The sequence below is a fragment of the Bradyrhizobium tropiciagri genome (assembly GCF_001189845.1).
In the GTDB taxonomy this organism is placed as follows: Bacteria; Pseudomonadota; Alphaproteobacteria; order Rhizobiales; family Xanthobacteraceae; genus Bradyrhizobium; species Bradyrhizobium tropiciagri.
The window spans coordinates 57,672-113,943 of sequence record NZ_LFLZ01000019.1 but is presented as its reverse complement, the minus strand read 5'-3'; the positions used below and the strand labels follow the sequence as shown (position 1 = coordinate 113,943).

At 65.2% G+C, this 56,272-nt stretch carries 50 protein-coding genes and 7 pseudogenes (2 of these 57 only partly in view); 15 read left to right on the top strand and 42 right to left on the bottom strand.

Annotated features, from left to right (window positions below):
• The 16 genes and pseudogenes from AKN84_RS17475 to AKN84_RS17405 all read right to left on the bottom strand — a co-directional run.
• Positions 1 to 907, bottom strand: the 5' portion of a protein-coding gene (locus AKN84_RS17475) for an aliphatic amidase (protein ID WP_016845713.1). It extends 131 nt beyond the left edge of the window; the window shows 907 of its 1,038 coding nt (coding positions 1-907); it begins with the start codon at positions 905 to 907; the stop codon falls past the left edge of the window.
• A 33-nt stretch (positions 908 to 940) separates the two neighbouring features.
• Positions 941 to 1,633, bottom strand: a complete 693-nt coding sequence (gene urtE / locus AKN84_RS17470) for an urea ABC transporter ATP-binding subunit UrtE (protein WP_050421907.1) — start codon at positions 1,631 to 1,633, stop codon at positions 941 to 943.
• Positions 1,626 to 2,377: pseudogene (urtD, locus tag AKN84_RS17465) on the bottom strand (urea ABC transporter ATP-binding protein UrtD). The gene urtE (AKN84_RS17470) and the pseudogene urtD (AKN84_RS17465) overlap by 8 nt, the downstream one beginning before the upstream one ends.
• Entirely contained in the window at positions 2,374 to 3,513 is a 1,140-nt protein-coding gene (urtC, locus tag AKN84_RS17460) for an urea ABC transporter permease subunit UrtC (RefSeq protein WP_050421906.1), read from the bottom strand. Before urtC (AKN84_RS17460) ends, urtD (AKN84_RS17465) begins: the two are co-directional and overlap by 4 nt.
• Positions 3,514 to 3,529: 16 nt before the next feature.
• Positions 3,530 to 4,399, bottom strand: coding sequence for an urea ABC transporter permease subunit UrtB (gene urtB / locus AKN84_RS17455; RefSeq protein ID WP_050421905.1), 870 nt, complete (start codon positions 4,397 to 4,399; stop codon positions 3,530 to 3,532).
• A gap of 127 nt (positions 4,400 to 4,526) precedes the next feature.
• Complete coding sequence (locus AKN84_RS17450; RefSeq protein ID WP_050421904.1) at positions 4,527 to 5,777, bottom strand: transporter substrate-binding domain-containing protein; 1,251 nt, start codon at positions 5,775 to 5,777, stop codon at positions 4,527 to 4,529.
• Between the two features lie 128 nt (positions 5,778 to 5,905).
• Entirely contained in the window at positions 5,906 to 6,547 is a 642-nt protein-coding gene (locus AKN84_RS17445) for an ANTAR domain-containing response regulator (RefSeq protein ID WP_050421903.1), read from the bottom strand.
• Complete coding sequence (locus AKN84_RS17440; RefSeq protein WP_050421928.1) at positions 6,544 to 7,698, bottom strand: transporter substrate-binding domain-containing protein; 1,155 nt, start codon at positions 7,696 to 7,698, stop codon at positions 6,544 to 6,546. The genes AKN84_RS17445 and AKN84_RS17440 overlap by 4 nt, the downstream gene beginning before the upstream one ends.
• Positions 7,699 to 7,972: 274 nt before the next feature.
• Complete coding sequence (locus tag AKN84_RS17435) at positions 7,973 to 8,422, bottom strand: Zn-ribbon domain-containing OB-fold protein (RefSeq protein WP_050421902.1); 450 nt, start codon at positions 8,420 to 8,422, stop codon at positions 7,973 to 7,975.
• On the bottom strand, positions 8,419 to 9,615 hold the full coding sequence (locus AKN84_RS17430; protein ID WP_050421901.1) for a thiolase C-terminal domain-containing protein: 1,197 nt from the start codon (positions 9,613 to 9,615) through the stop codon (positions 8,419 to 8,421). Before AKN84_RS17430 ends, AKN84_RS17435 begins: the two co-directional genes overlap by 4 nt.
• A complete protein-coding gene (locus AKN84_RS17425; RefSeq protein WP_050421927.1) occupies positions 9,612 to 10,895 on the bottom strand; it encodes a CaiB/BaiF CoA transferase family protein in 1,284 nt (427 codons plus the stop codon). Before AKN84_RS17425 ends, AKN84_RS17430 begins: the two co-directional genes overlap by 4 nt.
• Before the next feature lie 53 nt (positions 10,896 to 10,948).
• A pseudogene (locus AKN84_RS17420) lies at positions 10,949 to 12,171 on the bottom strand (ABC transporter substrate-binding protein).
• 24 nt (positions 12,172 to 12,195) lie between these two features.
• The gene (locus tag AKN84_RS17415; RefSeq protein WP_050421900.1) at positions 12,196 to 13,143 is read right to left on the bottom strand and encodes a PDR/VanB family oxidoreductase; all 948 of its coding nucleotides are present in this window, start codon (positions 13,141 to 13,143) and stop codon (positions 12,196 to 12,198) included.
• On the bottom strand, positions 13,052 to 14,005 hold the full coding sequence (locus tag AKN84_RS49115) for a hypothetical protein (protein WP_244485227.1): 954 nt from the start codon (positions 14,003 to 14,005) through the stop codon (positions 13,052 to 13,054). The genes AKN84_RS17415 and AKN84_RS49115 overlap by 92 nt, the downstream gene beginning before the upstream one ends.
• A gap of 206 nt (positions 14,006 to 14,211) precedes the next feature.
• A pseudogene (locus tag AKN84_RS49110) lies at positions 14,212 to 14,475 on the bottom strand (Rieske 2Fe-2S domain-containing protein); the annotation flags it as partial.
• Between the two features lie 12 nt (positions 14,476 to 14,487).
• Positions 14,488 to 14,811, bottom strand: a complete 324-nt coding sequence (locus AKN84_RS17405; RefSeq protein WP_050421899.1) for a hypothetical protein — start codon at positions 14,809 to 14,811, stop codon at positions 14,488 to 14,490.
• A 198-nt stretch (positions 14,812 to 15,009) separates the two neighbouring features.
• On the opposite strand from AKN84_RS17405, the gene AKN84_RS17400 reads away from it, so the two are divergent.
• On the top strand, positions 15,010 to 15,504 hold the full coding sequence (locus tag AKN84_RS17400; protein ID WP_050421898.1) for a MarR family winged helix-turn-helix transcriptional regulator: 495 nt from the start codon (positions 15,010 to 15,012) through the stop codon (positions 15,502 to 15,504).
• Between the two features lie 16 nt (positions 15,505 to 15,520).
• Here the strand turns inward: AKN84_RS17400 and AKN84_RS17395 are convergent, their stop codons facing one another.
• From AKN84_RS17395 to AKN84_RS17380, 4 genes are read right to left on the bottom strand one after another with little or no spacing between them, the layout of a single operon-like run.
• Positions 15,521 to 16,714: a CaiB/BaiF CoA transferase family protein gene (locus AKN84_RS17395; protein WP_050421897.1), complete on the bottom strand. Its 1,194-nt coding sequence runs from the start codon at positions 16,712 to 16,714 to the stop codon at positions 15,521 to 15,523.
• 9 nt (positions 16,715 to 16,723) lie between these two features.
• On the bottom strand, positions 16,724 to 18,958 hold the full coding sequence (locus AKN84_RS17390) for an acyl-CoA dehydrogenase family protein (protein ID WP_050421896.1): 2,235 nt from the start codon (positions 18,956 to 18,958) through the stop codon (positions 16,724 to 16,726).
• 9 nt (positions 18,959 to 18,967) lie between these two features.
• Complete coding sequence (locus AKN84_RS17385; protein WP_050421895.1) at positions 18,968 to 19,777, bottom strand: enoyl-CoA hydratase/isomerase family protein; 810 nt, start codon at positions 19,775 to 19,777, stop codon at positions 18,968 to 18,970.
• 56 nt (positions 19,778 to 19,833) lie between these two features.
• Positions 19,834 to 20,700, bottom strand: a complete 867-nt coding sequence (locus tag AKN84_RS17380) for a FadR/GntR family transcriptional regulator (protein WP_050421894.1) — start codon at positions 20,698 to 20,700, stop codon at positions 19,834 to 19,836.
• 15 nt (positions 20,701 to 20,715) lie between these two features.
• On the opposite strand from AKN84_RS17380, the pseudogene AKN84_RS49105 reads away from it, so the two are divergent.
• The 3 genes and pseudogenes from AKN84_RS49105 to AKN84_RS17370 form a co-directional block, all read left to right on the top strand.
• Positions 20,716 to 21,234: pseudogene (locus AKN84_RS49105) on the top strand (acyl-CoA dehydrogenase family protein); the annotation flags it as partial.
• Positions 21,235 to 21,341: 107 nt separating this feature from the next.
• Complete coding sequence (locus tag AKN84_RS49100) at positions 21,342 to 21,920, top strand: acyl-CoA dehydrogenase family protein (protein ID WP_244485225.1); 579 nt, start codon at positions 21,342 to 21,344, stop codon at positions 21,918 to 21,920.
• 51 nt (positions 21,921 to 21,971) lie between these two features.
• Positions 21,972 to 23,173: pseudogene (locus AKN84_RS17370) on the top strand (ABC transporter substrate-binding protein).
• 44 nt (positions 23,174 to 23,217) lie between these two features.
• On the opposite strand, the gene hutU reads toward AKN84_RS17370, so the two are convergent.
• From hutU to hutI, 3 genes are read right to left on the bottom strand one after another with little or no spacing between them, the layout of a single operon-like run.
• On the bottom strand, positions 23,218 to 24,888 hold the full coding sequence (gene hutU / locus AKN84_RS17365) for a urocanate hydratase (protein ID WP_050421893.1): 1,671 nt from the start codon (positions 24,886 to 24,888) through the stop codon (positions 23,218 to 23,220).
• Positions 24,889 to 24,906: 18 nt separating this feature from the next.
• Positions 24,907 to 26,466 carry a histidine ammonia-lyase gene (hutH, locus tag AKN84_RS17360; RefSeq protein ID WP_050421892.1) on the bottom strand — a complete coding sequence of 520 codons (1,560 nt, stop codon included), beginning with the start codon at positions 26,464 to 26,466 and terminating at the stop codon, positions 24,907 to 24,909.
• Positions 26,463 to 27,677: an imidazolonepropionase gene (gene hutI / locus AKN84_RS17355; RefSeq protein WP_050421891.1), complete on the bottom strand. Its 1,215-nt coding sequence runs from the start codon at positions 27,675 to 27,677 to the stop codon at positions 26,463 to 26,465. Before hutI ends, hutH begins: the two co-directional genes overlap by 4 nt.
• 85 nt (positions 27,678 to 27,762) lie before the next feature.
• Here hutI and AKN84_RS17350 point away from each other — a divergent pair, with 85 nt between their 5' ends.
• The 5 genes and pseudogenes from AKN84_RS17350 to AKN84_RS17330 all read left to right on the top strand — a co-directional run bounded on the left by AKN84_RS17350 (position 27,763) and on the right by AKN84_RS17330 (position 32,573).
• Positions 27,763 to 29,121, top strand: a complete 1,359-nt coding sequence (locus AKN84_RS17350) for a formimidoylglutamate deiminase (protein ID WP_050421890.1) — start codon at positions 27,763 to 27,765, stop codon at positions 29,119 to 29,121.
• Positions 29,118 to 29,861, top strand: coding sequence for a histidine utilization transcriptional repressor HutC (gene hutC / locus AKN84_RS17345; protein ID WP_050421889.1), 744 nt, complete (start codon positions 29,118 to 29,120; stop codon positions 29,859 to 29,861). The genes AKN84_RS17350 and hutC overlap by 4 nt, the downstream gene beginning before the upstream one ends.
• Before the next feature lie 134 nt (positions 29,862 to 29,995).
• Positions 29,996 to 30,940, top strand: a complete 945-nt coding sequence (locus AKN84_RS17340; RefSeq protein ID WP_050421888.1) for an ABC transporter substrate-binding protein — start codon at positions 29,996 to 29,998, stop codon at positions 30,938 to 30,940.
• A 78-nt stretch (positions 30,941 to 31,018) separates the two neighbouring features.
• A pseudogene (locus AKN84_RS17335) lies at positions 31,019 to 31,791 on the top strand (ABC transporter permease).
• Positions 31,788 to 32,573: an ABC transporter ATP-binding protein gene (locus AKN84_RS17330; protein ID WP_050421887.1), complete on the top strand. Its 786-nt coding sequence runs from the start codon at positions 31,788 to 31,790 to the stop codon at positions 32,571 to 32,573. Before AKN84_RS17335 ends, AKN84_RS17330 begins: the two are co-directional and overlap by 4 nt.
• A 3-nt stretch (positions 32,574 to 32,576) precedes the next feature.
• Here the strand turns inward: AKN84_RS17330 and AKN84_RS17325 are convergent, their stop codons facing one another.
• The 7 genes and pseudogenes from AKN84_RS17325 to urtA all read right to left on the bottom strand — a co-directional run bounded on the left by AKN84_RS17325 (position 32,577) and on the right by urtA (position 39,405).
• On the bottom strand, positions 32,577 to 32,927 hold the full coding sequence (locus tag AKN84_RS17325) for an FmdB family zinc ribbon protein (RefSeq protein WP_050421886.1): 351 nt from the start codon (positions 32,925 to 32,927) through the stop codon (positions 32,577 to 32,579).
• A gap of 88 nt (positions 32,928 to 33,015) precedes the next feature.
• Positions 33,016 to 34,245: a formamidase gene (gene fmdA / locus AKN84_RS17320; protein ID WP_050421885.1), complete on the bottom strand. Its 1,230-nt coding sequence runs from the start codon at positions 34,243 to 34,245 to the stop codon at positions 33,016 to 33,018.
• Positions 34,246 to 34,279: 34 nt separating this feature from the next.
• A pseudogene (gene urtE / locus AKN84_RS17315) lies at positions 34,280 to 34,968 on the bottom strand (urea ABC transporter ATP-binding subunit UrtE).
• Positions 34,969 to 35,175: 207 nt separating this feature from the next.
• Entirely contained in the window at positions 35,176 to 35,931 is a 756-nt protein-coding gene (gene urtD / locus AKN84_RS17310) for an urea ABC transporter ATP-binding protein UrtD (RefSeq protein WP_024579726.1), read from the bottom strand.
• A gap of 13 nt (positions 35,932 to 35,944) precedes the next feature.
• Positions 35,945 to 37,078, bottom strand: a complete 1,134-nt coding sequence (gene urtC, locus AKN84_RS17305; protein WP_050421884.1) for an urea ABC transporter permease subunit UrtC — start codon at positions 37,076 to 37,078, stop codon at positions 35,945 to 35,947.
• A gap of 17 nt (positions 37,079 to 37,095) precedes the next feature.
• The gene (gene urtB / locus AKN84_RS17300) at positions 37,096 to 38,022 is read right to left on the bottom strand and encodes an urea ABC transporter permease subunit UrtB (protein ID WP_050421883.1); all 927 of its coding nucleotides are present in this window, start codon (positions 38,020 to 38,022) and stop codon (positions 37,096 to 37,098) included.
• A gap of 120 nt (positions 38,023 to 38,142) precedes the next feature.
• Positions 38,143 to 39,405: an urea ABC transporter substrate-binding protein gene (urtA, locus tag AKN84_RS17295; RefSeq protein ID WP_050421882.1), complete on the bottom strand. Its 1,263-nt coding sequence runs from the start codon at positions 39,403 to 39,405 to the stop codon at positions 38,143 to 38,145.
• A gap of 169 nt (positions 39,406 to 39,574) precedes the next feature.
• Here urtA and AKN84_RS17290 point away from each other — a divergent pair, with 169 nt between their 5' ends.
• Positions 39,575 to 42,943: a hybrid sensor histidine kinase/response regulator gene (locus AKN84_RS17290; RefSeq protein ID WP_050421881.1), complete on the top strand. Its 3,369-nt coding sequence runs from the start codon at positions 39,575 to 39,577 to the stop codon at positions 42,941 to 42,943.
• A complete protein-coding gene (locus AKN84_RS17285; RefSeq protein ID WP_050421880.1) occupies positions 42,933 to 43,859 on the top strand; it encodes a response regulator in 927 nt (308 codons plus the stop codon). The genes AKN84_RS17290 and AKN84_RS17285 overlap by 11 nt, the downstream gene beginning before the upstream one ends.
• A gap of 8 nt (positions 43,860 to 43,867) precedes the next feature.
• On the opposite strand, the gene AKN84_RS17280 is transcribed toward AKN84_RS17285, so the two are convergent.
• Positions 43,868 to 44,830: an AraC family transcriptional regulator gene (locus AKN84_RS17280; protein ID WP_050421926.1), complete on the bottom strand. Its 963-nt coding sequence runs from the start codon at positions 44,828 to 44,830 to the stop codon at positions 43,868 to 43,870.
• A gap of 132 nt (positions 44,831 to 44,962) precedes the next feature.
• Between AKN84_RS17280 and AKN84_RS17275 the strand changes: the two genes are divergently transcribed.
• From AKN84_RS17275 to AKN84_RS17265, 3 genes are all read left to right on the top strand, one after another.
• Positions 44,963 to 45,499 (top strand): carboxymuconolactone decarboxylase family protein, encoded by a 537-nt coding sequence (locus AKN84_RS17275; RefSeq protein WP_050421879.1) that lies wholly within the window; start codon positions 44,963 to 44,965, stop codon positions 45,497 to 45,499.
• 35 nt (positions 45,500 to 45,534) lie between these two features.
• Positions 45,535 to 46,041: a YkgB family protein gene (locus AKN84_RS17270; RefSeq protein WP_050421925.1), complete on the top strand. Its 507-nt coding sequence runs from the start codon at positions 45,535 to 45,537 to the stop codon at positions 46,039 to 46,041.
• Positions 46,042 to 46,405: 364 nt separating this feature from the next.
• The gene (locus AKN84_RS17265) at positions 46,406 to 46,597 is read left to right on the top strand and encodes a hypothetical protein (RefSeq protein WP_050421878.1); all 192 of its coding nucleotides are present in this window, start codon (positions 46,406 to 46,408) and stop codon (positions 46,595 to 46,597) included.
• Between the two features lie 128 nt (positions 46,598 to 46,725).
• Here the strand turns inward: AKN84_RS17265 and cobF are convergent, their stop codons facing one another.
• The 6 genes from cobF to AKN84_RS17235 are packed head-to-tail and all read right to left on the bottom strand — an operon-like array spanning position 46,726 to position 51,855.
• Positions 46,726 to 47,475, bottom strand: coding sequence for a precorrin-6A synthase (deacetylating) (gene cobF / locus AKN84_RS17260; RefSeq protein WP_050421877.1), 750 nt, complete (start codon positions 47,473 to 47,475; stop codon positions 46,726 to 46,728).
• Positions 47,476 to 47,482: 7 nt separating this feature from the next.
• Positions 47,483 to 48,211 carry a uroporphyrinogen-III C-methyltransferase gene (cobA, locus tag AKN84_RS17255; RefSeq protein WP_050421876.1) on the bottom strand — a complete coding sequence of 243 codons (729 nt, stop codon included), beginning with the start codon at positions 48,209 to 48,211 and terminating at the stop codon, positions 47,483 to 47,485.
• Positions 48,208 to 49,518 (bottom strand): cobyrinic acid a,c-diamide synthase CobB, encoded by a 1,311-nt coding sequence (locus AKN84_RS17250; RefSeq protein ID WP_050421875.1) that lies wholly within the window; start codon positions 49,516 to 49,518, stop codon positions 48,208 to 48,210. The genes cobA and AKN84_RS17250 overlap by 4 nt, the downstream gene beginning before the upstream one ends.
• Entirely contained in the window at positions 49,515 to 50,312 is a 798-nt protein-coding gene (cobM, locus tag AKN84_RS17245) for a precorrin-4 C(11)-methyltransferase (RefSeq protein WP_050421874.1), read from the bottom strand. The genes AKN84_RS17250 and cobM overlap by 4 nt, the downstream gene beginning before the upstream one ends.
• Positions 50,309 to 50,677, bottom strand: a complete 369-nt coding sequence (locus AKN84_RS17240; RefSeq protein ID WP_050421873.1) for a cobalamin biosynthesis protein — start codon at positions 50,675 to 50,677, stop codon at positions 50,309 to 50,311. Before AKN84_RS17240 ends, cobM begins: the two co-directional genes overlap by 4 nt.
• On the bottom strand, positions 50,674 to 51,855 hold the full coding sequence (locus AKN84_RS17235) for a bifunctional cobalt-precorrin-7 (C(5))-methyltransferase/cobalt-precorrin-6B (C(15))-methyltransferase (protein WP_050421872.1): 1,182 nt from the start codon (positions 51,853 to 51,855) through the stop codon (positions 50,674 to 50,676). Before AKN84_RS17235 ends, AKN84_RS17240 begins: the two co-directional genes overlap by 4 nt.
• On the opposite strand from AKN84_RS17235, the gene AKN84_RS17230 reads away from it, so the two are divergent.
• A complete protein-coding gene (locus AKN84_RS17230; RefSeq protein WP_050421871.1) occupies positions 51,854 to 52,603 on the top strand; it encodes a cobalt-precorrin-6A reductase in 750 nt (249 codons plus the stop codon). The two genes, AKN84_RS17235 and AKN84_RS17230, sit on opposite strands and share 2 nt — an antisense overlap.
• Here AKN84_RS17230 and cobJ read toward each other — a convergent pair.
• The 5 genes in view from cobJ to cobN are tightly spaced (at most 2 nt apart) and all read right to left on the bottom strand, a layout consistent with a single transcriptional unit that may run on beyond the window.
• Positions 52,579 to 53,313 carry a precorrin-3B C(17)-methyltransferase gene (gene cobJ, locus AKN84_RS17225; RefSeq protein WP_050421870.1) on the bottom strand — a complete coding sequence of 245 codons (735 nt, stop codon included), beginning with the start codon at positions 53,311 to 53,313 and terminating at the stop codon, positions 52,579 to 52,581. The two genes, AKN84_RS17230 and cobJ, sit on opposite strands and share 25 nt — an antisense overlap.
• The gene (locus AKN84_RS17220) at positions 53,310 to 54,041 is read right to left on the bottom strand and encodes a precorrin-2 C(20)-methyltransferase (RefSeq protein ID WP_050421869.1); all 732 of its coding nucleotides are present in this window, start codon (positions 54,039 to 54,041) and stop codon (positions 53,310 to 53,312) included. Before AKN84_RS17220 ends, cobJ begins: the two co-directional genes overlap by 4 nt.
• Before the next feature lie 2 nt (positions 54,042 to 54,043).
• Positions 54,044 to 54,673 (bottom strand): precorrin-8X methylmutase, encoded by a 630-nt coding sequence (locus AKN84_RS17215; RefSeq protein ID WP_050421868.1) that lies wholly within the window; start codon positions 54,671 to 54,673, stop codon positions 54,044 to 54,046.
• Positions 54,673 to 55,836 carry a precorrin-3B synthase gene (gene cobG, locus AKN84_RS17210; RefSeq protein WP_050421867.1) on the bottom strand — a complete coding sequence of 388 codons (1,164 nt, stop codon included), beginning with the start codon at positions 55,834 to 55,836 and terminating at the stop codon, positions 54,673 to 54,675. The genes AKN84_RS17215 and cobG overlap by 1 nt, the downstream gene beginning before the upstream one ends.
• Positions 55,833 to 56,272, bottom strand: partial view of a cobaltochelatase subunit CobN gene (cobN, locus tag AKN84_RS17205; RefSeq protein ID WP_050421866.1) — the end only. 2,809 nt of this gene lie beyond the right edge of the window; only the last 440 of its 3,249 coding nucleotides appear in the window; its start codon lies beyond the right edge, outside the window; it ends in the stop codon at positions 55,833 to 55,835. The genes cobG and cobN overlap by 4 nt, the downstream gene beginning before the upstream one ends.

Below are 56,272 nucleotides of genomic sequence, written 5' to 3'. Positions count from 1 at the left end.
TGTACGGGCAGACTGCGTGGCCGCGATCGCCGTCGCCGGAGTTGATCAGGCCGGTATAGCCGCGGTGCATCAGCTTGAAGAGATGGTTCTGCGACTGCATGTTGCGGCGGGCGTCGCGGATCAGCGACACCGAAAGCTGCGCGTACTGGATGCCGTTCTCCTCGGTGCCGCACTCGCCGAGCGTCCTTCCGTCGAAGCCGATCAGCGCCGAATGGCCGAAGTAGGAATAGACGCCGTCGAAGCCGGATGCGTTGGCGACCGCGACATAGCAGTTGTTGGCCCAGGCCATCGATTTCGAGATCTGGATCTGCTGCTCCTTGGCCGGATACATGTAGCCTTGGCAGCGGACGATCAGCTCGGCCCCGCGCATCGCGCAATCGCGCCAGATCTCCGGATAGTTGCCGTCGTCGCAGATGATCAGGCTGATCTTCAGGCCCTTCGGCCCCTCCGAGACGTAAGTGCAGTCGCCCGGATACCAGCCCTCGATCGGCACCCACGGCATGATCTTGCGATACTTCTGGACGATCTCACCCTTGTCGTTCATCAGGATCAGGGTGTTGTACGGCGCCTTGTTGGGATGCTCCTCGTGGCGCTCGCCAGTCAGCGAGAACACGCCCCAGACCTTCGCCTTGCGGCAGGCGTCCGCGAAGATGCGGGTCTCCTCGCCCGGCACCGACGACGCGGTCTCGTACATCTCCTTGGAGTCGTACATGATGCCGTGGGTCGAGTATTCCGGGAAGATCACGAGATCCATGCCCGGCAGGCCGAGCTTCATGCCCTCGACCATCTTGGCGATATTGCGCGCGTTATCCAGCACCTCGGCCTTGGTGTGCAGACGCGGCATCTTGTAATTGACCACGGCAACGCCGACCGTGTCCTTGCTGCTCGATATATCTCCATGCAACATGTCTCGACTCCCTTTCCTGAACGATAATTCCCGCTACACGGCCATGTGCAGCTGGATGAGATCATCGGTGAGTTCACCGATCGCGCCCTTGGCGACGACGCGTCCCTTTTCGAGCAACGCGAAGCGGTGGGACGCGCGCCGCGCGAACGCGACATTCTGTTCGACCAGCACGACCGTGATGCCGCGCTCGCGGTTGAGGCGCGTGATCACGTCCTCGATCTGCTCGACGATGTTCGGCTGGATGCCCTCGGTCGGCTCGTCCAGCAGGATGACCTTGGGCTGGGCCAGCAGCGCACGCGCGATCGCAAGCTGCTGCTGCTGGCCGCCGGAGAGATTGCCGCCGTAGCGGTTGAGGAAATCCTTGAGCACCGGAAACAGCTCGAGCACCCACTCCTCGATGCCGCCAGCCGATTTCGCGGCGAAGGTTCCGAGCGTCAGGTTCTCCCGCACGGTGAACTTCGGCAGGATGCCGCGGCCCTGCGGCACATAGGCGATGCCGGCCCTGGCGCGCTGATAGGTGCGCAGCGGCGAGATGTCGGCGCCGTCGAGCGACAGGCGTCCGGTGACCCGGTCCATCAGGCCGAGAATGCTGCGCATCAGCGTGGTCTTGCCGACCCCGTTGCGGCCGAGCACCGAGAGGAATTCGCCGTTGCCGACCATCAGGTTGACGCCCTGCAGCGCGCGGCTGTTGCCATAAAATGCGTCGACGTCGGTCAGCTCAAGCATGGCTGATGCCTCCCGATCCGAGATAAGCGCGGCGCACCTCGGGATGCGCCTCCACTTCCGCGGCGGTACCCTCGGCCAACATCTGGCCCATATGCATCACCGAGATGATGTCGCCGATCGCTTTCACAAAACCCATGTCGTGCTCGACCACGATCAGCGTGTGCTTGCCCTTCAGCCGTGCAAACAGCTCGGCGGTCTTGCGGGTCTCCTGTGCCGTCATGCCCGCGGTGGGCTCGTCCATCAGGATCAATTCGGCGTCCTGGGCGACCAGCATGCCGATCTCCAGCCACTGGGTCTGGCCGTGCGACAGATAGGCGGCAGGCCGATCGAGCTGCTCGGTGAGCCCGACCAGCTCGGCGAGACGCTCGATATCCTCGCGCCCGGAATTGCCGATGTTCCAGCGCAGATTGCCGAGCACCGAGGTTCGCGAGCCCGCGCCACGTCGAGATTCTCAGAGACCGAGAGCTCGCGAAATACGCTCGGCACCTGGAACTTGCGGCCGACGCCGGCGCGGGCGATCTCGTATTCCTCGAGATCCTGCAGCGCGGTGCCGTCAAAGCTGACGGTGCCGGCACTCGGCTTGACCTTGCCGCAGATGATGTCGAGCGCCGTGGTCTTGCCGGCACCATTCGGCCCGATCAGGCAGCGCAGCTCGCCCTTGCGCACGCTCATGTTGAGCGCGTTGAGCGCCTTGAACCCATTGAAGCTGACCGAGACCTCACGGAGGTCGAGATGCGAGCTCATGCGCTGCCCTCCGTCTGGCCGACGCCTTCCGCAACGCGGCCACTGGCGGCCTGGCGGCGCTGCACGATCCAGCGCCACACGACCTGTGCGAGGCCGGCGAGCCCCTTTGGCAGGAACAGCACCACGAGCACGAACAGCGCGCCCATCACCAGCGTCCAGGTTTCCAGGAACGCCGCGGACTCCGACAGCGCGCCCTGCATGCCCGCGACCAGCACCGCGCCGAGGAACGCGCCGACCAGGCTCTGCCGGCCGCCGACGGCGCACCACACCACGACCGAGAGCGAAAGCTGCACGCCGAGGAAGGTCGGCGAGGCAAACTCCATCACCACCGTGTAGAGCATGCCGGCGAGGCCTGCGATCGCAGCCGACAGCGCAAACACGAAGATCTGGTAGAGCGCGACGTCGTAGCCGAAGTAGCGCACCCGGCTCTCATGGTCGCGGATCGCCTGCACGATCAGGCCGGCCTTGGTCCTCGTGAAGGCAAAGGCCACCAGCAGGCTGAGCAGCACGCAGCTCGCCACAAGATAGTAGGTCGCGCGGCCATAGGCATCGAACGCGACGCCGAAGATCTCGAGCTGAGCGAGATCGGTAATGCCGTTGAAGCCGCCGGTGTAGCTCTGCTGGTCGATGATCACGAGATTGATCACCACCATGGTGGCGAGCGTGATGATCGAGACGTAGACGCCGGTGACGCGTCCGCGGAACATGAACCAGCCGAGCGCCGCGGCAACGAGTGCCGGCACGATCAGGCCCGCGGCGATCGCGAAGGACAGCGAGCGGAACGGCTCCCAGAACCACGGCAGATGCTGGACGTTGTTCCAGACCATGAAGTCCGGCAGGCCACTTGCTCCGGTGTGCACAGGAACGGTCTTGAGCTTCAGCGCCATCGCCATGGCGTAGGAGCCGAGCCCGAAGCTCATCGCCTGGCCGAGATTGAGGATCCCGCCGAAGCCCCAGGACAGCCCCAGCGATATCGTGAGGATGCCGAGCACCAGATAGCGCGCGACCTTGTTGAGCAGGAAGTCGTTGTTGAGCAGCACCGGCAACGCGAACACGATCGCGCAGACGATCAGCAGAGGTGCGAGCTGCGCGATCAGGCGCTGCAATCCGCTGGAGTTAGGAACATGCGACGGCATAGATGAGCGATCTGTCTCAGGCCCGCACGCGTGCGGTGAAAAGCCCTTCGGGGCGGAAACGGATGAGGACGACGATGGCGAGCAGCACGATCGCCTTGGCGACCGTGTCGTTCTGCAGGAACGCGATGCCGCCGGAGAGCTCGCCGAGGATGAAGGCGCTCGCCACGGTGCCGGCGAGGCTCTGCACGCCGCCCAGCACGACCACCATGAAGGCATCGACGACATAACCGGTGCCCATATCGGGCGACACGCTCTTGAGCGGCGACACCAGCGCGCCGGCAAGACCCGCGAGGCCCGCACCGTAAGCAAATGTCAACGCGTAGACCCGTTTGGCGTTGATGCCGAACGAGGCGGCGACCGAGCGGTCCTGGATGATGGCACGCAGCTTCATCCCCACTGGCGTCCGGTTCATCAGCAACCAGGTTGCTCCGAACAGCGCGATCGACACCACGAACAGGAACACCCGATACGACGATATCGGGATGCCGAACACGTCCATGCTGTCTGACAGCGCCGGCGGCAGCTGCACGTAGCGCAGCTCGCTACCGACCGATAGCCGCACCGCCTGCTGCAGCATGATGCCGACGCCCCAGGTGGCGAGGATCGTATCGAGCGGCCGGTTGTTGAGCAGGCTCAGGACATAGCGTTCGATGACCCAGCCGAACGCGGCGACCACCAGGAAGATCGGAACCAGGCTCGCCAGCAGGCCGAGCCCGAGATAGGTGTGGAACACCCAGGCGGCATAGGCGCCGAGCATCACGAACTCGCCATGGGCGAGATTGATGATGCCCATCGAGCCGTAGATGATCGACAGGCCCAGCGCCACCAGCAGCAGGATCGACCCGATGCTGAGGCCGGTGACGATTTGTTCGATGAATTGGTCCACGTCGGGATCCGCTCTTCAATGTTCGTTTGCCGTGCCCTGCCCTCGCACGATGTGTGCGAGAAGCAGCATTCGTTACTGGAAGTTGGCCGCCGGCGCCGCACGCCGACGGCCTTCGTCAGCCCCGCCGTCAGCTCTTCTCGACCAGGCCCTTTTCGGTGCAGGACTGTCCGGGATAGGCCGCGTAAGGCACCGGCTTCAGCCACTCCTTGGCCTCGACGAGAATCTCGAACTGGCCGTTCGATTTGGCCTGCGCGATCTTCGGCCACAGCCAGGTGTGCAGGTTCTCCGGCTCGATCTCGACCTTGCCCTGCGGCGCAATCATGCTCTGGCCCTTGACCGCGTCGCGGATGTTCGGCGGCGTCAGATCGCTGGTGGCGAGCTTCTCGACCGCCTGCTTGAACAGATAGGTCTGGAAGTAGCAGGCCTCCGACACGAAGTGCGTCACCTTGTCGGCGCCCCAGCGCTTCTTGTAGGCCTCGACGAACTTCTCGTTCTCAGGCGACTTGTGCACCATGAAGTACGGCGCCGAGGTGAAGTGACCGGCGGCGGCCTCACCGCCCATCGCCGCGACCTCGTTCTCGGAGGTCGTCAGACTCGCCATCGGCATCTTCTCGGGATCGAGGCCGGCGGCCTTGTACTGACGATGCAGCGCGACCACGGAATCGCCGACCACGGTGGAGAAGATCACATTCGGCTGGGTCGAGCGGATCTTGTTGATCACCGAAGAGAATTCGGAATGGCCGAGCGGCACATATTCTTCCGCCACGACCTCGCCGCCGAGCTTCTCGAGCAGCTTCTTGCAGTAGTTGTTCTCTTCCTTCGGATAGATGTAATTGGAGCCGATCAGATAGAACTTCTTGCCGAACTTCTTGACCAGCCACGGCACGAACTCGTCCTGCTGCTGGTTCGGCACCGCGCCGGTGTAGATCACGTTCTTCGAGCACTCGCGGCCTTCATAGAGCGTCGGGTACCAATAGAGATTGTTCTGGCGCTCGAAGACCGGAAGCACCGCCTTGCGGCTCGCTGAGGTGTAGGAGCCGAACACGCTGACGCATTTGTCGCCGACGACGAGCTTGCGCGCCTTCTCCGAGAAGGTCGCCGGATCGGAGGCAGGATCCTCGACGATCGGCACGATCTTGCTGCCTTTGATGCCGCCGGCTGCGTTGATCTCCTCGATCGCGAGCAGCGTCGCCTTGTTGAGCGATTCCTCGATGATCGCGGTCGTTCCGGTCAGCGAGAACAGCACGCCGACCTTGATCTCGCCGCCGGCGGCGTAAGCGAGGTCGGCGTTCTTGATCCAGATGTGCGGCAGTCCGGCGCCGGCAAATGCACCGAGCGCCGCGGTATTCCTCAGCAAAGTCCGCCGTGAAATGCTCATCCCTTAGCTCCCTTCAGGACTGAAAAAACAAAAAGCCCTCCCGATGCGCGCTTACGCGAGCATTGGGAGGGCTTTGTTGCCGGTTGTGTCGAAGGCGGCGCTGTCGCCGCCGGCCCCGCTATTGGGGCTTACTGTTGATGATCGTAGCCAAGCAGTTCGAACGAGTCAACAATCGCCGCGGCGACTGCGCTTGCCGACACGCGACGATCCATCGCCTGCCGTCTGATGAAGCCATAGGCTTCGGTTTCCGGCATCTGCCGCGTCGCCATCAAGATCGCCTTGGCGCGCTCCACCGTGCGCATCGAGCGCAGATTGTCGTCAAGCTTCTCGATCTTGCTGCGCAGCCGCCGCTCGTAACCAAACTGGCTGCGCGCCAGCACGAGGCTCGACAGCACCGCATTCTGGGTGAACGGCCGCGGCAGCACGGCGTTCGGCGTCGCATGACACAGCGCGTCGGCGTGCACGGCTTCCGTTGCCGGCAGGATCACGACCAGCGCGGAGCGCGCATCGCCGGGAATCCACGGCAGGCGCCGCGCGAGGTCCGGCGAATATTCGCAATACACCACGTCGGCATCGGCCGGCACGCTTTCCGGCATCGGCCAGACCTGACGCACCCGCATCCGAAAGCGCTGCAATTCGCGCAGCAGCATGCCGACCTGATCGTCGACCGGTGCGACCACGACCGCCGAGAGATCGGCAAGTTCCTGAACCATGGTCTTGCGTCCGCCGACGTCTCGGCTCAGCGACGGCTTACGCGACTGCTCGTTCATTGGACGCTTCCTGTTTGCGTTGCACGACCATATCCGATCAGGAACGGATCCGCATGCACCGGCTCTTTTGATTGGCGGACGACATCGAACTGTCCCTGGCGGTTGGCGCGTCCGATCCGGGTCCACAGATCGGTATGGCCCGACATCGGGTTGACCGTGACCGCACCTTGCGGTGCATCAAAGCTGGTGCCGAACACCATGGAACGCAGCACTTCGGTGTCGAGCGAATTGACCTGCTCGAGCGCCTTCGCAAACAGATGCAGCTGGAAATAGGACGCCTCGGCGCACATGTTGGTCGAGATGTCGGCGCCGAACCGCTTCTTGAAGCGCTGCACGAACGCGTTGTTGGCGCTGCCCTCGACGCCCTGGAAATAGGATGCCGCGGTGACGTGCCCTTCGCCGACGTCGAAGCCCATGGCGGCGATTTCGGCTTCGGTCGTGGTCAGGCTGGCGATCGGGACCTGCTTCGGATCGAGCCCGACATTGGCATAGGCCTGATAGAGAAACACCGTGCCCTCGCCGACGACGGTCGAAAAGATCACGTCGGGCCTGACGCGCTTGATGTCCTGGATGATCGGCACGAAGTCCTGCCAGCGCGCGTAGACATTGACGTAGCGCTCGCCAACGACCGAGCCGCCGTTGCTCTTCAGCAGCTCCCGCATCACCCGGTTGGACTCGCGCGGATAGATGTAGTCCGAACCCACGAAATAGAATCGCGTTCCGAACGTATCCATCAGATAGCGGCACAGCGCGAGGCTGTTCTGATTCGGCGAGGCGCCGGTGTAGATGACGTTCGGCGACGCCTCGAACCCCTCATAGAGCGTCGGGTACCAAAGCAGGCCGTTCAGCCGTTCGACGACCGGCAGCACCGCCTTGCGGCTCGACGAGGTGTAGCAGCCGAATATAGTGCTGACCTGATCCTCGACCATCAACCGTTTGGCGTAGTGGCCATAAGCGGCCGAGTCCGAGCCGGGGTCGTAGGCGACGGGAACCAGTTCGCGGCCACAGACCCCGCCCGCTTCGTTCACCTCCTCGATCGCAAGCTGCGTGCCCTGATACTGGGTTTCCTCGATGACCGACATGAAGCCGGTTCGTGAAAACAGGACTCCTATCCGCCACGGAGCGGAGGTCGCTTGGGTAGGATTCGACATGATCAGGCCCTCGACAGAATTGGAGGGACGAGAGGGATTATTGTTCTTGTTGCTCTCGAACAGCATTGCCGGGAGCGGAAGATTGCATGTCGTCTGCCGCGAGACAAGGACCCTCGCAGCTCATCCTGTCAGCGACGCTGACGCGAAAGCAGGCAAACCGGATGTCACCCGCGACAGATCACAGGTGCAGCGGACCTTGGACCAGCCATCTCCGGTAGACGCGTGATCGATTGCCCGTATCGGGCGCAGGGATGGATAGTAACTCCGGGGAAACCTACGGCCGGCGCCATTGCAGCAAGGAGTAAGGCGGATCCTGCTCCGGGTGATGCTCGAAGACGCCTTCGACATCAGCGCCGATGGCAACCGTCTGTTCGGGATCGCCGAGCAGATTGCCGACCATGCGAACGCCGCCGGCATGCGGCAGTTCGACAAGCACCGCGATATAAGGTCCATGCCCTCTAAGCGCTGCATGCGACGGATGCCACGCGCGTTCCCAGCTGAAAATCCGGCCGCGCGGCTCGACCTCGATCCAGGCCGGGTCGAAGGCGTGGCAACGGTGACAGAGCCATTCGGGTCCGAATTGCCACGTGTTGCAGCGACCGCAGCGTTGCACCAGGAGCTTGCCCTGACGCAATCCCTCCCAGTAGGGCGCAGACAGGCCGTCCGGCTCTGCAACCGGAATCGGCAGACCTGCCGGGAGATAGCGCGTGCTCGGGTTGCTCATAGTGTGGCCTCCGACCCCAGAATGAGATTGCTCGCGGGGGAGACCATCGGACCTCCGATGACCAACGCGACGTCGCTGCGCCGTGCCTGGCTGGTCGACATGCCGCGCACCTGGCGAACTGCTTCCAGCACGAGCTCAAAACCGTGCATGTAGCATTCGGCGAGATTGCCGCCGCAGGTGTTGAGCGGCAGGGTCCCGGACGGCGCGATCAGGTTCTCGAAGGTCAGGAAGTCGTTGGCCTCCTCCGGCTTGAAGAAGCCGTGCTCCGCCAGCGCCATCACGACACCACCGGTGAAATTCTCGTACGCCTGGACCACGCCGACATCTGACGGCCCGACCCCGGCCATGCGGTAGAGATCGGGGGCAACGGTGCCGAAGCTCGCCGTGGCGTAGAGCGGCGCGTTGTGCGCTGTCGCCGCCGCGCGATGTCCGGATCCGAAGGCGGCACCGAGCAGATAGGCGGGCTTGCGCCGGAATTCGGTGGCGCGCTCCGCCGATACCAGCACCAGGGCCGCTGCGCCGTCATTTTCCATGCAGCAATCGTAGAGATGGAACGGTTCCACGATCCAGCGAGAGGCGTCGTACTTCTCGACATCCAGCGGCTTGCCGTGCATCACCGCGCGCGGATTGGCCTGGGCATGGTGATAGGAGGCCAGCGCAATCGCCCGCAACGCCTCTTGCCGTACGCCGTGCTCGTGCATGTAGCGCTGCACCCGCATGGCAAAGCGCTGCGGCGGCGCCAGCACACCATAAGGCATCAGGTAGGACCGCTCGCCCGACACCGTATGGATGCCACCCGCCTGTCCGAAGCGGCCATACTGGCCCTGCGCCAGCGAGCGGAACACCACGACACAATCGGCGAGGCCCGCGACGATCGCGGCCGCCGCATTGGCGACGGCAGCGCAACAACCGCCGCCTCCCCCGCCCCACTGCATGGTCGCCGAACGCAATCGATGCGTCCCCAGCGCCGCAGCCAGCCGCGACGCCTCGCTGCGATCGTCGCTGTAGGACGAGAACCCGTCGATCTCGCGCGGATCGAGGCCTGCATCCTCGCAAGCCGCCAGAATGGCCTTGAGCGCGAGCTTGAATTCCGGGTCGGGCGACGCGCCGTGGCAATAATATTGCGTCTCGCCGATCCCGATGACGGCGACACGGCCCCGCAGCGTCCGCTCGTCCATCGTCCGCGCCGTCACGGCTTGGCATCCTGTCGCGAGGGCTGGCTGCCGAACGCTCCGTCTTTGGCGAGGCGCGCGATCTCCGCCTCGTCGTAACTGAGCAAGTCGCGCAGCACGTTTTCGGTATGCTGCCCAACGGCGGGCGCCGCAACGGGATCGACGATCGGCGTCCGCGAATAGCGGATCGGCAGGTTCACGTTCGGCACCCAGCCCACCGTCTCGTGCGGGATCCTTGTGACAATCCCGCGCTCCCTCGCCTCCGGCGAGCGGATCGCCTCGCTGACGGTGCGCACCTGGCCGCAGGGCACGCCGGCCGCGCGCATGCGCGACTGCCAGTGCGACCACGGCTGCCGGGCAAAGGCGTCGCCGAGAATCGCGAACAATTCCTCACGCCGACGGATTCGATCGGGTCCGGTTGCATAGATCTCGGCCGCCGCGAGATCCTCGCGCTCGAGCACCTGCGCCATCAGGCGCTGGAAGATCTTGTCATTGCCGCAGTTGATATAGAACGAGCAGTCGCTCGCCAGGAACACGCCCGACGGACAGGTGTCCGGACTGGTATTGCCGCTGCGCTTTGGATCCGCATTGTTGAAGAGCGACTGCATGGTCGCGTAACCGGTCATCAGGACGGCATTCTCGAACAGCGACACCTCGATGGCCTGGCCCTGCCCGCCGCGCTCGCGCGCGAACAACGCACCAAGGATCGCATTGCTGGCCATCATCGCGGTGCTGATGTCCATCACCGGCGACAGAGCCCGCACCCCCTCCCGGTCGGCATAGCCGTTCATCGAGACGAAGCCGCTCTCGACCTGGGCGATCGGATCGAAGCCGAGCCGATCGGAGAACGCGCCGTCACGGCCGTAGGCCGACACCGAGCAATAGATGATCTCGGGTTTGATCTTGCGGCAGCTCTCATAATCTAGACCGAGCCGCGCCATCACGCTCGCCGAAAAGTTCTCGACGAGGACATCAGCCGTCGCGATCAGCTCACGCGCGACCTTCAGGCCCTCGGGCGACTTGAGATCGAGGGCGACGCTGCGCTTGTTGCGGTTGGTCCAGAGGAACGGCGCACCGTGCCTGAGATCGGGATGCACCGGGGGATAACGGCGCAAATCGTCCCCGCGACCGGGCGCCTCGATCTTGATCACCTCGGCGCCCATGTCAGCCAGGATCATGGTCGCAAACGGTCCGGCGATGAAATGCGAGAAATCGATTACCCGGACCCCCTCGAGCGCCCTGGGCGCATCGACGTGGCGCGGCGTGTGCTCGGGGAAATCGGCTTCGAGCTGGTCCAGCATCGGCATATCCGTTGGTTTGAGACGTGTTGATCCGCGGATCGCGGCCGTGGTCGTCAATTGCTCTTCGGTGACTCGACGAGCGAGCAACCGCCCTGGTCGAGCGGCCGGAACGCTTCCGGCCCTGTCAGCACGCCGACCTGCTCGAGCAGATCCCACTTGCTCTTCGACGCATTCGGGCTCTTCACCTTGAAGATGTACATGTTGTGAATGGCACGGCCGTCGGCGCGCACCACGACCGGCCCGAACAAGCCGTCGTCGATCGGCGTCTCCTTCAGCCTCTGGATCACCGCCGGCGCGTCGTTGGTTCCCGCGGCCTGTGCCGCGTTCAGATAGGCCAGCACCGAGGAATAGACGCCGGCGTGGAAGGCAGTCGGCGATTGCCCATGCTGCCGCTCGCTGAATTTGGCCGACCAGGCGCGGCTGGCATCATTGAGATCCCAGTAGAACGGTTGGGTGATGATCAGTCCCTCCCCGACTGCAAGCCCGCTGGATTCGACGTCGTTGGTGGTGGTGAGCAGCGCCGCGAAAGTGCGTCCGCTCTGCTTCAGCCCGAACTCGGCGGATTGCTTGATCAGGCTGACGGTGTCGCCGCCGGCGGTCGCGAACGCGATCACGTCGCGCCCGAGCTATCGGCCTGCAGGATGAACGAGGCATAGTCCGCATTGTTGATCGGCACATTGACCGAGCCGAGGACGGTGCCGCCGCCGGCGCCGATCACCGCCGTGCCGTCGCGCACCATCGACTTGCCGAGCGCATTGTCGGTGGCGATGAAGTACCATTTCTTGCCGCCGTGGCGCACGAGATAGGCACCGATGGTGTGCGAGGCGGCCCAGGTATCGAACGTCCATTGAATCGTGTTGGGCGAGCAGTATTTCCCGGTCAGGTCGGACGATGCCGCGCTCGATGCGATCAGCGCAGCCTTGCTGCCGCGCACGACCTCGTTGACGGCGAGCCCGACGGCCGAGTTCGGCACGTCGGCGACCGCATCGACCTTCTCCTGGTCAATCCAGCGCCGCGCGATCGCGGCGCCGACATCCGCCTTGTTCTGATGATCGGCCGAGACGATCTCGACCTTGAAATCGGGATGCAGCCGCATGAAGTCCTCGGCCGCCATCTTTGCCGCCGTCACCGAACCTTCGCCGGCATTGTCCGAATAAGGGCCGGACGCGTCGTTGAGCACGCCGATCTTCAAAGAGCGCGCCGCGTCCGCCGACACGGGCGAGCTGGCGCAAAGGGCCAGAAAGGAGATTCCGATAACACGCGAAAGATACTTCATTGGTTCCACCCGTGGATATTGTTCTTAGAGATCGAGCACGAGCGTGCGGGACCTGGCGCCCGAGCAGCAGATCATTACGCTCTTGTTCGCCGCCCGCTCTTCCTCGCTCAGAAACTGGTCGCGATGGTCGGGTATGCCCTCGAGCACGCGCGTCTCGCAGGTGCCGCAGACACCTTCGGTGCAGGCGTAGTTCGCAGCGATGCCGGCATCCAGCAACGCGTCGAGGATGGTCTTGCCGGCCTCGACCGCAATGGTGCGATTGCTTCGCGCAAGCTTGACCTCGAAGCCGCCATCAGTCGCCGGAGCTTCCCGCGCCTTGAAATACTCGACATGCACGTGATTGGCCGGGCGGCCGGCCGTCGCCGCCTCGAATGCCGCGAGCATGGGCACCGGACCGCAACAGTAGAGATGCGCGTGAGCCGGCGCGTTCCTGACGATCGCCGGGAGATCGAAAACCCGTCCTGATCGCTCGTCGTCGAAATCGAGATGTACCCTCGATCGATACGAGCCGAGCTCGTCGAGAAATGCGGCCGCCGCGCGCGTCCTTGTGGCGTAGAACAGCTCCCAGCGCCGTTCGAGCGCTTGCAGGCGCCGGATCATTGACAGCAGCGGCGTGATGCCGATCCCGCCGGCGATCAGGACCGAATTCTCGGCTTCTTCATGAAGCGCGAAGTTGTTGCGCGGCATCGAGATCGTCATGACGTCCCCGACCCTGACGGTGTCGTGAACGAAGCTGGAGCCGCCGCGGCTCTCGGCATCCTTGTTGACCGCGATGACATACCGATGCCGCTCGCGCTGGTCGTTGACCAGCGAGTAGCTGCGGATCAAGTCATTCGGTAGATGCAGGTCGACATGGCTGCCGGCCGTGAACGGGGCCAGCTCATTGCCTGTCCGCGCGATCAGCTCGTAGGAATTGATCCGCTCGGCCTCGTAGCCGATGCGCTTGACCAGCGCCTGCTGGGTGTCGGCCATATGGCCGGATGCGTTCACAGCTCGTACCCGAAATCGGCACCGAGCTTCGCCCGCATGAACGGCGCGCGACATCGACCCAGGAATCCTCCGGCGGCAGCCGCAGCGACACCGCCCGTACCATGAACACGTCGGGATCCGAGACCCCCTTGGGCTTGATCGCGTGATCACGATAGGCGCCGAGCGCCTCCAGGATGAAGCGCCGTGTCATCGCGATGCCGGTATCGCTCGAGCAGAGCGTCTCCTTGGTGCGATCGAAGATCGGCGACACGCCGCTCTGGCAGGCTCCGTCCTGCACCCAGAGCCCCGGCAGGCCCGAGAACCAGGAGGTCCGCTGCGCCTCGTAGTCGAATTGAAAGCCGTTCTGCGGATTGTATTTGGTCCAGTAGCCGGCATACGGCACCGTCGGCGGATGCTGCACCAGCGCGTGGCGGCTGGCATGCCCGCTCTCGCGGCCCTTGTGTCCTTCGGCGAACACCTGCCGCGTCTTCTCCAGCAGCGGCTCCGACGGATGATAGGAGAACATGATGCAGAGTGTGTTCTCGTCATCGATCGGCACCCAGGCGTGCCCGCTCAAATCTGGGAACGGCGAGAGTGGCGGCACCAGCGTATAGAACGGCAGCAGGAACTGGTTGACGCGCCAATACAGCGTGTTGGCATCATAGTTGCGCCGCGCGGCGATGCTCATGCCGAAGTCCTGCTTGATGCATTCGAAGGTCGGCCGCAGGTCGCGCTTCTGGATCCAGGCGCTCGTGGTGCCCTGCGCATCCAGCCGCCCGTGCAACAGTGGTGCGTGCGCGGAGTCGATCTCGCCCTCCACCGCCTGCAGCCAATTGCACTCCTGGACGCGAACCGAGATGTGCACCTGCTCCGCCGGCACCAGATTCCATTCGAGGTTCGGCAGCGGCGCAGCTCAGCCTGGTCGGGACCCATATAGGTCCAGATCATCCCGTTGCGTTCCTTGCAGGGATAGGCCTTGATCCGCACCCGCTCCTTGAGGCGGCTGCGCACCGGCTCCGCCGGCATGTCCGTCACCGTGCCGGTGACGTCGAACTTCCAGCCGTGATAGACGCAGCGCAGCCCGCAATCCTCGTTTCGTGCGAAGATCAGCGGCGCACCGCGATGCGGGCAAGCCTGATCGACCAACCCGACGCGGCCCTCGGTGTCGCGGAACGCGACCAGATCCTCGCCGAGCAGCCTGATCCGCTTCGGCTGTCCGTCCTTGGCAAGGTCCGCCGACGGCAGGAAGGGAATCCAGTACAGGCGAAACAGATCGCCGAGCGGCGTGCCCTTGCCGACCCTCACCAGGCGTTCATTGTCTTCGCGCGAGAGCATGGCTTGCCTCCTTCAATTGCGGGTGGTCGGGGCTGCCGCGCCGAGAAGCGCGGCGACACGGTCGGACAGTCCGAGATCCCTTGCGGTCCAAAGCGGGTCGGATGCGGCGAGCGGCTTGCGCGGAATCGGGGGCTGCTTGCCCTCCTCCACCAGCTTGACGATCAATTCGATGCGCCGCCGCTCGAGCTCCCGCAATGCGTCCTCGACGACGGCGGCTTCCGCCGTGCATCCCGGCAGCTCCGGATAGGCAAGCCGAACCCGCCACTGCCCCGGCTCGGTTTCGACCGCCTCGGCCTCAAGCAGATAGGGAATCGACAGCAGCTCACGCAGGTCCAAGTTCAACCTCCCTGAACGACGTCTTCGCATCGCCATTTGATACGTATACGTACTGTATTGACGAGCGGCTGACAAGGGCCGAAAGCCATTGCACCGCGCCGGGAACAGGCCGGGGTGCGATTGACCGCAGGGTTGAGGACGTCAAGCCAAGCTGCTAACGGCTAGCGCGAATTCGTGAAATCGGGATCGAACAACGGCATGGCAGCCGACAAGGCAAGGAAGACCGGCTCGGCCGCAGACGTTGCTCGCGACTGGCAGCTGGAAGGCGGCATCGGATTTCTGCTGCGGCTGCTGGAGGCCCGCTACGACGGGCTCTATCAAAGCATGACGCGCCAGAGCGACATCACGCCGCGGCAGTTCGGCGTGCTGATGGCGCTGTACCAATTGGGTCCGCTCACCCCCTCCGTGCTGGCGGACCGGATCAGTTGCGACCGCAACACGCTCAGCGAAATGCTGAAGCGGATGGTGGCGCGCCGGCTGGTCGCGAAGAAGGACAATCCCGACGACCGCCGCTCGCTCCAGGTGCAGATCACCGCCAAGGGCGAGGAAGCGCTGCTGGCCGTGATCCCGGCCGCCGCGCAGCTGCAAGAGATCATGCTGGCGCCGCTGCGCAAGGAAGATCGCGCGCATTTCCTGAAATGCCTGCTGGCGATCGCGAAGGCTCCGCCGCCGGACGCGTCGTCCGACACCTGAGATCACGGGCGTCCGCCTAGGCCTGCGCCTTCCCAAATGTGCCCGCAGCCACGAGCGCCGCGATTGCATCCGGCGACAATCCGAGGATCCGCGACAGCACATCGTCCCGCTGCGCGCCGATCCCGGGGACCTGACTTCCCATCGGCGTATCGGCCCCGGACATCTGCCATGGCGCATTGACGCCGACGAAGTCGCCGGCGCCATCCAAGACCGTCGCAAACACACCACGCTCGCGCAAATGGGCATCGGTCAGCGCCGCGCCCGGCGTCCGGTATTCGGCGCAGGGAACACCGGCGCGATCCAGCGCCGTGATGCACTCGGCGACGGTGTGGCACTCGGTCCATTGCTCGATCACCTGCATCATGGCAGTCCAATTGGCGCCGCGCGCCGGAATGGTCGCAAAGCGCGGATCGTTCGCCAGCTCTTCCTGTCCGGTGACCTCGCAGAGCGCGGCAAAATTGCGCGGCGTCACCGGGGCGATCAGGATATCGCCGTCGCGGGTGCGGACCGGCCCATAAGTCGGACGCGGCGCGCGGATCGGGAATTGCGCTTCCTGAAGCTCATAGACCAACAGGTTGAGCATGCAGTCCATCAAGGCCACGTCGACGCGCTGCCCCTTCCCGGTGCGTTCACGCTGAACCATCGCGGTCTGAATCGCGGAATAGCCGAAGATGCCGCCAAGAATGTCGGCGACAAAGATCGCTCCTGCCGCGGGACGCTCCCGGTCGCCGGCATAGCGCATCAGCGAGGTATCGAATCCGCTCTCGGCGTGCACGATCATCGCGTAAGCCGCACGCTCGGCGGCGGGGCCCGTCTGTCCATAGCCCGAGATCGAGCAATAGATCAGGCGCGGATTGATCTCGCGCAGCGCCTCATAGCCAAGGCCGAGCCGGTCCATCACACCGGGGCGGAAATTCTCGACGAGAATGTCCGCTTCCGCGACCATGCGATGCACGAGCTTGATGGCGTCGGCGTTCTTCAGGTCGAGCGCCAGGCTGCGCTTGCCGGCATTGAGCTGGCCGAAATAGGTGCTGTGGCCGTCGCGCAGCGGAGTTCGCAGCCGCATGTCGTCGCCCTCCGGCGGCTCGATCTTGATGACCTCGGCGCCGACATCGGCGAGCAACCGCGCGCAATACGGCCCCGCCACCATGATGGAAAAATCCAGCACCCGCACCCCGGCGAGCGGCGCTCTGTCGCCATCCTTCTGCATCGATCTCTCCTATCTCGGCAGCCCGAGCGCGCGTTGCGCGATCAGGCTGCGCTGGATCTCGTTGGTCCCGATGCTGATGACCCACATCAGCGAATGCCGCAGGTTTTGCTCGAAGCGGCCGTTGTCGATCGCGCCCGGCATCTGTTCGGACAGCGCGGCGCGCATCCCGAGAATATCGAGCGCAGCCTCGCCGAAACGTTCCATCAGCTCTCCGGAAAACACCTTGCTGATCGCGCCATACTCCGGCGGCGTGACGCCGTCGGCGCCGAGCTCGGCACAGTGCATCATCAGGAGACGGCCGATCTCGATCTCCGATGCCAAGGTCGCCATTCTGTCGCGGACGATCGGGTCATCGGCAAGGGACCGACCACTGTGCTTCGCCATCACATGCGAACGCAGCTGCTCGAAGGCGTGCGCGACCTTCAGGACGATGCCGCCGCCGACCAGCCCTCGCTCGAACGCCAGAGCGCCGGTCAGCACCTTCCAGCCGCCATTGACCTCGCCGACCAGGTTTTCGGCGGGAATGCGGACATTGTCGTAGAAGATATTGGCGAACGTGCCGTCATACATCGTAGCGGACGGCCGGATCGTGATGCCCGGTGCATCCATCGGCACGATGAACATGCTGATGCCGGCATGCGGCGGCTTGGCGTCCTTGTCGGTTCGCGCGGCGAGGAACATGTATTTGCCCCACCAGGTGGTGGTCCAGATCTTCTGGCCATTGATCACCCAGTGCTCGCCGTCCCTGACGGCGCTGGTGCGCAGCGCCGCGAGGTCCGAGCCAGCCTGCGGCTCGCTGTAACCCATGCCGTGCATGGCTTCGCCACGCAGAATCTCCGGAAGATATTTCCGCTGCTGCTCTGCCGTGCCGAACATCATCAGCGCGTTGGCCTGGATCGCGGCGCCGGTCCGCGGCGCCTCGCCCTGCTCCATCGTCTCCATGAAGGCGATCTGCTCCAGCGGAGAGCGTGCCTGGCCGCCGAATTGCGCCGGCCATCCGAGGCCGATCCATCCCGTTTCGCCGATATCGCGGGCGAAGCCGACATCGAACTCGCGCTTGGCGAACGGCCTCCGGTCGAACGCCTGCTTCGCCTCCCCGGCCCAGTTCTGCTCCAGCCAGAGCCGAACCTGCTCACGAAACGCGTTCCCGGCGGATCCGAGGTCGTATTGCGGCAGCCCGTCGCCGCCGGCATCCAAGAGCCGCGCGGCCAACCTGCGTTTTGCATCCGACGCGCCGCCGAGCGCGACCGTATCGAGATGCACGCGCTTGAAGTGGATCGGCGCTTCGTGCTCCTCGGCATAGCCGATCGCGCCGAACGTATGCTGGGTCTCCAGCGCGACTTGCCGCAGCGCGTTGCCGGAGAATGCCGATGCGCAATCGGCGAAGTAGCGCCAGTCGCCGTTGCCGCCGTCATGCAATCTCGCGGTGTGATCGAGGATCAAACTGACGCCTTCGAGCGCGATCAGGCAATTTGCCAGCTTGTGCTGGATCGCCTGGAACTTGCCGATCGGTTGCCCGAACTGGTGCCGTTCCCCGGCGTAGTCCACCGCGAGCTCAATCGCGCGCCGCGCCGCGCCGTAGGCGCGCGCGGTCAACATCGCCTTACCCTTTATGCGGAGATCGTCGAGATCGACCGTGCCTACGGGAATACGTGTGAGCGGTGCCGCGTTCAGCCGAACCTCGTAGAGCCCCCACGCCCCCATCGCACGGGCCGCGACGCATTCGACACCGGGACCGCAGAGATCGATCAGCGCAAGATGGGCCTGGTCGAGCGCGACCAGAAGGTGCGTGGCGCTCCCAGCAGCCTCGACAAAGCGAAGCACGCCTGTTGCCCGGAAGTCGGCGACCTCAACCGAGCCCGTGCCAACGTCGGGATCCTGAGCGCCGAACGAGAAGGCGACGATCGCGTCCCCCGAATGCAGCCGCTCCACGAGATCCGCCACGACGTCGACCTGCGATCCAGCGATCGCAAGGTTGGCGAGCGCGGCGGACCACATCGGCGCCGGGCAGCCAGCCCGGCCAAGCTCGGTCATGACGACGAGAATTTCGGCGAGCCCGCCTTCGCCCGCTTCCGCGCCGACGGCAGCTACGCCCTGCCCGACCAGCTTGTGCCAGATCGCCGATATCTCGTCCGGCGAAGACGACGCCGTCGCGCCGCGCGGACGCCAATGCTCGTCGAGGAATCCACGTATGGATTCCCGCAGCATCGCCGTGACATCGTCCGGCTGTTCGGTCGCCGTCATCGCGCCGGCCTAGCCCTGGCCGAACCTCGGCTTGCGCTTCTCCTTGAACGACATGGTCGCTTCTTTGTGGTCGGCGGTCTCGAATGTCACCTGCTCCAGCGCCATCGAGGCCTCCAGCAGCATGTTGACGCGCTGCTTGACGATCTGGTTGATCGACAGCTTGGTCCAGCGAATGGCCCAGGTCGGACCGTTGGCGAGCTCGACTGCGATCGCATGGGCCTTGGCCAGCACCTCCGCGCGCGGCACGACATGATTGACCAGCCCGATCCGCTCCGCCTCATGACCCTTCAGCAGCGTGCCGCGGATCAGGAATTCCTTGGCCTTGTTGATTCCGATCAAGAGCGGCCAGATCACGGTGCCGCCGTCGCCCGCGACCAGGCCGACGCGCGAGACATGGGTGTCGCCGATCCGCGCATCCTCGGCCATCACGGTGATGTCGCAGAGCAACGCGTGGGTCGCGGCAAGGCCGATGGCATCGCCGTTGATCGCCGCGACGATCGGCTTGTCGAGCTCGAGCTGGCGGGTGACGCCGCGCCGGCTGATCATGGGGTCGTGCACCTCGCCCTCTTCGAGGACGTCGCCGCCCGGCCGCTCCGACATCGCCTTCACGTCACCACCGACGCTGAAGAAGTCGCCGGCGCCGGTCAGCACCACGGCATTGACGGCGTGGTCGTCGGCGAGATCGTCCCAGATCGTCCGCAACTCGCGGATCAGTTTCTGGTTGATGGCATTGCGCGCCTGCGGACGATTCAAGGTCACGGTCGCGACCTTGTCCGCGACTTCGACCGTCAGGCATTCATACTTGGCGTAGTTGGACACGTTTGCCTCCGTTGTATTGCTGTTTGAGTTGTTGGTTGACTGACAGGGCTGGCGCGCTACCGGCGCATTCCGGGCTGCACATCGGCCAACGCGACGTGGAGCGACATTGCCCCCGGATCCTGTTCCAGCATCCGCTGCACCGATTCCAGGTGTGACCGCAGCAACCGGCTTGCCAGCGCCACGTCGCGCTCGCTGAGCGCCGCCAGGAATTGCCGCCGCTTCTCCGCCAGCCGCGCCATCGCGACCCCGCTCGAGGCGACCTTGGCGTAGACGAAGCGCATGTGGATCTCGGTGACCGAGTCCACGATCATCGCAATCACCTTGTTGCCGGTCGAGGCCGCCAGCAGCTTGTAGAATTCGCGCGAACATTCGACCCGGTCGAGCAACCGCCCCTCCTTGGTCGCAAGCTCCGTCCGCTCGATATTGGCTTCCAGCGCATCGAGGTCGGCCCGGCGCGCATTCGCGCAGGCGAGCTGCACCACGAGGTCGAGCACGTGGACCCGCGCCTCCGACAATTCCCGCACGGAAATCGTCCCGAGGCTCAGCATGTCGCGCATGACCTCGTTCATGCGCCGGGTGTCGCCCTGCTGGATGAAGGCGCCGCCCTTGACGCCCTTCTGCAGCCGCAGCACGCCGGCCATCTCCAGGCTGCGCAGCGCTTCCCGCAACACATTGCGGCTGACGCCGAGCTGCTGGGCAAGTTCGCGCTCGGCCGGCAATTTGTCGCCGGGCTTCAGCACGCCGAGCGCCAGCTGCTCGCGAATCCGCTCGCAGATCTCCTCAAACGTCCGCCGGGTGTGGATCGGCTTGAATGTCGGCGCAGCCGAAGCTCCGGCGGCGCGGAGATCGGAGGCCCGCTCCCGCCGGTTCGGCGGGGCGATGCGGGAGCGCTGCGGCGCGCGAGGGCTTGACTTGGTGCTCATGCGGTGAATTATTAAATGGATCACCCATTCAATGGAAGCCCCTTTTTGGCATCCAGCAAAGAAAACGTAACGGGAGCCGGTATGAGTTTTTCCGAGGAGCAGGTCGCGTTCCGCGACAACGTGCGCAGGATGGTCGCGAGGCACGTGGCGCCGATCGCCGCCGAAATCGACGAAACCGACCGCTTCCCGCTCGAGCTGGTCAAGCTGTTCGGCGAGATGGGGCTGATGCAGCTCTGGGTGCCGGAGCGCTATGGCGGCCCGAACGGCAACCTCACCATGGCCTGCATCGCGCGCGAGGAGATCTCGAAGGTCTCGCCCGCCTGCGCCTCGATCGCGGCGCTCAACACCATGTTCATCATGCCGCTGCTGCATTTCGGCTCGGAAGAGCAGCGCAAGAAGTACCTGCCGATCATCGCCAAGGGCGGCGTGGTCACGGCGATCGCGATTTCCGAGCCGCAGGCCGGCTCCGACGTCGCTGCGCTCAACACCCGCGCTCGGAAAGACGGCGACAGCTACGTCCTCAACGGCCGCAAGCAATGGTGCAGCTACGGTGTCGTCGCCGACTACATCGTGGTGATGGCGCGCACCAGTGACGGCGCCGGCGCGACGGCATCAGCGCCTTCATCGTCGAGCCGAAGACAATGCCGGGCATCACGTTCGGCCGCCATGAGCGCAAGATGGGCTTTCGCGGCGCCCCCAACACGCCGATCTTCTTCGACAATGTCAGGGTCCCAGCCGAAAACCTCGTCGGCGAGGAAGGCAAGGGTTTCCGCGCGTCGATGCGCGCCCTCGACCTCAACCGGCCGACCATCGGCGCCCAGTCGGTCGGCCTCGCGCAGGGCGCGCTCGATGCCTGCATCGCCTACGCCAAGGAGCGCAAGCAGTTCAAGCAGCCGATCGCCGAGTTCCAGGGCGTGCAGTTCATGCTTGCCGACATGGCCATGCAGATCGAGGCGGCCCGCGCCCTGGTCTATGAATGCGCCCGCGCCGGCGATGCAGGCGACTGGAAGCGGCTCAACGTGCTTGCCAGCATGGCGAAATGCGTCGGCAGCGACATGGCCATGAAGGTCACGACCGACGCGGTCCAGATCTTCGGCGGCTACGGCTACACCATGGACTATCCGGTCGAGCGCATGATGCGCGACGCCAAGCTGACCCAGATTTTCGAAGGCACCAACCAGATCCAGCGCGTGGTGATCGCCCGCGAGCTGCTGCGCTAGTGCAGATTTTCAACAAGAAACGAATTACAGGGAGAAACGACCTTGAACCACATCATCGACCGGGCGTTGGCAGCCATCGCGCTGTCGGCCCTGCTGGCGGCGCCTGCCTACGCGCAGAAAGCCTATGGTCCCGGCGTCAGCGATACCGAGATCAAGCTCGGCCAATCGACGCCGCTGAGCGGCCCGGCCTCCGCCTTCGGCGCGGGCGCCGGGCGCGCCGTGGTCGGCTATTTCGAGATGCTGAACGCGAACGGCGGCATCAACGGCCGCAAGATCAACTTCACCCAGCTCGACAACGCCTACAGCGCGCCGAAGGCCGTCGAGCAGTCGCGCAAGCTGATCGAGGACGTCGGCGTCCTGGCCGAGGTCGGCACGATCGGCACCGCGCCGAACGTCGCGATCCAGAAATATCTCAACGCCAAGCAGGTGCCGCAGCTCTTCATCACCGCCGGCGGACGCCGCTTCAACGATCCCAAAACCTTTCCGTGGACTATTCCGCTCTATCCGGACTTCGAGACCGAAGGCCGCGTCGTCGCCAAGTACATCCTGACGGCAAAGCCCGACGCCAAGATCGGCGTGCTTTACCAGAATGACGACTACGGCAAGGACTACCTCAAGGGCCTGCGCGCCGGTCTCGGGCCCAAGGCCGAGTTGATCGTCGCTCAGGCTTCCTATGAGCTCGCCGACCCGACGATCGACTCGCAGATCGTCCAGCTGAAGGCCGCCGGCGTCGACACGCTGATCGAGCAGTCGTCGTCCAAGGCGCGGCGCAATCGATCCGCAAGGTGTTCGAGCTCGGCTGGAAGCCGCTGCACGTGATCGGCGGCTCGACGGCATCGGTCGAAACCATCCTGAAGCCCGCAGGCCTCGAAGCATCGAAGGGGCTGGTCACGACGCAATTCCTCAAGCAGCCGGGCGACCCGGCCTGGGCCAATGACGACGAGGTCAAGGCCTACAAGGATTTCCTGAAGACGTACGCACCTTCGGCCAATCCGGACGATTATTCCGTGCTCGTTGCCTATATGAACGTGCACGCGCTGGAGCTGGCGCTACGCAAATGCGGCGACGACCTCACCCGCGAGAACCTGATCAAGCAGGCGACCTCGCTGAGCGGCGACCGGCTGCCGATGATGCTGCCGGGCGTCTCGATCGGCACCCGGCCCGGCGACTACACGCCGTTCCGAACCTTGCGGATCGCGACGTTCGATGGCGAAAGCTGGTCGCTGACCGGCGAGCCGCTGTCGGCCGACTAGCCGGTTGGCGAGAACCGTCTTCTGCGGCTCTCGCCAACGTCACCTCACGCGCGCAAGCTCGGCAGATCGAGCCCGTTGGCGCGGGCGCATTCGATCGCGGTCTCATAGCCGGCGTCGGCGTGGCGCATGACCCCCGTCGCGGGATCGTTCCACAGCACACGCTCGAGCCGGCGCGCCGCCTCCGGCGTGCCGTCGGCGACGATCACCATGCCGGCATGCTGCGAATAGCCGATGCCGACGCCGCCGCCATGATGCAGCGACACCCAGGTGGCGCCGCTCGCACAGTTGAGCAGCGCGTTGAGCAGCGGCCAATCGGACACCGCATCGGAGCCGTCCCGCATCGCCTCGGTCTCGCGGTTCGGGCTCGCCACCGAGCCGCTGTCGAGATGATCGCGGCCGATCACGATCGGCGCCTTCAGTTCGCCCCGCGCCACCATCTCGTTGAAGGCGAGGCCAAGCCGATGGCGGTCGCCGAGGCCGACCCAGCAGATTCGCGCCGGCAACCCCTGAAACTTGATGCGCGCCTTCGCCATGTCGAGCCAATTGTGCAGATGGCCATCGTTGGGCATCAGCTCCTTGACCTTGGCATCGGTCTTGAAGATGTCTTCCGGATCGCCCGACAGCGCCGCCCAGCGGAACGGACCGACGCCGCGGCAAAACAGCGGACGGATATAGGCAGGGACGAAGCCCGGAAAATCGAACGCCTGCTTCAGGCCCATGTCCTTGGCCATCTGGCGGATGTTGTTGCCGTAGTCGAGCGTCGGGATTCCCTGCGCGTGGAAATCCAGCATGGCCTGGACGTGATCGACCATCGAGGTCTTGGCCGCGGTCTCGACCGCCTTCGGATCGGCCGCGCGCCTTGCCTCCCAATCGGCAAGCGTCCAACCCTTCGGCAAATATCCGTTGATCGGATCATGCGCGCTGGTCTGGTCAGTGACGATATCAGGCCGCACGCCGCGGCGCACCAGTTCGGGAAAGATCTCGGCCGCATTGCCGAGCAGCCCGACCGACGCCGGCTTCCCGCTCTTGGTCGCGTCGGCAATGATCGCCAGCGCTTCATCGAGGGTCGTCGCCTGGCGGTCGAGATAGCCCGTACGCAAACGCATCTCGATGCGGCTCGGCTGGCATTCGACCGCGAGCATCGAGGCGCCCGCCATGGTCGCAGCCAGCGGCTGCGCGCCACCCATGCCGCCGAGGCCGGCCGTGAGAATCCATTTGCCGGCGAGGCTGCCGCCATAGTGCCGGCGGCCGACCTCGACAAACGTCTCGTATGTCCCCTGCACGATGCCCTGGCTGCCGATATAGATCCACGAGCCTGCCGTCATCTGGCCGAACATCATGAGGCCCTGGCGGTCGAGCTCGTTGAAGTGGTCGAGCGTCGCCCAATGCGGCACCAGGTTCGAGTTCGCGATCAGTACGCGCGGCGCATCGGCATGGGTGCGGAAGACGCCGACCGGCTTGCCAGACTGCACCAGCAACGTCTGGTCGCCTTCCAGCTTGCGCAAGGAGGCCGCGATCCGGTCAAAGCTCTCCCAGTCGCGTGCCGCGCGGCCGATGCCGCCATACACCACGAGCTCACTCGGGCGCTCGGCGACGTCAGGATCCAGATTGTTCATCAGCATCCGCAGCGGCGCTTCAGTCAGCCAACTCTTCGCGCTGATGTCGCTGCCGCGGGGAGCGCGGATGATACGTTCGTTGTCCAGTCGGCGGTTCATGACGGGTGTCCCTGTCGGCTAAGCAAGTTTTGGAAACGGATCGATCGAAAGGGCCGCGATCGCGACGGCGGGCAACGCGTCGGCTTCGATCAGCGACGCGGCCCGCGCGAGGTCGTCGGCCATGTAGCGGTCGGCGGCGAGCGCCGGAACCTGCGCGCGCAACGCGGCAATCACTGCGGCGAGCGGTGCACTCGTTGAGTGCGGCGCGCGCAGCGTGATGCCTTGTGCGGCGACCAGCAGCTCGATGCCGAGGATGGCGGCGAGATTGTCGGCCATGTCGGACAGCCGGCGCGCGGCATGCGCGGCCATCGACACGTGATCCTCCTGGTTGGCGCTGGTCGGCGTGGAATCGATCGAGCACGGCATCGCGCGCTGCTTGTTCTCGGCGTAGAGCGCGGCCGCCGTCACCTCGGCGATCATGAAGCCGGAATTGATGCCGGGGTCCGGCGTCAGGAACGGCGGCAAGCCGAAGTTCAAGGCGGGATCGACGAGGGTCGCGATCCGTCGCTCGCTGGTCGCGCCGATCTCGGAGAGCGCCAGCGCGATCTGGTCGGCGGCGAACGCCACCGGCTCGGCGTGGAAATTGCCGCCTGAGACGATCTCGCCGGTCTCGACCAGGACCAGCGGATTGTCCGTCACGGCATTGGCTTCAATGGTCAGTCCGCGCCCGGCCTGCGCGAGCAAATCAAGCACGGCGCCCGCGACCTGCGGCTGGCAGCGCAGGCAGTATGGATCCTGCACGCGCTCGTCGCCTTCGAGATGCGATTGCCTGATGTCGCTGCCGTCGAGCAGTGCCATCAAGGTCGCGGCCGCCGCAATCTGTCCGTCATGGCCGCGCAAGGACTGGATTTCAGGACGAAACGGCACCGTGGAGGCCATCGCCGCATCGACCGACAACGCGCCCGTCACCAGTGCTGCGCAGGCAAGACGATGCGCGCGCAGCAGGCCGGAAATGGCATAGGCCGTGGAGAACTGGGTGCCGTTGATCAGCGCGAGCCCCTCCTTGGGACCAAGCGTCAACGGCGCGAGACCGGCAGCGGCAAGCGCGTCTCGGCCCGGCACGACCTTGCCATCAAGGATTGCCTGTCCCTCCCCGATCATGACCGCGGTCATATGAGCGAGCGGCGCAAGATCGCCGGAGGCGCCGACCGAGCCCTGCTGCGGCACCAGCGGAGTGACGCCGCGCGCCAGCATGGCCTGCAACTGCTCGATCACGTCGCGCCGCACGCCGGACGCGCCGCGGCCGAGCGAGATCACTTTCAACGCCATCATCAAGCGCACGATCGGCTCAGGCGTGACTGCGCCGACGCCGCAGCAATGCGACAGGATGAGGTTGCGCTGGAGCAGCGCCGTCTGGTCGGGCGCGATCCGCGTCGATGCCAGCTTCCCGAAACCGGTATTGATGCCATAGGCAGGAATGTCGATCCGCGCCGCCTTCGCCACGATCTCCGCGGCCGCCTCGACGCGCGGCCAGAATGATGGATCGAGCTCGATCGTTGCTCCGGCGAGCACGCGTGCCAGGACGCCGAGTCCGACCGTCCCGGGAGTGACGATATCAGGCGCGTTGGAAGCGCTCATTGTCCCCTCCACACCCGGCGGTGCAGCGGATTGAAGCCGATACGGTAAACCAGTTCGGCGGGGCGCTCGATGTCCCAGATCGCCAGATCGCACCATTTGCCGGCCTCGAGTGTACCGGTCTCGGCGAGCATGCCGAGCGCGCGCGCTCCTTCCCGCGTTACGCCTGCGAGGCATTCGGCGACCGTCATCCGGAACAGCGTCGCGCCCATGTTCATGACAAGCAAGAGAGAGGTCAGCGGCGAACTGCCGGGATTGCAGTCGGTCGCCAGCGCCATGTGCACGCCGTGCTTGCGGAACAGCTCGACCGGCGGTTTCTGGGTTTCACGAATGAAATAGAACGCACCGGGTAGTAGCACCGCCACCGTCCCCGCCTTCGCCATCGCGGCGGCGCCGGCTTCATCGGTATGCTCCAGATGATCGGCCGACAGCGCAGAGAATTCGGCGGCGAGTGCCGCGCCGCCGAGATTGGACAGCTGATCCGCATGCAGCTTCACCGGGAGCCCCAACGCGCGCGCAGCCGCGAACACCCGCGCCGTCTGCTCGCCGGAAAATGCGATGCCCTCCATGAAGGCATCGACGGCATCGGCGAGGCCGGCCTTGGCCACGGCCGGCAGCATCTCGTTGCAGACCAGATCGATATAGCGGTCCTTGTCGCCATTGGCCTCTGGCGGCAGCGCATGCGCACCGAGAAACGACGTGCGGACCGCGACCTGGCGCAGGCGGCCGAGGCTGCGTGCCGCCGCAAGCTGCCGCATCTCGGTCTCGGCATCGAGGCCATAGCCGGACTTGATCTCGACGGTGGTCGCGCCCTCGCCGATCAGCGCGTCGAGCCGCGGCAACGCACCGGCGACAAGCTCGGCTTGGGTCGCCTTGCGCGTCGCAGCAACGGTCGAGACGATGCCGCCGCCTGCGCGCGCGATCTCCTCATAGCTCGCGCCCTTCAGGCGAAGCTCGAACTCGTGCGCGCGATTGCCGCCGAAGACCAGATGGGTGTGGCAATCGACCAGCCCGGGCGTGATCCAGCGGCCACCGCAATCGATCCGCTCGACGGCGTCGGCATCCACAGGAAAATCCGATTGCGCGCCGGCATAGACGATGCGGCCGTCGCGCGCCGCGATCAGGCCCTGCTCGATCTCGCCGAGATCGGCGCGATCGCCGCGCATCGTGGCGAGGTGGGCATTGTGCCAGATACGGTCGAAGCGCTCTGCCATGCGATCGTCCCCTCAAGGTGGGATGCTTGACTTATATGTCTAGACATATAATCGTGTCCGGGTTCTGTCCAGCCGGCATGGAAAAATGACCCGACTGCATTTCGCACTCGCGCTGCTGCCCTTAGGCTGGGCCAATGACGTGCGGGTCGAGCTCAGCGGCGGCGCGATCGCGTCGGTGACGGCAGGCGTTGCGCCAGCCGCCGACGATGAACGTCACCAACTGGCGGTTCCGGGACTGGCGAGCCTGCACAGCCACGCGTTTCAGCGCGGCATGGCAGGCCTGGCCGAACAGCGCGGCGATACGACGGACACGTTCTGGACCTGGCGCGAGACGATGTATCGCTTCGCGCTGACGATGACGCCGGACGACGTCGCCGCGGTTGCAACGCTGCTCTATATCGAGATGCTCGAGCGGGGCTTCACCCGCGTCGGCGAGTTTCACTATCTCCACCATGATCGCGACGGCTCGCCCTACGCCAATCCGGCCGAGATGGCCGTGCGCATTGCAGAAGCGACTGAGGCTTCCGGCATCGGGCTCACGCTGCTGCCGAGCTTTTATGCGCACAGCACGTTCGGCGGCGCGGCACCGCATGCCGGACAGCGTCGCTTCATCTGCTCGGTCGATCAATTCGCCGCGCTGATGGCAGCCTCGCGCGAGGCAATCCGAACACTCCCCGGCGCCAATATCGGCATCGCCCCGCACAGCCTGCGCGCAGTGGAGCCCGATGAGCTTGCGGCGATCATCCCGCTTGCCGGGACCGATCCAATCCACATCCACGCCGCCGAACAGGTGCGCGAGGTCGAGGACTGCATGGCCTGGTCCGGGCAGCGGCCGGTGCAATGGCTGCTCGAACATGCGCCGGTCGACCGGCGCTGGTGCCTCATTCACGCGACTCACATGACGGAGCTGGAAGTCACGGCGCTCGCCGCTAGCGGCGCAGTTGCCGGCCTCTGCCCCATCACCGAAGCAAGCCTCGGCGACGGCATCTTTTCCGCGCGCGAATTCCTGGCAGCAGGCGGCCGGTTCGGCATCGGGACCGATTCCAACGTGCTGGTCGGGGTCGCCGACGAGCTTCGGCAACTCGAATACGGCCAGCGGCTGAAGCACCGCGAGCGCAACGTGCTCTCGGGGCGTCCGGGTGCATCCACCGGCCGTGCCTTGTTCGACCACGCGCTCGCGGGCGGCGCGCAGGCTCTGGCGCAGACCAACACCGGGCTCATGCCTGGCGCTCGGGCCGACATCGTCACGCTCGACACCGCGCATCCATCCCTGGCGGGACGATCGGGCGATGCGGTTCTCGACGGCTGGCTGTTTGCGTCCGGAGGCGATGCGATCGATTGCGTGTGGGCCGGCGGCGACAAGGCGGTCGCAGGTGGACGGCACCGGCTGCGCGACAAGGCGCGGGAGCGGTTCAATGCCAGCGTCCGGAGGCTCGTCACATGAGCCTCGCTTCCGATCGCGCCAAGCCGCGCGCAACCGAAAAGCCGACGCTCTACAAACGCATCCGACTCGATATCGAGACACGGATCCTGACCGGCGAATGGCCGCCGGGCCACCGCATCCCGTTCGAGCACGAGCTGATGGCACGCTATCGCTGCTCGCGCATGACCGTGAACAAGGCGCTGTCGGAACTGGCGCAGGCCGACCTGATCGAGCGGCGACGGCGGGCCGGCTCATTCGTGCGCCGTCCGCAGCATATGTCCGCGGTGCTCAAGATCGCCGACATCAGGGCCGAGATCACCGCGCTCGGCCGCGCTTACGGCTATCAGCTGATCGATTGCCGGCGGCGCACCGCGACATCGGCCGATCGTGCCCGGCTCGGCGTGAGCACGGCCGGCAAGGTGATCGCGATCGCGTGTCGCCACAGCGCCGACGATGTGCCGTTCGCCGTCGAGGACAGGCTGATCGATCTCTCCACCGTCCCGGAAGCCGCAACCGCGGATTTTGCGCGCGAACCGCCGGGATCATGGCTGCTGCATCATGTCCCGTGGACCGAGGCCGAACATACGATCAGCGCGGTCGTTGCAGACGATCGCACGGCAGAAGCGCTCGACATCGCGGTCGGCGCGCCCTGCCTCGTGATCGACCGCTACACCTGGCGCAGCGCGCGCACGGTGACCGCGGTGCGGCTGCATTATCCGGGCGAGACGCACCGCCTGGTGGCTCGCTTCAAGGGAGGTTGAGGACGTCTTGCGCGGCATAATTCATGCAATGCATCATAGACCAGCATCCACCAACGTCTTGATGCGGCAATCCGCCGCGACTGACGTGAAAGCAATCAACAGGGTTCAATCCATCGTTCAAGGGGTCAACAATCATGCGTTCCTTCAAGCTATTGCCCGCAATGGTCGCGTTGCTCGCGTCCACCGCTGCGTTCGCGGATGACGTCAAGGTCGGCGTCGGCATCTCCGGATGGACCGGCTTCGCGCCGCTGACGCTCGCCAAGGAGGCCGGCATCTTCAAGAAGAACGACCTCGACGTGACGTTGAAGAAGATCCCGCAGAAGGACCGGCATCTAGCGATCGCCTCGGGCGACATTCAATGCGCGGCGACCACGGTCGAGACCTGGATTTCCTGGAACGCCAATGGCGTCGCGACCAAGCAGATCTTCCAGCTCGACAAGAGCTACGGCGCCGACGGCATGGCCGTGCGCAACGACGTCGCCGCGATCAAGGACCTCAAGGGCAAGACCGTCGCGGCATCGGCGCCGGGCACCTCGCCCTATTTCGCGCTGGCCTGGATGCTGAAGAAAAACGGCCTCTCGGTGAAGGACGTCACCGTGGTCAATCTGGAGCCCGCCGCCGCGGCGCAGGCATTCGTCTCCGGCCAGAACGATGCCGCGATGACCTACGAGCCCTATCTGTCGACGGTGCGCGCCGCGCCCGACAAGGGCAAGATCATCGCCACCACGCTCGACTATCCGATCGTGATGGATACGTTCGGCTGCACGCCGAAATTCCTCACCGACAATCCGAAGGCGGCGCAGGCGCTGGCCAACAGCTATTTCGAGGCGCTCGACATGATCGCCAAGGATCAGGCCAAGGCCTACGAGATCATGGGCGCCGACGTGAAGCAGTCCGGCGAGCAGTTCGGCAACTCGGCAAAGTACCTGCGCTGGCAGGACAAGCCCGCCAACCAGAAATTCTTCGCCGGCGATTTCCTCAGCTTCAACAAGGATGCGGCCGAGCTCCTGCTCGAGGTCGGCATCATCAAGGCCGCGCCGAAGGTCGAGGACATCTACGACGCAAGCTTCATCAAGTAACGCAACGACAATTCTGGCCGGTCGCGCCTCGCAAGGCTGCAGGCGGGACCGGCGCATGAGATACGCCTGGATCAATTGATGCGTCCCCTCGAGCCCACCACATCGAAGCAGCGCGTGGCCTATGGCCTCGCGTTCTTCGTGCTGTTCGTCGCCCTCTGGTCCTGGGCGACGTTCGGCGGCCATGTGTCGAAGACCTTCCTCGCCAACCCGCTGACCATGGTGCAGGAAGGCTATGAACTGCTTGCCAAGCAAGGCTTCCTGTTCGACATCGGAATGACGATCTGGCGCGTGATCGGCGGGTTTGTGCTTGCCGCCGTCATCGCGGTGCCGCTCGGCGTGCTGATGGGAGCATACAAGCCGATCGAGGCCTTCCTCGAACCTTTCGTGTCCTTTGCGCGCTACCTGCCGGCGTCCGCCTTCATTCCGCTGCTGATCCTGTGGGCCGGCATCGGCGAACTGCAAAAGCTGCTGGTGATCTTCATCGGCGCGGTGTTCCAGATCATCCTGATGGTGGCCGTCACCGTCGGCGCCACGCGGCGCGATCTGGTCGAAGCCGCCTACACGCTCGGCGCCCGCGACAGCGGCATCATCCGCCGCGTGCTGTTGCCTTCCGCGGCACCCGAGATCGCCGAGATCCTCCGCCTGGTGCTGGGCTGGGCCTGGACCTATGTCATCGTGGCCGAGCTGATCGGCTCATCGTCGGGCATCGGGCATATGATCACCGACAGCCAGGCGCTGCTCAACACCGGCCAGATCATCTTCGGCATCATCGTCATCGGGCTGATTGGCCTGTCTCCGATTTCCTGTTCAAGGCGTTCAACGCCTGGCTATTCCCTTGGAAGCTTGCATGACCCTGCTTCGGATCGATCAGGTCTCGCGAACCTTCCCCGCCCGCGCCGGCAACGCACCGACCCGCGCGCTGGAGCCGACAACGCTCGATGTCGGCGACAATGATTTCGTCACCATCCTCGGCCCCTCCGGCTGCGGCAAGTCCACTTTGCTCCGGATCATCGCAGGCCTCGACCGGCCGACCAGCGGCCGGGTCACGCTCGATGGCCGTGAGGTCACCGGCCCCGGCGCCGATCGCGGCATGGTATTTCAATCCTACACGCTGTTTCCCTGGCTGACGGTGCGCGAGAACATCGCCTTCGGGCTGCGCGAGCGTGGCGTGCCGGAGAAGAAGCGCCACGAGATCGCAGACGCCTTTATCCGCCGGGTCGGGCTATCGGGCTTCGAAAACCATTGGCCCAAGCAGTTGTCGGGCGGCATGCAGCAGCGCACCGCGATCGCCCGGGCGCTCGCCAACGATCCGAAGATCCTGTTGCTCGACGAGCCGTTCGGCGCGCTCGACAACCAGACGCGGGCCTTGATGCAGGAAATGCTGCTCGGGATCTGGGAGCGCGACCAGAAGACGGTGCTGTTCGTCACCCACGACATCGAGGAAGCGATCTTCCTCGGCAGCCGCGTCATCGTGATGAGCGCCCGTCCCGGCCGCATCAAGGCGGAGATCGCGGTCGACCTGCCGCATCCCCGCTCCTACAAGATCAAGACCACGCCCGAATTCGTCGCGCTGAAGGAGCGGCTGGTCGAGGAGATCCGCACCGAGGCGCTGAAGGTTGCGGAACAGGCCTGATGATCAGTGGCTGATCATCCAGGGACGCGCAGTCGGAAAACCCTTGGCGCCGCTCCTGGTCTTGGTCATCAGCCGCGCCGGCTTTTTCTTTCCCGAGGAAGAGCAGCAGCCGCAGCCCGGGCCGTGCGCGGCCTTGTATTGATCGAGCGTCTTCGGCGCATGGCGGCTCTGCTCGTTGGTTGCGTGCGCCTTGCGCTTGTCCGACGGCATGCAGAAGAACGCCGGTGCGGTGAGGATCACGCGCGGCGACGTGGTCTCGCATTGCGGGCAGTCCTGCGGCAGATCGCATTCCGCCATCGGCCGCATGTCGGTGAACGGGCCGCAGTCGTTGCAGAGATATTCGTAGATCGGCATTGTCTTAATCCTTGCGCGGTCGTGTGACATCCGGCGATGGATGCGGGGCGGCCAAGACTGCGCCGTCCCGCACCCTTCGCGCAGGGATTCACTTGTCGGGCGAGATCGGCATCTGCACGTCGCCCGTGATGTGCTTGATCGGCCCCGCCGCCGACGGCATGACGTCGAAGTCGAAGATCTCCGTCGGCAGCCACAGCGTGGCGCAGGCGTTGGGCACGTCAACCACCCCGGAGATGTGGCCCTGGCACGGCGCAGTGCCGAGGATCGAATAGGCCTGGGCGCCGGAGTAGCCGAACTTCTTCAGATATTCGATCGCGTTCAAACAGGCCTGGCGATAGGCGATGTGGACGTCGAGATAGTGCTGCTTGCCGGCCTCGTCGACCGAGATGCCCTCGAAGATCAGATAGTCCTTGTAATTCGGCGTGATCGGCGACGGCTTGAACACGGGGTTCTTGATGCCGTATTTCGATACGCCGTCCTTGATCACGTCGACCTTGATGTGCAGCCAGCCGGCCATTTCGATGGCACCGCAGAAGGTGATCTCGCCGTCGCCCTGGCTGAAATGCAAATCGCCCATCGAGAGCCCGCCGCCCGGCACATAGACCGGGAAATAGATCTTCGAGCCACGCGACAGGTCCTTGATGTCGCAATTGCCGCCATGCTCGCGCGGCGGAACGGTGCGGGCGCCCTCCAGGCCGATCTTGGCCTTGACGTCGCCCTTGGCCTGGCCGGCATGCGCGGTCGGCGCGAACGGCGGATTGGCGAGGCCCGGCACACGGGTCGGGTTGGTCGCGATCAACTCGGCTTCGCGCGCATTCCACGCCGCCAGCATCTTGGCATCGGGCAGACAGCCGATCAGGCCGGGATGGATCAGGCCGGCGAAATTCACGCCGGGCACATGCCGCGACGAGGTGTAGAGGCCTTTGATGTCCCAGATCGACTTCTGCGCCAGCGGGAAATGATCGGTGAGGAAGCCGCCACCATTCTGCTTGGAGAAGAAGCCGTTGAAGCCCCACAGGCTCTCCTTCAACGGACCGACGTCGAGCAGATCGACGACGAGGAGATCGCCGGGCTCGGCGCCCTTGACGCCGATCGGACCGGACAGGAAGTGCACGATTGACAGATCGATGTCGCGCACGTCATCGGCGGAATCGTTGTTCTTGATGAAGCCGCCGGTCCAGTCGACGGTCTCGATGATGAAGTCGTCGCCCGGGCTGACCCATTCGACGATCGGAACCTCGGGATGCCAGCGGTTGTGTATCTTGTCGTTTTCATAGGCCGACTTGCTGAGATCGACCTTGATCAGTGTATCTGGCATCGAGATGCTCCCCTTGGTTACTGATAGTGGTTGGTTACACGGACAGGTATTTCGAGATCTGCGCGGCATCGACGCTGTCGCGCGGATCGTCGCGGACGATCTCGCCGTTCTCAATGACGAGCACGCGGTCGGCGATGTCGAGCGCGAAGCTCAGCACCTGCTCGGAGACGACGATCGACAGCCCCCGCTCGTCGCGGATCCGCTTCAAGGTGCGCGCCATGTCCTTGATGATCGACGGCTGGATGCCTTCGGTCGGCTCGTCCAGCAGCAGCACCTTCGGCTTGGTCGCCAGCGCGCGGGCGATCGCGAGCTGCTGCTGCTGCCCGCCCGAGAGATTACCGCCGCGGCGCCCCTTCATCTCGAGCAGCACCGGGAATAGTTCGTAGATATCGCCGGGCACCTCGGAGCCGCCTGACACCACAAGCCCGGTCTCGATGTTCTCCTTGACCGTCATGGTGGAGAAGATCATGCGGCCCTGCGGCACATAGGCGAGGCCTTTCGCCACCCGCTCGTAACTCTTCATCGCGCCGAGCTCGCGCCGTCCATGGTCACCTTGCCGCTCTTGGCAGGCAGGATGCCCATCAGCGACTTCATCAGCGTGGTCTTGCCCATGCCGTTGCGGCCCATGATCGCGACGATCTCGTTGGGCGCGACCTTGACGTTGAGGCCGTGCAGCACCTCGCTCTGGCCGTAGGCGACATGAAGATCATTGATTGCCAGCATGTGCGTCCTCTATTGCCGGATCGTTTTCTTCACCTCTCCCCAGCGGGGAGAGGTCGAATTGCGCAGCAATTCGGGTGAGGGAGTTCGGTCCCACGAGAGAGCGGAACCCCTCACCCGGATCGCATCTGACGATGCGACCCGACCTCTCCCACAAGGGGAGAGGTGAACCGGGTGTGCGGCTGCCGCTCGCAGCGTTGCGATCATCGATCAGTGCCCCAGATAGACTTCGATCACCTTGGGATCGTTCTTGACGTGCTCCATGGTCCCCTCGGACAGGATCTGCCCCTGGTGCAGCACCGTGACCTTGTGCGCGATGTCCTCGACGAACTTCATGTCGTGCTCGATCACCAGCACCGAACGGTCCTTGATGATGCGGTTGAGCAGCTCGGCAGTCTTGGCGCGCTCGGAGACGCTCATGCCGGCGACCGGCTCGTCCAGCATCAGGAGATCCGGGTCCTGGATCAGCAGCATGCCGATCTCGAGCCACTGCTTCTGGCCGTGGCTGAGCTGGTCGGCATAGGTGTTGAGCCGGTCCTTCAGGAAGATCATCTCGGCGACCTCCTCGACCCGCTGCTTGACCGTGTCGTCGCGCTGGAAGGTCAGCGAGCCGAACACGGTGCGGCCGCGCGGAAAGGAAATCTCGAGGTTCTCGAACACGGTGAGGTCCTCGAACACCGACGGCGTCTGGAACTTGCGCCCCACGCCGGCCTGCACGATCTCGTTCTCGCGCAGCTTGGTCAGCTCCTGGCCGCGGAACTGGATCGAGCCTGACGTCGCGCGGGTCTTGCCGCAGATCAGGTCGAGCACGGTGGTCTTGCCGGCGCCGTTGGGGCCGATGATGACGCGGATCTCGTTCTCCTCGACATAGAAGGAGAGATCGTTGACGGCCTTGAAGCCGTCAAAGGACACGGTGAGACCGGAGACCGCGAGCAGGAAGTCTTTTGGCTGATGGCCGACGAGCATGATGGGTCCCTCCTCACTCGGCCGGTGCGCCGTCGGCGATCATGCCGGCCGCCGATTTCGATTTGCGTGATGCCAGCAGGCGATCGATGCGGGGCTGGACGTGGTCCGCCCAGATGCCGGAGAGCCCGTTCGGGAAGGCGAGCACCACCGCGATGAACAGCGCACCGAGGCCGAACAGCCAGAGCTGCGGGAAGGATTCCGAGAGGCTGGTCTTGGCGAAGTTGACCAGCAGCGCACCCCAGACCGCGCCGAAGATCGACATCCGGCCGCCGACCGCGGTGTAGATCACCATCTCGATCGACGGCACGATGCCGACAAAGGACGGCGACATGAAGCCGACCTCGAGCGTGAACATGGCGCCGCCGATCGCAGCAAACACCGCCGCGGCGCAGAACGCGAAGATCTTGAAATTGGCGACGCTGTAACCGGAGAAGCGCACACGATCCTCCTGCTCCCGCATCGCCACCAGGATGCGCCCGAGTTTTGTCAGCCGGATGAATTGCGCGGCGACGATGCATCCGAACAGCAGCACAACCTCGACGAAATACAGAATGAACTTGGCGTGATCGGTGCGGATGTCCCAGCCGTGCAGCGTGCGCAGGTCGGTAATGCCGTTGATGCCGCCGGTGTAGCCCTGCTGCCCCACGATCAGGATGGTGAGGATCGCGGCGATCGCTTGCGTGATGATCGCAAAGTACACGCCGCCGACCCGGCGCTTGAACATCGCGGCACCGATGATCAGCGCGAAGAACGCGGGAACCAGCAAGATCGCCAGCAGCGTGATCGGGAAACTGTGGAACGGCTTCCAGAAGAAGGGCAGCGAGGTGAGCTGGTTCCAGTCCATGAAGTCCGGGATGCCCGGCGTCGACTGGATCTTAGTGTTCGCGACCGAGGACGCCTCGAGCTTGAGGTACATCGCCATGCAGTAGCCGCCGAGACCGAAGAACACGCCCTGCCCCAGGCTCAGGATGCCGCCATAGCCCCAGCACAGCACGAGGCCGATGCCGACGAAGGCGTAGGTCAGATATTTGGCGACCAAGTTGAGGCGGAAGATATCGAGCGACAGCGGCAGGATGACAAGCAGCAGCACCGCGAGCGCGAGGAAGCCGAGCAGTTCGGAGCGATTGAAAAAGCGCGAGTTAATCATGACCAGCCTGCTTGTTCTTATTTGCGGACCTTGAGCGCGAAGAGCCCCTGCGGACGCACCATCAGGATCGCGACGATCGTGAGCAGCGTGATCACCTTGGCCATCGATCCCGACAGGAAGAATTCCAGCGTCGACTGGGTCTGCGAGATCGAGAAGGCGGAGGCGATGGTGCCGAACAGGGAAGCTGCGCCGCCGAACACGACGACCAGGAAGGTGTCGACGATGTAGAGCTGGCCGGCGGTCGGCCCGGTCGAGCCGATCATGGTGAAGGCCGAGCCGGCGATCCCGGCGATGCCGCAGCCGAGCCCGAAGGTGTAGCGGTCGACCTTCTCGGTGTTGATGCCGACGGCGCCCGCCATCACGCGGTTCTGCACCACCGCGCGCACCTGCTTGCCCCAGCTCGACCAGAACAGGATGTAGAAGACGACGATCGTGATCAGGATGGTCAACCCCATCACGAACATGCCGTTGATCGGGATCTGGATCGAGTCGGTCGCCTGCCAGGAGCCCATCATCCATTCCGGCAGCTCGACGCCGACCTCGCGCGCGCCGAAGATCGAGCGATAGGCCTGCTGCAGGATCAGGCTGAGGCCCCAGGTCGCGAGCAGCGTGTCGAGCGGCCGTTTGTAGAGATGGCGTATCAGCGCCCACTCGACCAGCATGCCGAGCGCGCCGGAGGCGATGAACGCGAGGATCATCGCAATGAAGAAGTAACCGGGGAACAACCATGGCGCTGTGTGCTGAACGGCGTTCGACGTCATCCAGGTGACATAGGCACCCAGGATCATGAACTCGCCATGCGCCATGTTGATGACGCCCATCTGCCCGAAGATGATGGCAAGCCCGAGCGCCATCAGCACGTAGACCGAGAACAGGATGAGCCCGGCAAATCCCTGCATCGCAAGGATGGCGCCGAGATCGCTGATCGAATAGTCGCCGAACATCTGGTTCTCCAGTCCAAAGGGCCAACGCCGCCACAAAGCGGCGCCCGATCGGCGGCGTGGGCGATGAGGTCCACGCCGCGATGCGTTTGAAGTGAGGTTGCGCGGTTTACGCGAACGAACTCACTGGTAGCCCTTGGGGAACGGATCCGGCTCGACGAGATCTGCGGTCTCGTAGATCAGCTCATACTGGCCGTCGGCCTTGGCGCGTCCGACGCGGGTCTTCGACCACAGATGATGGTTCTCGTGGATCCGGACGTAGCCTTCCGGAGCGCCCTTGAACTCGACACCGGGCGACGCCGCCGCGATCTTGTCGATGTCGAAGCTCTGCGCCTTCTCGACCGTCAATTTCCACAGCCACGGGCCGAGATAGGCGGCCTGGGTGACGTCGCCGATCACGGTCTTCTCGCCCCACATCTTCTTGAATGCGGGCACGAAGGCCTTGTTGTTCGGATTGTCGAGCGACTGGAAATACTTCATGCAGGCATAGGCGCCCGCGATGTTCTCGCCGCCGATGCCGTCGATTTCGTCCTCGGTGACCGAGATCGTGAGCAGCGCCTGCTTGGACAGGTCGATGCCGGCCGCCTTGAGCTGCTTGTAGAACGCGACGTTCGAGCCGCCGACGATGATGGCGTAGATCACGTCCGGCTTGGTCAGCTTGATCTTGTTGATGACCGAGTTGAACTGGGTCGAGCCGAGCGGGAAGTACTCCTCGCCGACCACCTTGCAGCCCTGCAGATGGTTCTCGATGTGCTTGCGTGCGATCTTGTTCGAGGTGCGCGGCCAGATGTAGTCCGAGCCGAGCAGATAGAAGCTCTTGGCGCCCTTGGTCTTGTTGACCCAGTCGAGGCCGGCGATGATCTGCTGCGTCGCCTCCTGGCCGGTGTAGATCACGTTCTTGGACTGCTCGAGGCCTTCATAGAAGGTCGGGTAGTACAGCATGCCGTTGTACTGCTCGAACACCGGCAGCACCGCTTTGCGCGAGGCCGAGGTCCAGCAGCCCATCACCGCCGCGCATTTGTCGTTGACCAGGAGCTTCTTGGCCTTTTCGGCGAAGGTCGGCCAGTCGCTGGCGCCGTCTTCCTGGATGAACTTGATCTTGCGGCCGAGCACGCCGCCGGCGGCGTTGATCTGCTCGATCGCGAGCTTCTCGGCCTCGACCGAGCCGGTCTCGGAGATCGCCATGGTGCCGGTGACGGAATGCAGGATACCGACCGTGACTTCGCTATCGGTGACTGCAAGGCCGGTTGTGTTGACCGCGGAGGTTGCAGGAACGTCGGCAAATGCCGGACGGCCCAGCATCGAGACGGCCGGCAATGCCGCCATTCCCATCAAGAGCTTGCGCCGGAGCGGAGACTTCAGGCCTGGTTTGGTTTCGTCTGACATGAGCACCCCATCTGGTTCGAGAACGCTTATTGATGAGGCGAGGATTGCTTACTTTTGTGCAGCGCACTGATACGTGAGATCGCGTATACTGCACCGCAAAATAGCGACGTAGGTTTTTGGTACGGGATTTGCCCGCGATCAGCGCATCGTGGACCAGGAGTAAGAACGAGTGGCAGGGCGACAGCGGATAGACCGCGTCAGGCGCCAATACAATCAATGGGTCGCCAACCAGACGCTGGAAGACTACGCGCTGCGCTTCACCGCCAAGAGCGCGCGGCGCTGGTCCGCCGCCCGCGTCGCCAACACCGCGCTCGGCGCGATCTCCTTCCTCGCGCTGGAGGCGATCGGCGGAACCATCACGCTGAACTACGGCGCGATGAACGCCTCCGCCGCGATCCTGGTCGTCAGCGTCATCATCTTCCTGTGCGGACTGCCGATCGCCTACCATGCGGCGAAGAGCGGCATCGACATCGACCTGCTGACCCGCGGCGCCGGCTTCGGCTATATCGGCTCGACCATCACATCGCTGATCTACGCCTCCTTCACCTTCATCTTCTTCGCGATCGAGGCAGTGATCCTGGCCAGCGCGCTCGACATGTGCTTCGGCATCCCGCGGCCGATCGGCTATCTGATCAGCGCGGTCGTGATCATTCCGCTCGTGATCTACGGCATCACGCTGATCAGCCGCTTCCAGCTCTGGACCCAGCCGCTGTGGATCATCCTCCACATCATGCCGTTCGCGGCGATCGCCTGGGCCAATCCGCATTCGTTCACCGAGTGGCGCAAATTCGCCGGCGAGCACGGCGATCCCGCAGGGAATCTCGACCTGCTGCTGTTCGGCACCGCAGCCTCCGTCGTGTTCGCGCTGGTGGCGCAGATCGGCGAGCAAGTCGACTTCCTGCGCTTCCTGCCGCGCGACCGCCGCACCTCGCGCAAGGCCTGGTGGATCGCGTTGCTGAGCGCCGGCCCCGGCTGGATCGTGCTCGGCGCGCTCAAGCTGCTGGCCGGTTCGTTCCTGGCCTTTTTCGCGCTCAGTCACGGCGTCTCGGCCGAACACGCGGCCGAGCCCGCCAACATGTACCTCGAGGCCTTCCGCTACGTGCTGTCGCAGCCGGATCTTGCGATGGCGCTGACCGGGACGTTCGTGATCCTGTCGCAGGTCAAGATCAACGTCACCAACGCCTATGCTGGCTCGATCGCCTGGTCGAACTTCTTCTCCCGCCTGACCCATTCGCATCCCGGCCGCGTGGTGTGGCTAGTGTTCAACGTCGTCGTCGCGCTGCTGCTGATGGAGATCGGCGTCTACAAGGCGCTGGAGCAGACGCTGGCGCTCTACTCCAACGTCGCGATCGCCTGGGTCGGCGCGCTGGTGGCCGATCTCGTCATCAACAAGCCGCTCGGCCTGCGGCCGCAGCACATCGAGTTCAAGCGCGCCCATCTCTGCGACATCAATCCGGTCGGCGTCGGCGCCATGACGATCGCGACCGTAGTCTCGATCAGCGCGTTCTACGGCCTGTTCGGGCCCACCGCAAAGGCGCTCTCCGCCTTCGTCGCACTCGCGGTCGCCTTCATCACCGCTCCCCTGATTGCCTGGGCGACCGACGGCAAGTACTACATCGCCCGCAAGCCGAAACGGAGCTGGCAGAACATTGAATCGATCCAGTGCTGTATCTGCGAGCACGCGTTCGAGCCCGAAGACATGGCCGCCTGCCCCGCCTATGCCGGCCCGATCTGCTCCCTATGCTGCTCGCTCGACGCGCGCTGCCACGACCTCTGCAAGCCGCATGGCCGGATCGGCGCGCAGGTCGCGGACGCGCTGGGCAAGGTGATGCCACAGCCGATCTACGCCCGCATCAACTCGCAGCTCGGCCATTACCTCGGCGTGTTCGCGGTCTCGGCCGGCCTCGTCGCGCTGGTGCTCGGCTTGATCTATCTGCAGACCACGGCGGCGGTGCATGCCAACGAGCTATTGGCCGACGTGCTGTGGAAGGTGTTCTTTGCGCTGACCCTGATCATCGGCGTCGTCGCCTGGCTGTTCGTGCTGGCGCAGCAGAGCCGGCGCGCCGCCGAAGACGAAACCCGCCGGCAGACCACGCTGCTGATCCAGGAGATCGACGCCCACAAGCGTACCGATGCCGAACTGCAGCGCGCCAAGGAGGTGGCGGAGTCCGCCAATCTTGCCAAGAGCCGCTACGTGGTCGGCCTCAGCCACGAGCTCCGCTCGCCGCTCAATGCGATCTCCGGCTACGCGCAGCTGCTGGAGCAGGACGATAGCCTGCAGGTGCGACCGCGCGAGCAGGTGCGCGTGGTCCGGCGCAGCGCCGACCATTTGTCGGGCCTGATCGACGGCATTCTCGATATCTCCAAGATCGAGGCCGGCCGTCTCTATCTGTCGCGCGACGAAGTGCGGCTGAACGACTTCCTGGAGCAGTTGGTCGGCATGTTCCGCCTGCAAGCCGCAGCAAAAGGCATCGACTTCGTGTTCAAACGGCCGGCCGTGCTGCCGGTCGTGGTTTACGCCGACGAGAAGCGGCTGCGGCAGATTCTGATCAACCTGCTCTCGAATGCGATCAAGTTCACGCAATCCGGCCAGGTGCAGTTCGTGGTGCATTACCGCAGCCCGGTAGCCGAGTTCGAGGTGATCGATACCGGACCGGGCATCCAGCCGGACGACCTCGAGCGGATATTCGCCCCGTTCGAGCGCGGCGCGCTCGGCGTCACCCAGCCGCAGACCGGCACCGGGCTTGGCCTCACCATCAGCCGACTGCTCGCGGGCGTGATGGGCGGCGACATCAAGGTGTTGAGCACGGTCGGCACCGGCAGCACCTTCAAGGTCAAGCTGCTGCTGTCCGAGGTCACCAATCCGCGCCGCGATGCGCCGGTCGACGCTCCCGTGTACGGCTATCACGGCCCGCGCAAGACGATCCTGATTACCGACGACGACCCGACCCACCGCGACCTCCTGCGCGAGATCCTGGCGCCGCTCGGCTTCATCCTGCTCAGCGCACCGGATGGACCGGGCTGCCTCGCGCTCGCGCAGCATTGCCGTCCGGACATGTTCCTGCTCGACATCTCGATGGCCGGCATGGACGGCTGGACCGTCGCCGAAACCCTGCGCTCCGAAGGCCATCACCAGGCGCGCATCCTGATGATCTCGGCAAGCGCACTGGAAGCCCATGGCGCGCCGCTGGCGCAACCCTTCCACGACGGCTATCTGATGAAGCCGATCGACATCCCGCGGCTGCTCGAGACCATCCGCCAACTGCTCAAGATCGAGTGGCAGTATGAGGCCGAGCAGGCGCCGCCTCCGCAGTGGAGGCCCGACAGCGGTTCGCGCCCGCCGGTGAAATATGTCGAAGAGCTGATCAGCCTCGGCCAGCTCGGCTATGTCAGGGCAATCCAGCTCAAGCTCGACGAGATCGATCATGAGTGTCCCGAACATGCCGATTTCGTCGGCCAGATGCGCGCGCTGATCGACCGGTTCGATCTCGATCAATATATGGCGACATTGAAGACATTGCACAGCTATGACCATTGAACAGAGAAAGCGCGACGTCGCGCTCGTCGTCGACGACTCGCCCGAGACGTTGCGCCTGCTCACCGACGCGCTCGACGGCGCGGGGATGACGGTGATGGTCGCGCTCGACGGGGCGTCTGCGATGCGCATCGTCGACCAGATCACGCCCGATATCGTGCTACTCGACGCCGTGATGCCCGGCATGGACGGCTTCGAGACCTGCAAGCGGCTGAAGCGCGATGCCGGGCTCGACGGCGTCCCGATCATCTTCATGACGGGGCTGGCCGAAACCGAACACATCGTGCGCGGGCTGGAGGCCGGCGGCGTCGACTACGTCACCAAGCCGATCGTGGTCGAGGAGATGCTGGCACGGATCCGGGTTCATCTCGCCAATGCGCGGATGACGCAAAGCGCCCGCGCCGCGCTCGACGTCTCCGGCCGCTATCTGCTCGCGGTCAACAGCGCAGGCGCACTGCTGTGGGCGACGCCGCAGGCGCAGCGGCTGCTGTCGGATACGCTCGCCGATGCCGCTGACAATTTCATGCTGCCGGAGCCGATGCCGCAATGGCTCGAGCAGGCGCAGAAAGGTGCGGCGGGAAAGAAGACTGCGACCGTGGCTTCCTTCCCCGGCAATGAGCAGCTGCGATTGCAATATATGGGCAAGCTTGGTCCGAACGAATTCCTGCTGCGGCTCGCCAAGGATACCAGCGGCGACATGCCGGCCGAGTTCTCCAGCGAGCTCGGCCTGACCACCCGCGAAGGCGAGGTGCTGTCCTGGCTCTCCAAGGGCAAGACCAACCGCGACATCGCGCAGATCCTGGGCCTCAGCCCGCGCACCGTCGACAAGCATCTCGAGCAGATCTACGCCAAGCTCGGCGTCGAGAACCGCACCGCCGCCGCCGCGATCGCGGTCAACGCAAGGCATCGCAAGTCGTAGCGTCCGGATCAACTGGTGCGGGCAGGCTCCAACGACACGTCCTGCTCCGGCGGCTGCGCTTTTCGCCACTGCGCCGGGGTTACGCCCATGTGGCTCTTGAAGGCCCGCTGAAAGGCGGCCTCGGACTGGTAGCCGACGGTCTCGGCAACGGCGCCGGTCGAAAGCGATGAACTCCGCAACTCGTTCGCCGCAAGCGTCATCCTGATATCGGTGAGCAGATCGCTGGCCGATCGCCCGAGCTTGTCCTGGAACTGCCGGGCCAGCGTCGCGCGCGACATGTTACAGAGACGCGCGAGCTCCGGCAGCGACCATGCGCGTGCGGGCTCGTTGAACATTGCGGCCACCGCCGGCGCAAGGCGAGGATCACCGGCCAGCGCAAGCAGACCGCGTGACGTGGCGTCGCTCTCGCTCGCGAGCCGCAGTACCAGCGCAAACATCGCCGTGGACAGCGCGTTGAGCATGGCGCGCCCGCCGAGATGATCGTCCGCGGTTTCGCCGCGCATGAGCGACACAAGTCCGGCGAGCTGTGCGGCCGTCCCCTTTCCGATCCGCGGACCGGCATGCACGACAAGACGCGGCGGAAGGTAGCTGCTCAACAGACGGTCGTGCGGGGGTGCAATCGCGAAGTGTCCGCACAGCAGATCGAGCCGTTCGTCCGAACCCAGGTTTTCGCTGATCGTGAAATTCTGCGCCGTCCGGTTGCGCGGCGACAGCGGTGCCGCTCCGCTGCCGTCATGCATCACGTGTCGCGGGTTGCCCGGCAGCAGAAGAATGTCGCCGGTCTTCAGCAGCAGCGGCCGACCATCCGCGGGATCGTCCAGGATCGCCGAGCCGGCCAGCACCGCATGATAGGGGATCTCGTTGGTCGCGCCCGGACCCTGCTCGATACGCCAAGGGACGCTGTAGCTGCAGCGAATATCGAGCCGCCCGCGCACCGGCATCATCTCGAACAGCCGGCTGAGCCAATCCATGGCCGATCCTCCCTCGAGAGGCTTCATGAGACGATCGAGCATATAATCGAGATATATGAACATTCAATGTCTCAGAGCTCACTCCTATTGTCCACTCGCAATCGTTCACCAACCCCAACAAGGAGTGTGACCATGTCCCGTCTCTCAGTCCCCAATCTCGAAACCGACACCGGCCCGTCGGGCCAGATCTACGCCCAGATCAAGAAGGCGGCCGGCAGCGTCCCGAATGCTTATGCCGCCATCGCCGCCCACGGCCCGGCCGCGCTCAAGGCGATGGTCGCCGCCGATGCAGTGCTCACCGGCGGCAGCCTGTCCAAGCGTGATCGGGAGATCATCAAGCTTGTGATCAGCGCCGTTGGCGGCTGCGACTACTGTGTCGCCGCGCATTCTCACTTCGCCAAGCTCGCCGGCGTGAAGGTCGACGCGCTGAAGCAGATCCGCGACGGCGAGCCGACCGGCGATGCCAAGTACGATGTGCTGATCAATTTCGTTCGCAAGCTCGCGCAATCGAGCGGCACCGTCAGCGACGAGGACTTCGCCGCGATCAAGGCCGCCGGCTACAGCGATGCGCAACTGGTCGAGATCAGCCTGGCGTTCGCGACCATCGTCTTCACCAACGTCTTCAACCGCATCAACGACACCGACATCGACTTCCCCGCGGTCGCATGACGCAGCCGAGTCAGTCAAATGGAAGGATCGCGATCATGACCACGCTTTCCAGCACCACGCAAAATCCGCTTGTCCGCGCGCTCGACAGGTCCGGCCTGCTCGCGGAGGATCTCGACTACCACGTCGTCCGGGCCGCGATGGTGATCATGTTCCTGTTCTTCGGTTACCAGAAATGGTTTCCGTACGAATTCGAACGGCTGGTCCCGTTCATCAGCAACGGGCCGCTGATCTGGTGGCTGTATCCCCTGTTCGGTCACGCCGGGGCCAGCTATTTCCTCGGCGCCTCGGAATGGACATTCGGGTCGCTGCTGCTCGCAGGCTTCTGGAGCAAGCGGCTCGGCATTCTCGGCGCGCTCGGCTCGACCGGTACGTTCATCGCGACGGTCACCATCATCCCGTTCATGCCGGATGGCTGGGACGTTGCGGCGGGAGGCTTCCCCGCGATGACCGGCAACGTGCCCTTCCTGATGAAGGACGTCGTTCTGCTCGCGGTGTCGCTCTATTTGCTGCGGCAGGATGTGGTTCGCCTGACGCGGCAGTAGGTGGCATCCGCCGATGGCGATGGATCGCCGGCGAACCCTGCGTTCGCCGGCGATCACGCGTTGCCGAGCGGAATGAGCAGGCGCAGCATCTGCCCCGAGCGCCGCAACATGGCAGCCAATATCGCCGCGCAAATCCGATCGCCTATCGCCCTTTAAGGCCACGCCGTAACCCATTGCCGAATTTGCGAAATGCATTGAAATTGACCACCCGTTCAGCGCGATCGCTCGCGCAGCCTCCCGCTCGACGCGGACGCATCCTTTATTCCCATGCAGGAATGATCCGTAGTTCTCCCCCCGTGAACATAGTTCCGCCGCGCAGACTGCGCTAAAGAAGGACCGCCGGTGTTGTTCTGGGGTTAAGTTGATGAAGAAGGACGACGTCACGTGTCCGCGCTGCGGGGCCGGATTCCGACGCCTTGAGCTGGCATCCGGATCAGCAAGCAAGGGCGAGTATCGCTGCCCCGTCTGCGAGACGACACTCGAGCAGTTTGACGGTGACAAGCTCGTCGCCTACCGCCTGACCATCCAACCGTCGATTCGCGGGCTGAAGACCTAAAGCGCGATGAGATTGGGTTGAATCGTCATCGCGCTTTAGCCTTTTGCCTGCGCATGATCTTTTCGGAAAACCGCTTCGCACTTTTCCGGATCATGCTCTAGCAGCGCCCGCTACAGGCAATCTCTGGATCACGACCTCCGCTTCAGGACATAGCTGTCCATGATCCAGCCGTGCTGTTCGCGCGCCTCCCGGCGCACCGCGACGATGCGAGGGCCGACCTCCGCGAGCTCCCCCGCCATGATGATCTGATCCGGCATGCCAAGATAGGCGCCCCACCAGATCCTTAAGCCGGCAGGATCGAGCGTCTGGAAGGCAGCGCCGCCGTCGAGCATCACGACAACGGTATCGACACCGGCCGGCCAGCCGCCCTCGCGCAGCCGCCGGCCCGTCGTGACCAGGAACGGCTCGCCGATCTCGTTGAGCGGCAGCGCATGCGCCGCGCACAGCGCCTGGATCGACGTGATGCCCGGGATCACATCGATCGACGGCAGCGGATCGAGCCGTTGCGCAATCCGCAGGCTTGAATCGTAGAGCGAGGGATCGCCCCAGATCAGCAAGGCGACGCGCCCGTCGCCGCCGAGATGCCGTGCGATTTGCTCCGACCAACTCGCGGCCACCGCATCGTGCCAATCGTCCACGCCCTTGCGATAGTCCTCCTCGCCGGCGTCGCGCACCGGCAGGTCGAACTCGGCAATGCGCGTGCTGTCGTTGCTCGACGCCTCCGCGCAGATCGTCCGGCGCAATTCGGCGAGGTCCGACTTCGCCGTCCCCTTGCGCGGGATCAGGATCAGATCGGCGGCATTGATCGCGGCCGTTGCAGCGAGCGTGAGCTGCCGGGGGTCGCCGCAACCGATACCGATCAGGGACAGCGTCAACATGGCCGCATCACTTTTCTTCCGGTGCCAGCGCGCCGAACAGAATAATGGAAGCCGCCGTGGCAGCGCCGGCATGCGCGAGCTGTTCGGCCAGCCCTGCGATCGTGGTCCGATGAAGCTGCTCGTCGGCATGACCGAGGGACTCCGCCAGCAGCGCCGGCGTGTCGGGGGCGAGACCATGCGCGATCAGCCCTGCGGCCAGAGCCGGGAACGTGCGCCGCCCCATATAGACCACGGTGGTCGCTTCCGGATCGGCCAACGCCGCCCAATTCAGATCCGCAGGCAACCCGCCGGTGACATCGGCGCCGGTCACGAACTGGACCCGGCGCGAGGTCAGCCGTCGCGTCAGCGGAATGCCGGCCTGCGCGGCGGCAACCGAGGCCGAAGTCACGCCGGGAATGATCTCGTAGCCGATGCCGGCAGCGCGCAGCGCCTCGATCTCCTCTTCGAGGCGCCCAAAGATGCCGGCATCGCCGGATTTCAGCCGCACCACCCGCACGCCCGCCGCCGCGTAGTCGACCAGCAACCGGCTGACATGATGCTGCTTCGCCGAGAGGCGCCCGGCGCGTTTGCCGACCGCGACAAGATTGGCGCCGGCGCGCGCGAGATCGAGGATCGCGCCCGAAGCGAGATCGTCGTACAGCACCACGTCGGCCTCGCGCAGCCGCGCCGCTCCCTTCATGGTCAGGAGTTCGGGATCGCCGGGACCAGCCGAGACGAAGGAGACGAACCCGCTCATCGGTCCTCCGCAATCAGGTGGAAGAATGTCCCCGTTGCGTTAGCTCGCCGCGATCCGGTTTCCGCAACGATCGCGCCGGTCGCATCGCGCACCACCGCGAGTGGCGTATCGGGCTGCGCGATGATCGTCGAATAGTGAAACTCGTGACCGCGCAGCCGCGCGCCTGGACCGTGCCGTGGCATCGGTGCGGCAAGCTCGGCGAGCCGGTAGCCGAGATGCATGCGACGCTTGGCATAGCTCGTCTCGAGGCCGAGCAGCCCCGCCATCTCGTGGCGTGCGCCTTCGGCATCGGTGAGCACTGTGCCCAGCACCATGTAGCCGCCGCACTCGCCATGCACCAGCTTTGTTTCGGCGAAGGCGCGCAACCCGCCGAGGAATCGCCTGTTGGCGGCAAGACGGCCGGCATGCAGTTCAGGGTAGCCACCGGGCAACCAACACACATCGGCATCAGCGTCGGGACCTTCGTCGGCAAGCGGCGAGAACGTCACGATCTCTGCGCCGGCCCCGCGCCAGGCTTCCACCATATGCGGGTAGACGAAGGAGAATGCGGCATCGCGCGCGAGCGCGATGCGCTGGCCGGGCGGCGCGATGTTGAGGCTGCGCGCGGTCGGTTGCGGCGACCAGACCGGGGCCGATTGCAGCACGGCATCGAGATCGACATGCGCAGCGACGAAGCGTGCGGCCTCGTCGATCAGGCCGTCAATCTGAGACTGCTCTTCGGCCTGCACCAGGCCGAGATGACGCTTCGGCAAGGCGATCTCGGCGTGGCGCGGCAGCGCACCCAGCACGGCAATGCCCGCCCCCGCCATGGCATCGCGCACCAGCGCTTCGTGGCGCGCGCTGGCGACACGGTTGAGAACGACACCCGCCAGCCGCACGCCGGCGCGAAAATCGCGCAGTCCCGCTGCGATCGCCGCCGCCGTCTGGGCCTGGCCGGAGGGGTCGATCACCAGCAGCACCGGCCATCCCATCATCTCGGCGATGTCGGCAGTGGCGCCGGTGCCGGAGACGCCGCGCGCGGCGACGCCGTCGAACAATCCCATCGAGCCTTCGGCCAGCACGAGATCGGCATCGGCGCCGCGGCCTGCCAGAGATGCGATCGCACCTGAAGCCATCGCCCAGCTATCGACGTTGACGGAGGCGCGTCCGGTCGCCACCGCATGAAAGGCAGGATCGATGTAGTCGGGTCCGCTCTTCAGGCATTGCACCTTCAAACCGCGACTGCGATAGGCGCGCGCTAACGCGAGGGTCAGCGTCGTCTTGCCGACGCCCGACGCGGGTGCCGAGATCACGAGCCCCGCGGTCATTGCGATGATTCCGGCGATGGTTCCGGAAAGCGCGGCGCCGCACCGACCGGGCGGTAGCGACGATCATAGTCGGCGGCGTAGAGACGGCTCTCTGCGAAGTCGCCGGCGCCGAGCGTCTTGCCGACCAGGATCAGCGCGGTCCGTTCGAGCTCCGGTCCGATCGCGGCGTCGAGCGTCGCGAGCGTGGCGCGCACGATGCGTTGGTCCGGCCAGCTCGCGCGCCAGACGATGGCCACCGGGCAGTCCGTACCATAATGCGGCGTGAGCTCGGCGATGACCTTGTCGAGCAGATGGATCGAGAGATGGATCGCGAGCACCGCGCCGGTCGCAGCAAACGCCGCGAGCGTCTCACCATCAGGCATCGCGCTCGCCCGCCCCGGCGTGCGCGTCAGCACCACCGATTGCGCAAGGCCTGGCAGCGTGAGCTCAGCCTCCAGTGCCGCCGCGGCCGCAGAGAAAGCGGGCACGCCGGGCGTCACCGAATACGGAATCTGCAACGCGCGCAACCGGCGCAGCTGCTCGCCCATCGCCGACCAGATCGCGAGATCGCCCGAATGCAGCCGCGCGACGTCCCTACCGGCCGCATGCGCCGCCGCGATCTCGGCGATGATCTCGTCGAGCGACATCGATGCCGTGTTGACGATGCGCGCATCCTTTGGGCAATGCGCCAGCACGCCTGAAGGCACCAGCGATCCGGCATAGAGGCAGACCGGACACGAGGCGATGAGATCGCGTCCGCGCAAGGTCAGAAGATCGGCGGCGCCTGGCCCTGCGCCGATGAAATGCACCATCATCCACCGTCTCCTTCCGCGATCGCGGCGGTCGCCATCCGATCCTGCGAGACGCGTCGAGCTGAAGTCAGGCGCGCGCCTCGTCCCGCTGCCGCGAGCGCCGCGGCTTCAGCGACGGAGCCGGTGCCGAACCTGACAGCGATTTGTTCTGACTGCGTCATCGTTTCGATCTCCGCCAACATCTCGGCGGGAATCCCGCGGATCGGCAACCCCAATTCCTGTGCCAGCGCTTTCAATGCCACCGCATCCGCCTTGTCACTCACCGTGGCAACCGCCGCAAGGCCTTCGGAGCCGCCGGCGGCATTGAGGGCTTCGCGCAAGGATGCGACGCTGGCCTTGCTCGTGAATCCCAGACCGGCGACCTTCATCTGATCACGCTCCATTGCACGATCGGCCGCGCGGCCTTCCAGGAACGATAGCGGCCCAGCGGCTCGGCCTGCGCGATCTCGAGGCGCATCAGTTCGCCGCCATGGCGCCGGTGCAGATCGGAGAGTAGCGCCTCGGTTTCCAGGGTCACCGCGTGCGCCACCAGCCGCACTCCCTGCGCGATCCGCGACCAGAGCGCATCGAACATATCGGCATCGAGGCCGCCCCCGATGAATACGGCATCGGGTGCCGCGAGATCCGACAGGATGCCGGGCGCCTCGCCCTCGATGACGGTGATCCGGTGGCTCAGGCCGAAGCTCGTGGCATTGCTGCGGATATTGGCGGTGCGTTCGCCGCGCGCCTCGACCGCGATCGCCGTTCCGCCGCAGAGCGCCCATTCGATCGAGATCGAGCCGGAGCCGGCGCCGATATCCCACAGTCGCTCACCGGCCCGCGGCGAAAGCGCCGACAGCGCAAGCGCACGGACCGGCCGCTTTGTGAGCTGCCCGTCATGCACAAACAATGCGTCGGGAAGACCCGAACTGCGCGCAAGTCCTTGCGCTCCCCTCGCCTCCAGCGCGACCGCGACCAGGGTATGACCCGAATCGCCCGCATAGGAGTCGGCGCGATGCTGCGTGATGGATTCAGGCGGGCCGCCCAGCGCGGACAGCGTCCACATCGCCGACGGTCCCCAGCCACGCTCCGTGAGCCAGCGCGCGAGATCGGAAGCCGCTCTGCCGTCGCGCACCAGGCAGATGATCCGTGCATCGCGCGAAAGATGCGGCAGCAGCCGTTCGAACGGCGCGGCATGAAGGCCGAGGCAGACGACATTCTCGAGCCGCCAACCCAGACGCGCCGCGGCCAGCGAGAACGTCGACGGCGCGGAATGCGCGATCCACTCTCTGGCCTGCAGTTTCTCGACAAGGGTTCCACCGGCGCCGTGCCAGAACGGATCGCCCGAGGCGAGCACCACGGTCGGACGACCGCGGCATTGAAGCACGATGTCGGCATCGAACGGCACCGGCCAGGCGCGGCCCCGGTCGGTGATGCCGGCCAGCGCAAGATGGCGTTCACCGCCGAAAACCACCTCCGCTTCATCAAGCGCCTTTCGGCTTGCGTCCGACAGCCCCGCAAGGCCATCTTCGCCGATGCCGATGATGGTCAACCAGGGATTACCCATGATACGCGCCCTGATCCTGGGCGGAACGGCCGACGCCAATTTGCTTGCCGCTGCGATCGCGCGCGCGGGCATCGACGCGATCTATTCCTATGGCGGCCGCACCGCTGCTCCTGCCGAACAACCTCTGCCGACCCGCATCGGCGGCTTCGGCGGCATCAGCGGTCTTGCCGACTATCTGCGGGGCGAAGGCATCTCGCATGTGATCGACGCGACGCATCCCTTCGCGGCCGACATGAGCCGCAACGCGATCGCCGCCTGTGCGCAAACCGCGACGCCGTTGCTCGCGCTCGAACGCGCGCCCTGGGAGAGGACCCCCGGCGACCGCTGGATCGAGGTCGCGGACGTCGCAGCCGCGGTCGCGGCCTTGCCGGAGCGCCGTGCCAATGTGTTTCTCGCAATCGGCCGCCAGCATATCGCACCGTTCGGTGCCCGGCCGCAGCATGCCTATACGTTGCGCTTCGTGGACCCACCAGGTGAAACGCTGCCATTGCCCGATGCCGACGTCATCGTCTCGCGCGGACCGTTCACGCTCGAGGCCGAGATCGAGATGATGCGCGCGCGCGCCTTTGAATGGATCGTCGCACGCAACTCCGGCGGCACCGGCGCACGCGCGAAGATCGACGCCGCCCGCACCGTCGGCCTTCCTGTCATCATGATCACGCGGCCGACGCTGCCCGATAGGCCGCGGGCCGAAAGCGTGAGCGCGGTGATGGAGTGGCTCGGTCATCGGACCTGCCTCGGCGCGTAGACCCATCGGCCGACCCGGCGCGTCGCCGAATTGCCGACGATCACGAGCGTCCGCATGTCGGCCATCTCGGGCCGCGCGTCGCGCAGCTCGACCGTTTCGATTCGCTGGTCTGATGTAGAGACGGCGCGCGCGAAGATCACGATCCGCTCGCCACAGCCTGCCTCGCGCAAGATATCGAGCGCACGGCTAAAACCTTCCGGCCGGCTCGCCGAGCGCGGATTGTACATCGCGATCGCGAAGTCTGCTTCGGCAGCGAGCCGTAGGCGCTTCTCGATCAGCGACCATGGCTTGAGATTGTCGGACAGGTTGATCGCGCAGAAATCATGGCCGAGCGGCGCGCCGACGCTCGCCGCAGCCGCCAGCATCGCGGTAACACCAGGCAGAACGCGAATAGAGAGGTCGTGCCATTGCGGCGCATCCTCGAGCGCTTCAAATACGGCGGATGCCATCGCGAACACCCCGGGATCGCCCGAGGACACCACGACGACCTGTCGCCCCTCGGCCGCCAGCCGCAGCGCCTCGGAGGCGCGCTGTAACTCGACGCGATTATCCGAGGGATGCAGCGTCAGCCGAGCGCGCGGCGGCACACGCGAAACATAGGGTGCATAGCCGATGATGTCGGTCGCCGCCGCGAGTGCAGCTGTGACTTCCGGCGTGACCAGCGCCTCGTCGCCCGGCCCCAATCCCGCGATGGTCAGCGTGCCGGTCATTGCACCGCCTCCCTGCGTCGCCCCTGCCCGTGCACCAGCACGATCGCAAAATACGGACAATCGGCCTCGGCGAGATCCGCGAGGCGGGTGACCCGTTGATCCGGCATGGTGCCGCGCTCGACCAGCCACGCATCGTCGAGACGGCCCGCGGCAGCGAGCGCGCGGCGGATCTTCGGAAGATTGCGGCCGGTCTTCATCACGATCAGCGCATCGGAACTGCGCATCCGCTGTACGAGTTCAGGCTCCGGCAGCGTGCCCATCAGGACGGTGGTGACATCGTCGGCAAGTGCAATCGGCTCGCCGACCGCATTCCAGCAGCCGACCATGCCGGGAATGCCGGCAATCACCTCGATCTCGACCCGGCCCTGCAAGCGCGCATGCAGATGCATGAACGAGCCATAAAAATAGGGATCGCCCTCGCACAGCACGACAACGTCGATCTCGCGCGCAAGCCGGGCCAGCCGCTCGGCCCATGCATCGTAGAAATCGGCCAGCAGCCGCGCGTATTCGGGATTGTCGAACGCAATCTCCGTGGTGACCGGGTACTCCATCGGATATTCGCTGACGTCATCCGCGAGCATGCCTTTGACGATGCGGCGCGCCTGCCCGAGCTGCCCCTTCTTGCGGAAGAAGGCGACGTGCTTCGCGGCACGCACCATGCGGTCGGCGCGCACGCTCATCAGGTCCGGATCGCCAGGGCCGAGCCCGCAGCAGATGATGCGTCCCATCGCTATTCGCTCCGGCTCGCCAGCGCATTGACGGCCGCGACCGTAATCGCCGAGCCGCCGAGACGTCCGTCGACCGTCAGCGCCGGCACCGGCGGTTCAGCCATCAATGCCGCCTTGGACTCGGCGGCGCCGACGAAGCCGACCGGGCAGCCGATGATCGCTGCCGGACGTGGACAGTCGGCATCCTCCAGCATGTTGAGAAGGTGAAACAGCGCCGTCGGCGCGTTACCGATCGCGACGATGGCGCCGGCCAGATGCGGCCTCCACAGCTCCAGCGCGGCGGCCGAGCGCGTGTTGCGCATCGATTGCGCGAGCGCAGGAACCGCCGGATCACCGAGCGTGCAGATGACTTCGTTGCGGGCCGGCAGCCGCGCGCGCGTAATTCCCTCCGACACCATGCGCGCGTCGCAGAGGATCGGCGCGCCCCCCTGCAAGGCTGCTCGCGCGCGCGCGGCCATGCCGGGCGTGAAGCGAATATGGGCCTCAAGGCCCACCATGCCCGCGGCATGGATCATGCGCACCACCACCGGCTCTTCGTCGGGCGTGAAGCGGGCAAGGTCAGCCTCGGAGCGGATGGTGGCAAAGGACTGGCGATAGATCGCCGCGCCATCGGTCTCATAGACGTGCGGCATCAATGGCCTCCCGTCAGCACGGAGGGATTTGCGATGATGCCGGCACCGGTCAGCCCGCGCAGGACAGGTGCATCCCGCACCGTGCCATGACGGATCAGATCAAAGCCTTCGTGCGTGGCCACGAGGGTGACATCGGCAGAGCCGGAATGGGCGCAGCCCTTGGCGCAACCGGAGACGTGAAGCCGAGCATCGGGTGGGATATGCCGTGCGAGCGCCGTTGCCAGCGTGCGCGTATCGGCATGCGCCTCGCCGCAGCGCGGCGCGCCGCTGCAGGCGATCACGCGGAGCGCCGGATCGTCGGCGTCGGTGACGAGGTCCGCCCCACGGGGCATCTCATGCATTCCCTCCGCCAGCACCATCCGCCAAGGCGTCATGCGAAGCGCTTGCGCGCACGTGGCAAGATGGCTGAGCGTCTGGTGCGGCATCTGCCCGAAGGCCACGCCAACCATCGCGCCGGCCGGAGTGAGGCCGGGACCAGGGTTTGCCGATCGAGCCACGGGCTCGGCGTCGCCGCAAAGAGCCTCGGGAAGGCTCGCGCCGCCGGCCAGATGCGCCGCCATTCGTCGCTTCTCACTCCTGGCGCCGCCGGAGGTTACGAACCATTCCGCCAACGCCAGCGCGACCTGCACGGCCTCGCGCCGCGTGACGGGGAGCCCGAGCTGGGCGCCATCGGCGCGCACCAGCAAGCCTCCGTTGCGATCGCGTTCGATCCTGATATCCGCAGACGCGCCGGCCAGTACCCGCTCGTTGCCATCATCGATCGCGAAACCGAACTTGGTCGGAAGATCGAGCGACGCGCAGGCGAGCGCGCGCTCAAGCTCGGCCGCAAGCGAGCGTGTATCGTCAGCGGTGGTCCAGAACGGCGTCACCAGAATGTTGCGCTGCGCCTCGGTTTCCGAATCAGCGTCCAGTAATTCGAGCTCGGCAAGCCCCTCGATCAAGGCGGGATAACCGACTTCGCTGACGCCGCGGATCTGGAGATTGGCGCGGCTGGTCAGATCGATCAGGCCGTTGCCATGACGCGCCGCCAGCTCTGCGATTCCTGCCGCCTGCATCGCGTCCAGCCGCCCGCCGCGCGGGCGAATGCGCACCACGAGGCCATCGCCCGACTGCATCGGCCGCAGCGCGCCGGGACACCAGCCCTTGATCGCGATCGCGCTCATAAGGCCTCCTGCAGCGCGGCCGCGATCGAATTGCGCCGCGTCTGCCAAAGCGAGGCGTCATGCAGCCGAGCGAAGCAGGTTTCGATCGCCGCCAGCGCCGCCGGGTTCTCCCGCGCCATGAAGCCCCGAACCTCGTCATTGCCGAGCGTCGCGTCGTAATAGAGATCGAACAGATGCGGTGGCACCGCACCGGCAAGATGCGCGAACGCTGCCATATGCTCCAGCGTCGCCGTGATCTCGGCGGCTCCGCGGAAGCCGTGGCGCATCATGCCCGCGATCCATGCCGGATTGGCGGCACGTGCCCGCACCACGCGCGAGATCTCCTCGGTCAGCGATCGCGCATGCGGCTGATCCGGCCGCGTTGCATCGAGGTGATAGAGCGCCGGGGCCTTTGCGCCGAGGTGTTGGGCCGCCGCTGCAATGCCCGCTTCATGCG

Excerpts from the sequence above, each read along its gene's own strand:
- urtE (WP_050421907.1), bottom strand. The coding sequence starts at position 1,633 with ATGCTTGAGCTGACCGACGTCGACGCATTTTATGGCAACAGCCGCGCG.
- urtC (WP_050421906.1), bottom strand. The coding sequence starts at position 3,513 with ATGCCGTCGCATGTTCCTAACTCCAGCGGATTGCAGCGCCTGATCGCG.
- AKN84_RS17450 (WP_050421904.1), bottom strand. The coding sequence starts at position 5,777 with ATGAGCATTTCACGGCGGACTTTGCTGAGGAATACCGCGGCGCTCGGT.
- AKN84_RS17445 (WP_050421903.1), bottom strand. The coding sequence starts at position 6,547 with ATGAACGAGCAGTCGCGTAAGCCGTCGCTGAGCCGAGACGTCGGCGGA.
- AKN84_RS17440 (WP_050421928.1), bottom strand. The coding sequence starts at position 7,698 with ATGTCGAATCCTACCCAAGCGACCTCCGCTCCGTGGCGGATAGGAGTC.
- AKN84_RS17435 (WP_050421902.1), bottom strand. The coding sequence starts at position 8,422 with ATGAGCAACCCGAGCACGCGCTATCTCCCGGCAGGTCTGCCGATTCCG.
- AKN84_RS17425 (WP_050421927.1), bottom strand. The coding sequence starts at position 10,895 with ATGCTGGACCAGCTCGAAGCCGATTTCCCCGAGCACACGCCGCGCCAC.
- AKN84_RS17415 (WP_050421900.1), bottom strand. The coding sequence starts at position 13,143 with ATGGCCGACACCCAGCAGGCGCTGGTCAAGCGCATCGGCTACGAGGCC.
- AKN84_RS17400 (WP_050421898.1), top strand. The coding sequence starts at position 15,010 with ATGGCAGCCGACAAGGCAAGGAAGACCGGCTCGGCCGCAGACGTTGCT.
- AKN84_RS17395 (WP_050421897.1), bottom strand. The coding sequence starts at position 16,714 with ATGCAGAAGGATGGCGACAGAGCGCCGCTCGCCGGGGTGCGGGTGCTG.
- AKN84_RS17390 (WP_050421896.1), bottom strand. The coding sequence starts at position 18,958 with ATGACGGCGACCGAACAGCCGGACGATGTCACGGCGATGCTGCGGGAA.
- AKN84_RS17380 (WP_050421894.1), bottom strand. The coding sequence starts at position 20,700 with ATGAGCACCAAGTCAAGCCCTCGCGCGCCGCAGCGCTCCCGCATCGCC.
- AKN84_RS49100 (WP_244485225.1), top strand. The coding sequence starts at position 21,342 with ATGCCGGGCATCACGTTCGGCCGCCATGAGCGCAAGATGGGCTTTCGC.
- hutU (WP_050421893.1), bottom strand. The coding sequence starts at position 24,888 with ATGAACCGCCGACTGGACAACGAACGTATCATCCGCGCTCCCCGCGGC.
- hutH (WP_050421892.1), bottom strand. The coding sequence starts at position 26,466 with ATGAGCGCTTCCAACGCGCCTGATATCGTCACTCCCGGGACGGTCGGA.
- hutI (WP_050421891.1), bottom strand. The coding sequence starts at position 27,677 with ATGGCAGAGCGCTTCGACCGTATCTGGCACAATGCCCACCTCGCCACG.
- AKN84_RS17350 (WP_050421890.1), top strand. The coding sequence starts at position 27,763 with ATGACCCGACTGCATTTCGCACTCGCGCTGCTGCCCTTAGGCTGGGCC.
- hutC (WP_050421889.1), top strand. The coding sequence starts at position 29,118 with ATGAGCCTCGCTTCCGATCGCGCCAAGCCGCGCGCAACCGAAAAGCCG.
- AKN84_RS17340 (WP_050421888.1), top strand. The coding sequence starts at position 29,996 with ATGCGTTCCTTCAAGCTATTGCCCGCAATGGTCGCGTTGCTCGCGTCC.
- AKN84_RS17330 (WP_050421887.1), top strand. The coding sequence starts at position 31,788 with ATGACCCTGCTTCGGATCGATCAGGTCTCGCGAACCTTCCCCGCCCGC.
- AKN84_RS17325 (WP_050421886.1), bottom strand. The coding sequence starts at position 32,927 with ATGCCGATCTACGAATATCTCTGCAACGACTGCGGCCCGTTCACCGAC.
- fmdA (WP_050421885.1), bottom strand. The coding sequence starts at position 34,245 with ATGCCAGATACACTGATCAAGGTCGATCTCAGCAAGTCGGCCTATGAA.
- urtD (WP_024579726.1), bottom strand. The coding sequence starts at position 35,931 with ATGCTCGTCGGCCATCAGCCAAAAGACTTCCTGCTCGCGGTCTCCGGT.
- urtC (WP_050421884.1), bottom strand. The coding sequence starts at position 37,078 with ATGATTAACTCGCGCTTTTTCAATCGCTCCGAACTGCTCGGCTTCCTC.
- urtB (WP_050421883.1), bottom strand. The coding sequence starts at position 38,022 with ATGTTCGGCGACTATTCGATCAGCGATCTCGGCGCCATCCTTGCGATG.
- urtA (WP_050421882.1), bottom strand. The coding sequence starts at position 39,405 with ATGTCAGACGAAACCAAACCAGGCCTGAAGTCTCCGCTCCGGCGCAAG.
- AKN84_RS17285 (WP_050421880.1), top strand. The coding sequence starts at position 42,933 with ATGACCATTGAACAGAGAAAGCGCGACGTCGCGCTCGTCGTCGACGAC.
- AKN84_RS17280 (WP_050421926.1), bottom strand. The coding sequence starts at position 44,830 with ATGGATTGGCTCAGCCGGCTGTTCGAGATGATGCCGGTGCGCGGGCGG.
- AKN84_RS17275 (WP_050421879.1), top strand. The coding sequence starts at position 44,963 with ATGTCCCGTCTCTCAGTCCCCAATCTCGAAACCGACACCGGCCCGTCG.
- AKN84_RS17270 (WP_050421925.1), top strand. The coding sequence starts at position 45,535 with ATGACCACGCTTTCCAGCACCACGCAAAATCCGCTTGTCCGCGCGCTC.
- AKN84_RS17265 (WP_050421878.1), top strand. The coding sequence starts at position 46,406 with ATGAAGAAGGACGACGTCACGTGTCCGCGCTGCGGGGCCGGATTCCGA.
- cobF (WP_050421877.1), bottom strand. The coding sequence starts at position 47,475 with ATGTTGACGCTGTCCCTGATCGGTATCGGTTGCGGCGACCCCCGGCAG.
- cobA (WP_050421876.1), bottom strand. The coding sequence starts at position 48,211 with ATGAGCGGGTTCGTCTCCTTCGTCTCGGCTGGTCCCGGCGATCCCGAA.
- AKN84_RS17250 (WP_050421875.1), bottom strand. The coding sequence starts at position 49,518 with ATGACCGCGGGGCTCGTGATCTCGGCACCCGCGTCGGGCGTCGGCAAG.
- cobM (WP_050421874.1), bottom strand. The coding sequence starts at position 50,312 with ATGATGGTGCATTTCATCGGCGCAGGGCCAGGCGCCGCCGATCTTCTG.
- AKN84_RS17240 (WP_050421873.1), bottom strand. The coding sequence starts at position 50,677 with ATGAAGGTCGCCGGTCTGGGATTCACGAGCAAGGCCAGCGTCGCATCC.
- AKN84_RS17230 (WP_050421871.1), top strand. The coding sequence starts at position 51,854 with ATGATACGCGCCCTGATCCTGGGCGGAACGGCCGACGCCAATTTGCTT.
- AKN84_RS17235 (WP_050421872.1), bottom strand. The coding sequence starts at position 51,855 with ATGGGTAATCCCTGGTTGACCATCATCGGCATCGGCGAAGATGGCCTT.
- cobJ (WP_050421870.1), bottom strand. The coding sequence starts at position 53,313 with ATGACCGGCACGCTGACCATCGCGGGATTGGGGCCGGGCGACGAGGCG.
- AKN84_RS17220 (WP_050421869.1), bottom strand. The coding sequence starts at position 54,041 with ATGGGACGCATCATCTGCTGCGGGCTCGGCCCTGGCGATCCGGACCTG.
- AKN84_RS17215 (WP_050421868.1), bottom strand. The coding sequence starts at position 54,673 with ATGCCGCACGTCTATGAGACCGATGGCGCGGCGATCTATCGCCAGTCC.
- cobG (WP_050421867.1), bottom strand. The coding sequence starts at position 55,836 with ATGAGCGCGATCGCGATCAAGGGCTGGTGTCCCGGCGCGCTGCGGCCG.